The organism is Acidaminobacter sp., assembly GCF_030247605.1.
Taxonomy (GTDB): domain Bacteria; phylum Bacillota; class Clostridia; order Peptostreptococcales; family Acidaminobacteraceae; genus Acidaminobacter.
The window spans coordinates 1-57,671 of record NZ_JAOTSB010000003.1 but is presented as its reverse complement, the minus strand read 5'-3'; the positions used below and the strand labels follow the sequence as shown (position 1 = coordinate 57,671).

The following is a 57,671-nucleotide window of genomic DNA, read 5'->3' as shown; positions in this document are numbered from 1 at the left end:
CGCGATCGTTTTCACCCTTGATCAACGCGTATTCATAAGTGACTCTCCGGCCGGTTTCATTGGCATACTCATCACAAGCCTTAAAGACTTCGCTGACCGGATATTTTCTGTTCACCGGCATCAGCTCTGATCTTTTGGCGTCCTCTGCGCTGTGCAGCGACACTGCCAATGTGATTTGATAGCGTTTCTTTGCCAGTGCCCTGATGCCGGGAACAATCCCGCAGGTAGACAGTGTCATGTGACGCTGTCCCAACTTTAATCCCTCTTCTGAACTCGCCAGCTCAATGAACTTGGTCACTTCGTCAAAATTGTCCAGCGGCTCACCGCTTCCCATTAAAACGACGCTGGACACCCTGGCGCCGCCCAGGTTTTGAATTTCAAGCAGTTGGCCCAAAATCTCTCCGGCGGACAAATTTCTAACCATACCGTCAATTGTTGAGGCACAGAAGGTACAGCCCATACGGCAGCCCACCTGCGTGGACAAGCAAGCCGAAACCCCATGTCGATATACCATGCGCACAGACTCTATGACATTGCCATCATTCAGCTTGAAAAGATATTTTGTCGTCTGATCATTGCTTGATGTCAACGCATCCACACATTTCATATTGTCCAGAACAGTGTGCTGAGCGAGCTTTTGTCTGAAGCTCTGGGACAAATCCGTCATTTCGTCGAAGTTTTTTACGCCTCTGTGAACCCAGGCGTATACCTGTCTCCCCCTGAATTTCTTTTCTCCAAGGGCTTCAGTCAATTGAATCGTTTCCTGCAGCGTCATACTGCGAAGTTCAGGCTTAGCCTTGGTCATAATTTCGATGCTTGATTTCACTGTCTCCCCCCCAAATAGGTTGCCAACGTTACACAGACCGCTCTGTCAAATCCTTTACCTTGCCCTTTTCTGACAGGTATCCCAGCCATTTCGAGGCCTCGGTGTTCATGATGAGCGTTTCAGGCACGCCAACCTCTTTAAAGAGCTTGGCCGCATAGTCAAACTTTCCTAAATCAAAAGCAATATGGCAGTCGCTGGAGGCGATCATTCTGACATTGTGGCGACAAGCCAGCTCTGCTATTTGATAGCAATTGTCCTTACTTCCCTTTCTCCCCAGGTTGGTAAAGGAGGAGTTGTTAATTTCAATGATCTTACCGGCTGCTGCAGCCGCTTCAATAACAGCTTGCCGGTCAATGGGCCAGCGTGGATTGCCCGTGTGGGCGAGAATGTCCACATAAGGATTCTGCATGACCTTGATAAGGGTCTCTGTATTCTGGGCCTGATTGCCCGGCTCAAGACAGACGTCGTGAAATCCCGCTATACAATAGTCGAGTCGCTTGAGAATTCTTTCCTCAAGGTCAATCCGGCCTTCAAAATCAATAATATTTAGCTCTGCACCCCTAAGAAGCGTCACCCCTTTATAGTGTCTTGGGATGACTTGTTGGTTCCCATGATGAAAAGGATGCGGTCCACCGGGCATGGCAGGCCCGTGATCTGAAAATCCAATCAGCGCCAGCCCTTTTTCAACAGCCGCATCCATATACTCTTTTACCGTAGAATAAGCATGCCCGCTTGCATAAGTATGGACATGACAATCCAGTACCAGTTTCATTGCGTCCCATCCTCTCTCAATAACCACGTCTGACGTCCACGACGTTGAGCAACTGCTCGCCATCGGCCAAACGTTTTAGATTTTCCAGGATCAATTCAAAGCGTCTGTTGTTGCGCTGCTCCGAAATCCATGAATTGTGAGGTGTGATGTGCACACGGTCAATTTCCCACAGTGGGTGGTCTTTTGGCAGCGGCTCCTGATCAAATACATCCAGATGAACGCTTCTGAAGCGTTCCTTCCCCAGAGCCATCACAAGAGCGGCCTCATCCAGCACCGCACCTCTGGAAATATTGATGAGAACCGCATCCGGTTTCATGTGGTCCAGAAAAGCCTGATCCACGAAGTGTTCTGTTTGCGCAGTCTGGGGCAGGGCGATCACCACTGCATCACAGCACCCTGCAAACTCAAGTTTGTCGTCAGCACTGTAAACCTTATCAAATGCCTCATGAGGCTTTCCATGTGTGTTCAGGCCAATCCGACGCACCTCAAAGCCGCTGAGGCGTTTGGCTGCCTCCTGAGCAATAGTACCGGTGCCGAGGAAGCCGATGGTCTTTCCGACCAGCTCCAAGACGTCGGTCGTAATTTTCCACTCTTTCTTTCTCTGTTGATCGTAAAACCAGGCGCTGTTTTTAAAAGCGCTCAGCAGATTCCAGACAATCCATTCACCCATTGGCTTTGAATAGCCGCCGCGATTGTTTGTCACCACCAGATTTCGCGCCATCACGCGCTCAGCCGGAAGCTGATCAATCCCAATAGAGGACAACAAGATGTACCGCAGCGCAGGCATGGCCTCCAGGTCCAAATCTTTAAAAGGGTTATAACATACCAGCACCTCAATGTCGCTGAGATCCTGTTTTGATGTTTCAAGCCCGGACTCGCTGATGTACAAAACCTCATGTCCCAAGGCTCGAATCTCAGCCATAGCCTGCGGACCGTAGTCATAAGTCATTAATAGTTTCATAATCGTCCGCCACCTTTAAGCAGATTTTAGTCTATTATATCACGGGTTCGACCTTTGAATTCACCTGATTTTACGAACCGCCTCAAACCCTGCCGTGCAAACGAAGAAAAGCCTGAATCACTTCAGGATCGTATAAGATACCACTCATTTCAGCGAAGTGGTGAAGGACCTGGTCCAGGGGCCAAGGTTTTTTGTAGACGCGGTCAGAGATCAGCGCGTCGTAGACATCTGCCACTGCGACGATTCGACCGTATAAATGGATTTGGGGCCCTTTCAGACCTTCCGGATAACCTGAGCCATTCCAGCGCTCATGATGCTGTTTGGCAATCTCAGCACCGGCCAGGTAAATTGGAGAAATGGATACCATAAGATAGGACCAGCCTCTTGCCGCATGGGTCTCCATAATTTTTCTCTCATCCGGCGTCAGGGGCCCCGGTTTATTCAGCAGTGCATCCGGCACTTCATGCTTTCCGACATCGTGATAGACGGCGGCTTTTTTTATCAATTGAACTTCTCCGTCCGTAAGTCCCATAGCGCCTGCAATTTCTGCGGAACAAGCTGACACTCGGGCTATATGTTCCTGAGTTTCTTTTGAGTAGAGAACGGCATCCAGCCGCTTGCTGACAACACCTTCCATGAGTTCCGCCTCGCAGCCGCTGACTTGGGCTTCCCGGACCATGGCAGACAAGTCTTTAAAGCAGTATGGGTTGACTTCGTTTACAGACAGAGATACCACTCCATTTCAAAAGATGAGACTTCAATACAGATTAAAGAATGACTACCAGGATTGACTACCAAGATTGACTACTATAAGGGTACTCGAACTTACATATTTTGTCAATATAAGGAATCTCATCCTATGTCAGATCCTTTGACGCCTTTGACTTAACCACCCCTCCTTAATTATCCCTTGCAGTTATGATAATGTTGGCCGTCATCGCGACTGGCCTCATTTTCCCTGACCTAACGCCTTCTTGCCAGCTAACCGGAACAGCCGCGACTGGCCGCATGAAAAAACGGGGAATTGGCTGTCACACCAATTCCCCGCTCTCTAAGTTCTAATGTCCGACAAGTTCAATTAAAAGCTCGCCTGATTTAACGCTTTGCGCCAGACTGACATTGATTTTCGCGACCTTGCCATCTACGGGCGACGTCACCGAAGTCTCCATCTTCATAGCCTCGACGACCGCGACGGTTTGACCAACCTTGACCGTTTCCCCTTCCTTCACTAGAAGCTTGGTGACGGTTCCGGGGATAGAGGACCCTATTTCGAAGGGATTGGAGGGATCCGCCATTGCGGAATATGACTCTGTCACAGTCATTTTACTCGTCTTGTCCTTAATTTCGATCTCTCTTCGATTACCATTGATCTCGAAATCTATTGTTCTATTTCCTTTTTCATCCAGCTTTCCAATTTCAATGAGCTTGATGACCATAGTCTTGCCGACTTCGAGCTCAACCTCACAGGTTTCACCCTCAGCGAGACCGTGGAAGAAGACATCGCTGCCCATCCTGCTGAAATCGCCGTTTTTAGCGACCCAATCAAGATAGTCTTCAAAGACTTTTGGATACAGCGCGTAGCTGATGATTTCCGCCTCGGAGAATTCACGCTTGTACTTAGTCTCAAGCATAGCCTTGATGCCGTCTAGATCTTCCGGCTCAAGCAATTCTCCCGGTCTGCAGGTGATAGGCTCAATGTCTTTTAACACCAGCTTTTGAAGCTTTTCAGGGAACCCGCCCTGTGGCTGTCCCATCATGCCCTGGAAGTACGCGACAACTGAATCCGGAAATGCCATATCTTTAGCTTTGTCGTAGATGTTTACTTCCGTAAGCTCATTCTGAATCATGAAGATCGCCATGTCCCCAACCGCTTTAGAAGAAGGGGTAACCTTGACAATGTCTCCAAACATATCATTGACTGTTCGGAACATTTCCTTGACTTCAGTGAAGCGGTGGCCAAGACCAAAGCTTTCCACCTGAGGCTTCAGGTTGGAATACTGGCCGCCCGGAATTTCATAGCGGTAAATCTCAGTACTGGCCGCTTTGAGATCCGACTCAAACTGTGAATAAACCGGTCTGACGGAAGCCCAATAATCGCTGAGCAGCTGGATGGATTTCAAACTGATGCCTGTGTCCCGCTCAGTGTTTTCCAGTGCCGCGACAATGGAGTTCAGCGCCGGCTGACTGGTGACCCCTGACATGCTGTTAAAGGCGGTATCGACTATATCCGCGCCGGCCTCTGCTGCCATGAGCATGGACGCGACGCCGTTGCCCGTCGTATCATGGGTGTGTACGTGAATTGGGATGGAGATTTCATCCTTGAGAGCTTTGACCAGCTTGAAGGACGCGTACGGCTTGAGAAGCGCCGACATGTCCTTGATGGCAAGAATGTGGGCGCCCATGCGCTCCAGCTCTTTGGCCATATCGACGTAATATTTGAGGGAATACTTGTCTCTGGATGTGTCGAGGATATCTCCGGTGTAGCAGATTGTGGCCTCTGCGATTTTCCCGGTTTTTATGACTTCGTCAATGGCGACTTCCATGCCCTTGATCCAGTTCAGGGAATCAAAGATTCTAAAGACGTCAATGCCTTTGGCTGCCGATACTTGGATCAGCTCACGAATCACGTTGTCCGGATAGTTTTTATAGCCAACGCCGTTAGCGCCGCGCAGAAGCATTTGGAACAGGATGTTCGGGATGCGCTCACGCAGTATCTCAAGGCGCTCCCATGGCGATTCTTTCAGGAACCGGTAGGCGACGTCAAAGGTTGCGCCACCCCACATTTCGAGCGAGAAAAGATCTTCCGCAAGGTGTGAGGTCGCCTTGGCAATACGGGTCATATCGCGAGTCCGGACACGCGTCGCCATAAGTGATTGATGGGCATCCCGCATGGTGGTGTCTGTGAGAAGGAGCTTCTTCTGGTCGTGGATCCAGTTCACAAGACCATCGGCCCCACGCTCGTTGAGAATTTGCTTTGTGCCATAAAGGACTCTCTTTTCGAACTTCGGCACCAACGGAACGTCATACTCTCGCTTGAAGCCCTTGGTCTCATTGACGACTTTCTCGCCAATATAATTGAGGACTCTGAGCTCTATATCCTTCTTAGCGTGAATGTCAAAGAGCTCTTTGTTCTTGAGGATGAAGTTGGTGTCACAAGCACCCCGCTTGAAGGTCTCATGATTAAGCACGTTGATCAGGAAGGCAGCGTTTGTTTTCACACCGCGGATCGTAATCTCCCGGATCGAACGGATCTGCTTGCGAATCGCGTCATCAAAAGTTCTGCCCCAAGTCGTAGACTTGACGAGGAGACTGTCATAATACGGGCTGATGATTGCGCCGGTGAAGCCGCTGCCGCCGTCAAGGCGGACGCCAAAGCCGCCGCCGGTTCTGTAGACGTCCATTTTACCTGTGTCAGGCGCAAAGTTGTGGGCTGGGTCTTCTGTCGTGATCCGGCACTGAATGGAATAGCCGCGAATCTGAACGGCATCCTGGTTAGGAAGATTGATTTCAACTGAACCAAGCGGGTATCCTTCCGCAATCATGATCTGTGCCTGGACAATATCGACACCGGTAACCATCTCAGTGACCGTATGCTCAACCTGAATTCTTGGGTTCATTTCAATGAAGTAATGCTTGCCTTCCTGGTCTACCAGGAACTCACAGGTCCCGGCATTTTTGTAAGCGACAGAAGCGGCGATCTTAATAGCGTCCTGACAGATTTCGAGGCGCTTCTCTTGCGGCAGGGAGAACGCCGGCGTATACTCAATCAGTTTTTGATGCCGACGCTGGATGGAGCAGTCGCGTTCAAAGAGGTGCACGATATTGCCGTAGGCATCTCCTAAAATCTGAACTTCAACGTGTTTTGGATCTTCCAGGTACTTCTCGATGAAGACATCCTCAACGCCAAAAGCCTTTCTGGCTTCATTCCGTGCAGAATGCAGCTCTTCAATAAGCTTGGACTCTTCCCTGACTATCCGCATACCTCTGCCGCCGCCGCCGGCTGCCGCTTTGAGCATAATAGGATAGCCCGCTTCATTTGCGAAATGAATGGCCTCTTCATCTGTGCGGATTGGCTTCTCACTTCCTGGAATGACAGGGACTCCGGCTGCTACCGCAACGTGCTTGGAGTTGATTTTATCGCCGACGCGGTGCATCATCTCCGGCGTTGGTCCAATAAAGGCAATGCCGGCTTCTGCACATTTCAGAGCAAACTCAGGATTTTCGGAGAGGAAACCATAGCCAGGGTGAATGGCGTCGACGCCTTTTTTCACTGCCAGCTTTATAATTTCATCAATGTCGAGGTAGGCTTCAATAGGGCCTTTATTTTTTCCAATCAGATAGGACTCATCTGCCTTGAGTCTGAACAAGGCATTTTTATCCTCGCTCGAGTAAATCGCCACTGTCCGGATGCCGAGTTCATTGCATGCTCTAAAGATCCGGATGGCTATTTCGCCACGGTTTGCAACGAGGACCCGCTTGAATTTCGTTATCATTTTGCTCACCTTTCCTATCATAATATTGTATATTAATTTATAAATATGTATATCGCTTTCAGATGTTCCTATCAATATATCAGCATAAAATAAAGTTTTCAACCCCATTTGCTTATTTTTATAAAATTTTTTTAGTTAATTTTTAAATAAAAAAAGGAGTGCGCGAAATCGCAGCGACAATTGTCCGCTAGGCACGCACACCCCTTGATTCATCTTTATACCCGTCTTGCACAGACCGCTTCGGGCTTAGAATTGAAGTCCATTTTGTTTATGGGCCGCTTTGACCGCGTTGTGCATGAGCATCGCGATTGTGGTTGTGCCTACCCCGCCGGGAACCGGCGTGATCATGGACACTTTATCCTTAACATCCTCAAAGTCAACGTCCCCTACGATCTTGCCATCTTCGCTGTGAATTCCGACGTCAATGACAATAGCGCCTTCGCCCACCATATCGCGCTTCACAAACTTCTTCACACCTATGGCCGCGATCAGCACATCCGCTTTGGACGTCACTTCCGCCAGGTTTTTCGTCTTCGAGTGGCAAATTGTCACCGTTGCATTCTTTCTGAGCATCAGCATGGCTGCCGGCTTGCCGACAATGTTGCTGCGTCCCAGAACAACGACATTCTTGCCGGTAAAGTCGAGTTCTTCAATTTCCGTCATCTTATAGATGCCATATGGCGTGCACGGCACAAAGCCATCCTCACCAATAGACAAATTGCCGACGTTCATAGGGTGAAAGCCGTCGACGTCTTTAAGCGGATCAATGGTTTCTATGACACGTTTTTCATCAATGCCTTTCGGCAGCGGCATTTGGACTATCAGACCGTGAACAGACTTATCCGCGTTGATCTCCCGAATCTTATCCAAAAGCTCGGACTCGGTAATCGTCGCCGGAAGTGCTACCACTTCGGAAGCGACGCCATATTTTTGAGAAGATCTTGCGATCATGCCTACATAGGCCATAGCTGCGTCGTCTTCACCTATGATGATGACGTCCAATTTGGGTTCAATGGCTTTGCTTTTAAGAAACTCGACTTTTTCGAGGATTTGCTTTTTAACCGCTTCAGCAGTTTTTTTACCTTCCAATAAGCGCATTTCCGAATGACCTCCCGTCGTGTGCGCCCGAAGTCAGCCAATAGAGCGCTGAACTTTAGCACACCCTGTTCTAACTAAAGATAGAAAGAAAGCAAAACAGAGCAGTCTTACAGCACCGTCTCTGTTTTGCTTATAGGTTGCTTTCCGAAGCGCTTGTTAACCCTTGAGAGAATCCTTGTAAGTGAGGATCAGGTCACGGGCTGCTTTCGCTTCATTGATTCTTCTGACCGGTGTACCATGCGGCGCATCCTTGAGAAGTTCAGGTGACTCAATAGCTTCATGAGCAATCTTGATCATAGCGTCGCAGAACTCGTCGAGAGTTTCCTTGCTCTCTGTCTCTGTTGGCTCGACCATGATCGCTTCGTGAACGATCAATGGGAAGTAGATGGTTGGCGGATGGTAGCCATAGTCAAGCAAACGCTTGGCAACGTCCAGCGTGCTGACCACCATACCGTTTTCCTTGACGCCCGCAAGGACAAACTCATGCTTGCAAAGTCGGTCCATAGGAAGGTCAAAGTCCTTCTTCAGGCGGTGCATCATATAGTTGGCGTTCAGGACAGCTGTTTCACTGACTTCCTTAATACCTTCACGACCCATAGTCTTGATATAAGTATAGGCGCGAAGGAGGATGCCATAGTTGCCGTAGAAGCCTTTAATTTTGCCGATGGAAAGCGGACGGTCATAGTCCATGAAATACTTGCCGTCTTTTAAGCTGACAACCGGTTTTGGAAGGAATGGCTCGAGGAATTTCTTGACGCCTACAGGACCCGCGCCTGGACCACCGCCGCCATGAGGCGTGGAGAATGTCTTATGCAGGTTGTAGTGCATGACGTCAAAGCCCATGTCGCCAGGTCGTGTCTTACCCATGATGGCATTCATATTGGCGCCGTCATAGTAGAGGAGCCCGCCGGCTTCATGAACAAGTTCCGCGATTTCCTTGATGCTCTTTTCAAACAAGCCGAGGGTGCTAGGGTTAGTCAGCATGAAGCCGGCAACCTCGTCACTCAAAGCCGCTTTTAAAGCTTCCACGTTGACAGAACCATCTGCTTCGGACTCGATCTCAACGATATCAAAGCCCGCTACTGCAGCAGTCGCAGGGTTTGTGCCGTGAGCGGAGTCAGGAACAATGATCTTGGTTCTCTTAAAGTCATTGTTGTGCTGATGATAAGCCTTGATCAGGAACAGGCCAAGGAGCTCGCCGTGAGCGCCGGCAGCAGGCTGAAGCGTAACGCTGTCCATGCCTGCAATTTCAGCCAGCATGTCAGAAAGCTCATGCATCATGCGCAGAGTGCCCTGAAGCGTAGAATCCGGCTGATATGGGTGAAGTCTTGACATACCAGGCACAGAAGCTGCATCTTCATTGATCTTAGGATTATATTTCATAGTACAGGAGCCAAGCGGATAGAAACCTGTGTCTACGCCATAGTTCTTGTTGGAAAGACCGGTGTAATGTCTTACGACATCCACTTCGCACAGCTCAGGAAGCTGAGCGTCTTCTTTTCTGAGGAGCTCAGGCGCGATTGCAGATGACAGTTCCACAGATGGAACACCAGTTGCCGGGAGCGAGTATGCCTTACGGCCTTCTTTGGAAATTTCGAAAAGCAGTTTTTCATATACTCTCATCATCTACATCACCTCCAGCATTGAGCAAAGTCGATCGATTTCCGCCTTGCTCCGCTTTTCGGTCACGCAGAAGAGATGGCCGCCCTCAATACCATAGTCCTCAGCTAAAGAGAATCCGCCAAGGAAGCCATTATCGATCAGATATTGGTCAATTTTCTCAAAAGGAACATCACTGACTAAGGCAAACTCTTTAAAGAAGCTTCTGCCTTCGAAAGCAGGCTTGAATTTGCCGGTCGCGATCAGCTTGTCATAAGCGTACTGCGCTTTGTCAAAGCACTGCTTTGCAACTTCCTTCAAGCCCTCTTTGCCCATAGTTGCCATGTAAATGGAACCCATGAGAACGTTGAGTCCTTGGTTGGAGCAGATGTTGGAAGTCGCTTTGAATCTGCGGATATGCTGTTCGCGGGCTTGAAGCGTCAAAACGAAGGCACGCTTGCCGTCCACGTCTTCAGATTGGCCTACGATTCTGCCCGGAATTTTTCGAACGTGCTCTGAGCGCGTTGCGAGGAAACCGAGGTAAGGACCGCCAAAGTTGATAACGTTGCCGAGACCTTGACCCTCACCAATAACGATATCTGCGCCATAGTTGCCCGGCGTTTCAAGGACTGCAAGTGAAATTGGATCTACATAGGCAATGTAGACTGACTTTGTTTCTTTTGCTACTGCACCAAGGGCGTGCATATCTTCTACCACACCCAGGAAGTTAGGGCTCTGGATGATGACGCCTGCGCAGTTTGGACACATAGCTGCTCTAAGTGTCTCAGGGTTGGTTTTGCCATTCTCAAGCTCAACTTCAACCATTTCGAAGTCTCTGAAGTGGAAGTAGGTCTTCATGACACTTCTCGCTTCCGGATTCAAGCCCTTTGAAACGACGATTTTCTTTTTGCGCTTGATAGTTGCTGCCATAATAGCCGCTTCGACTGCTGCCGTAGGGCCGTCATACATGGAAGCATTTGAAGCGTCCATACCTGTGAGTTCACACAGCATGGACTGGTACTCAAAGATAACCTGAAGTGTGCCTTGGCTGATCTCAGGCTGATATGGCGTGTAAGCTGTAAAAAATTCCGAACGGCCAGCTAAATGCTTGATCGTTGTAGGAATGTAATGATCATATGCGCCCGCGCCACGGAAGCAAACGAGCTGATCAATCGATTTGTTCAGGCAGGATAACTGCTGAAGCTTATCCATCATTTCTATTTCAGAATACCCTGGTTCGAGGTTCAGTTCACCAGTGAAGCGCAGGTTTTCCGGAATATCGAAAAACAGCGATTCAATGGACGGCGCACCGATCACCTTGAGCATGTCCTGGCGATCCTGCTCCGTGTTGGCAATGAATTTATGCATGTCCAACCTCCTATAATTAAGTTCACAATTCTAGTGACAGGCCTGATGCTTCTCTAAGAAGCGTGCGTCTTTGGCGTTAGACAAGCGGACACGAATCCCGAAGAATTCGTGTCGCTTTTTACTCGCTCAAACAACGCGGCTTAATACGTTATCAACGATTATTCAGCGATAAACGCTTCGTAAGCCTCAGCTGTCATCAAGCCTTCAAGCTCAGACGCGTCGCTGAGTTCAAGTTCGAAAATCCAGCTCTCATATGGATCAGAGTTGATGGCTTCCGGTCCGTCAGCGAGCTCTTCGTTGACAGCAGTAACAACGCCGGAAACAGGGGAATAAGAATCAGAAGCCGCTTTAACGGATTCGATGACGCCGAAAACATCACCTGCGCTGAGTTCTGCACCTACTTCTGGCAGTTCGAGGTAAACAATGTCGCCCAATTGGTGTGCCGCATGATCAGAAACGCCAACTTTAGCCTTGCCGCCTTCTACTTTTACCCACTCGTGATCTTCAGAATAGTACAGTCCTTTTACAACATTCATCAAAAATCCCTCCGTCTAATTATGTTTTTTATTTTTTATATTGTTTAGTGTAGAAACGCTTGCTTACAACTTTTGCTTTAGCAGCTTTTCCGCGGATGAGGACATCCACTTCAGTGCCCATCTCTGAGTACTTCGCGTCGATCAAAGCATTTGCTATGGTTCTTCCAAGGGTTGGGGAAGTATAGCCTGTTGCGATATGTCCAATGACTTCGCCATTGACAGCGACTTCATAGCCGTGGCGCGGAACGCCTCTGTCAACCATTTCAAGCCCTACAGTTTTGCGCGCTAATCCTTCAGCCTTCTGCTTGACGAGAACATCACTGCCAATGAAAGGCGAGTCCAGCTTGACAAAGAACCCCAAGCCTGCCTCAAGCGGGCTGATGTTGTCGTCAAATTCATTGCCATAGAGCGGAAGTCCAGCTTCAAAGCGGAGTGTGTCGCGGCAGCCGAGACCAGCTGGCTTAACGCCAAGATCCTGACCTTCTTTGAGAAGCGCTTCCCAGACAACCGGAGCAGCTTCATGGCTCAGATAGACTTCGAAACCATCTTCGCCCGTGTAACCGGTACGAGATACAATAGTGTCAAGACCACAGACTTTAACGCCGTCTTTAAAGTAGAAAAATGCAATTTCGTCGAGATTGGTGTCTGTCAAACGCTGAAGAAGCGCCTGAGCATTTGGACCTTGAACAGCAATTTCACTCATGCCGTCTGACAAGTTGACAAGCTCTACGTCAAAACCCGCAGCCTGCTTCTGCATCCAGGCAAAGTCTTTGTCGACGTTGGAAGCGTTGATGACGAGGAAATAATGGTCTTCTGAATATTTGTAGTTCAGAAGATCATCCACAACACCGCCATTTTCGTTGCACATCATGGCATAAGCGATCTGATTAGGGTTGAGCAGCGAGACATCATTGGTGACCAGGTTGTTGACGAACTTCTCAGCGTCCTTTCCTTTGACGGAAACTTCGCCCATGTGAGATACATCAAAAAGACCGACTTTGTTTCTGACCGCTTCGTGCTCCACTACGAGGCCTTCATACTGTATTGGCATCTCCCAGCCGGCAAATTCGACGATCTTCCCGCCCGCTTTAAGATGTGATTCATACAGCGAGGTTCTCTTGAGCTCTGACATTGTTACATCCCTCCCATTAATCGTGGACTGACTAATTTGTACCCAATTTAAGTAAGACTAACACAATAACCTGCCGCATTTTTTTGTGAAGAAAATGACAATAAAAAAGAACGCAACGACAGGGTTTGCCCGTGTTGCGTTCTCTGTTGATTTGCCTGAGAGCTTTACTCCTTCGGCGCCGCTTTTTGCGGCTTTTCAGAGACCTATCCTGAAGCCTTCCTTTTGCCTGAGAGTTTTTGACATCATCTGGCGGACGATCCCATTTCTCCTTCGGCTACCCCGTCAGCAAAACACTGCGGAATGATCTCAGACTTCAATCATCTAGAAAATATTTAACTAATACTGAATTCATAATCTATAAAGACTATACATCATCCTAAGACTTTGGACAACTGTTATTTTACTTATCATTCAATTCTGTCAATTTTCTACAAATTAATGCGATATTTGCGTGATTTCCGACCGACAGATTCACACCCTCCCAGATTCAAACTCGTCATAATTTGCCAAATTGTCTCGTCTTGACGACATGTCAAATAACGGCTATTATGATCTCATTCACGGAAGTGGAAAGGAGACTCAAAGTATGTTAATCTTTATCAACCCCTTCACCGATCCGCATTTTAATCTAGCAGCTGAAGAATACATTATGAACGGATTCCGAGAGGACTGCTTCATGCTATGGCGCAACGGGCCTTCCATCATAGTTGGCAAGAACCAGAATACTATGGCGGAAATCAATGTAGATTATGTACAGGAAAACCAGATCCCTGTCGTGCGACGACTTTCAGGCGGCGGCGCCGTCTTCCATGACTTTGGCAATCTCAATTTTACTTTTATTAAAACTGATTCCGGAAAAAGTTTCAGTGATTTTAGAGGCTTTACCGAACCTATCCTCGAAGTCCTCCAGTCCCTGGGCGTCAATGCCGAGTTTTCAGGACGCAATGATTTGACTATTGAGGGCAAGAAATTCTCAGGCAACGCTCAGTACAAGTACCATGACCGAACCCTCCACCACGGCACACTCTTATTCACCTCCGAAATAGCTGACCTCTCGAAAGCGCTGAAGCCGCGAGCCAGCAAGTTTGAAGGCAAGAGCATCCAGTCCGTTGTCAGCCGCGTCACCAACATCCAGGAACATCTCAAGCACTTGGATCCGCCTATGGATCTGGACAAATTTCAAGACCTGATTCAGTCCCATGTCATGCAGCGCTTTGGCGCCGAGGCAATCCACCCCTGGAGCGCACAGGATATTTCTGCCATTGAGAAATTAGTGGAAGAAAAGTATGGCACATGGCCATGGAATTTTGGCAAATCACCAAATTACAGCTTTCAAAAAGAGAAAAAGTTTGCCGGCGGCTTGGTGGAACTCCATCTTGATGTCCAGCGCGGCATCATTCAGCACGCCCGAATTTTCGGAGATTTTTTCAGTCGTCTTGATATAGTGGATATCGAGAATGCCCTGACCGGACAGCCTCATGATTTAACCGCCCTTAGAAAAATCTATGAGCAGTTCGCCATTGGAGAAGACTACTTCACCAACATCACGGTGGAGGATCTGCTGGAAATCTCACTTTAGAAAAAAACAAATCCGCTTCGCAAGACCGAAATCAGTCTGTCGCGAGGCGGATTTTTTATCCCCTAACAAAAAATTCGTCATCATCCGGGCTTCGACGAGCCACGCGCTTGATTTGAACCATTTCCACCACCTGAGAATGAAACAGCTTGTCGTGCCATCCAGCGGTTTCGTTGTCAATGATGATCCAAATAAATCCAATCATCAGGATCAGAGCAGAAGCAGCTTTGCCGATGGTTTCCCGAAGCAGCATCCTCACAAAAGTAAGATCCCTTCCAGTCCTGCGATCGATAATCTTCATATCCAGAATATACTTGCCCAGTGTCGTCGCTTTCGTCATTAAGTAGAAATTGAGCCCGGTCATCACCAATATACCGAGCCAAAAGCCCGAGATCCACAACGAACGGTCCATGATGCGGTCAAAGGCGTAGACAACGGAGCCCCAGGTCAATAGTTCCAGCAAAAACGCTTCAATTCGTCTTATTGGTCTTGCTGTTCGCGTTGTCATAAGGCTCCCCCCTTTCACCGGATGATAGCTCCATTATACAATAAATCCATGAAGAGAGTCTTTCAAATTGATTAACATTCAGGGCCGTATGCCGGGTTCGACCTCCACTCAAAGGCTTGAAAACCAGTAAATCTCACCGCCTTAGTCGTACCTTCACGGTCGTCCCTTTGCCAGGCGCGCTTTCCAGCGTCATCTTTCCGCCGTGAAGCTCTACGATTTCATCACAGATCGCAAGTCCCAAACCACTGCCTGATTTTTTACTCGCGCCCTTGTAGAATTTATCCTTGGCATGGCGAAGCTCCTCTTTATTCATCCCAATACCCTGATCAGAGATAGTAATGACGATTTCTTCCGAGAGTTCCTCAAGAGAGACTTCAACCCGCTTATCCGGTGGCGTAAATTTGATGGCATTATCCAGCAGATTGATGACTACTTGTCTCAAACGGTTGCTGTCGCCCTCAAGATAAACCTCATCTGACTTCAGTGAGAAGCTCAATTGAACGCCTTCTTTTTCCGCTCTCGGTTTATACATATCAATTATTTCTACGAGTTCCTGATCCAGTCTAAACACCTCAAGATAAAGTGTAAAGCGCCCGCTTTCGATCCTGGAAAAATCAAGCAGCTCCGTCACCATAGCCGACAGGCGGTCCGTCTCTCTCATGATGACGTTTAAACCACGCTCAACCTGTGACATGTCCTCAAACCCGCCTGTCAGAATCGTTTCTCCCCAACCTGTGATAGCAGTCAAAGGCGTTCGGATTTCATGTGAGATCGACGAGATGAATTCATTTTTCATAGCCTCGGATTTTTGAAGCTGATCAGCCATATAGTTTATAGTCTCGCACAGCTCTCCGATTTCATCTTTATAATGATAAGGGATCCGCTCTGACAAATCCCCTTCTGCCATTCTCTTTGAAACTCTGATAATGTTTCGAATAGGTGTCAGAATAGACCTGCTGAAACTCTCAGACGTAATAAGCATTAGAATCAGTATGACGACCACCGCAAAGAGAGAATAGACGCCAGCTCTGTAGATCATGGCATCCGCGTAAGTCAAAGACGAGACATATCGAATCGCTGCAATCGCGCTTCCTTCCTCTTCGCGAATTGTACCCGTAATCGCCATAAGGCGTTCGCCAGTATCGGGATTCCTACCAATCCACTTTGACGGCTCACCGTTCATGGCTTCCGCATAGTCCTCCGTTGTCACAGGACGATCCGGAATATACCCTGCAGATGAATAATGGATCACACCTTCAAGGTCAAGCACCTGAAGCTCCACAAGCTCACCTGATTCAAAATCTCTGACGATCAGCTGAGCGACTTCATCAAAAGAATATTGGTTTTGCTGCAGGTATTTTTCGTAAAATCCAGTCGTGACCGACAAATAGTTTTCGAGACCTCTATAGACATAATTGTAATAGAAACTGCGCACGGTCAGCAAAAATGCCAACAACACCACCAGTGCAACCCCCATGACAATTAAGAGATAGGTTCTGACCCAGCGCTTTTTGATTCCTTGCATGGATCACTCCGCCTTCTTCCATTTATATCCAAGTCCCCATACAGTCATGATAAATTCAGGATTAGAAGGATCCTCTTCCAGCTTCTGTCGCAGCCTTCTGATGTTGACGTCCACAATTTTGTAACTTCCAAAGAAATTTTCACCCCAGACGTGATCCAGGATGTATTCACGACTTAATGGCTTTCCTTCATTTTTCACCAAAGTGGCTACAATAGCAAATTCAAGCTGCGTTAAATCGATTTCGACATCATTCTTGTAAATCTGACGATTTTCGAAGTCTATGACAAACGGCTTTACGTTATAGCGTTCGCTATTGTCCTCTTTCAGCAATTTTACCCGCCTGAAAAGAGAGTCGACCCTTGCCACCAACTCTTTGGGGCTGAATGGCTTGACCATATAATCATCCGCACCGTTAAGCAGTCCCTGGATCTTGTCTGTCTCCATGGATTTTGCCGTCAGCATAATGATCCCCATATATTTATTGGTTTCCCTGATCCGTTTGCAAACTTCGAAACCATCCATGCCTGGCAGCATAACATCGAGAACGGCAATGTCAATTTTGACTTTCGAGACAATTTCAAGAGCTTCTTCACCTGTTCCCGCCTCAAATACCTGATAGCCGTATCTCTTTATATTTATGACAACAAATTCCCTAATATCCGGTTGATCTTCCAATACCAATATATTGCCCATATTGCGCCTCCTGTCTCCTTGTGATTGCACCTATTGAGGTGAATTATTTAATTCAAAACAGCAAAAGCGTCAGCAAGCTGCTGCTCCGTCATACCAAATTCAGTCATTGTCAAAGTATCGTGCGAGAATGTTTTCCCATAATAAAAGTGATCCATAGTTCTGGATAATTCAAAATACCCGAGTGATTTCATCTGGGCATCCACCTGTTCGGCGTCGGAACGCTTGATCACAATCACTTCGAGAATCTTAACGCGCTCAATGCCATCCTCCTGAACTTCAGCAAACGCAATCCCCTGATCATTGCGCGTCAACGTCACTGTATTGTCCCAGCTTTGAGGCAGCATAATCCTGAACCCCAGACTTTGATCATCATACGTCCTGAAAACGGGGACCATGTTGCCTTCACTGTCCCAGTGATTCCACAGGGTGATCCACGGCACGTCTCTCTTCGCAACGCGGTCGTAGCCCACAGGGCTGATTAGTGTTGGTATTTCAACCCATCCATCTCGGTCAACATCTTCAGTCAGCCTGAAATCAAATCGATAAGTCGGTGATTTATTTGACGCTCCGGAAGTGCCAAAACGGCGAATCAATTTTCCTTCTCTTTCGACAAGAACTTCAGAGAAGGAAGCGCCACCACTAAGGGATGCGTCAAGGACAATCCCATATCGTCCGTCTTCAACCAAACCTGAAATCATGCGTTCATATCTATTGGCATCATTAGCCAGGCTGACCTCGTCCTGTTTCTTCATACCATCCTGATCAAGGATATACAGACTGGCTTCAGCCATATTGTCCGGTCTTGACAGCAAAAAAGTCACGAGCTCATCTGTCCCATCCATGTCTAAATCTGCTATGTGAAAATTGGTGTAAACTTCCCTGAAAATCTCTTCAAATTGCTGTAACCCTTGATCAGCCTCTGTTGTTGGCAGATTTGACTTATAGACAGACAGTCCTTTGCTCAGCATGGAACCTCCAAGCCAACCCACGACAATTTCTTTTGTGCCGTCTCCGTCCAGATCCGGAAATCCAACCTGATCCACATCATAACCTATCCCCACAATGGTCGGCAAGATTCTCCATCCGTCTCCACTGCTGTTTTTCTGAAGTATGGCAACTTTCAGCGCGTTCTGCTCATTCTGATCTTTAAAAAATGCAACGGCTTCCTCTTGCTGATCATTGTTTAAATCGATGAATTGAATAGCCGCTCTCAGCACGCCTGATGACGGATTCATCAACTTCAAACCGCTTCCGTAAAACTCATCAAGCAAAGTCTTGACTTCTTCAAATTCGGTTGTTAATTTGGGCGGACGCATAATATCCGCATTCTGCACATCAAACATGCAGCCTTGAGCCAATAAAGCCGCCATGCTTATCAGAAAAAATAAAATTCCACGCTTCATGGACCTTGAACTCCTTTTGTTGTACTGTTGCTTCAGCTTTGCCGCAGGCCATTCTTATGACCCTATTGTATCATACACGACAGTTCTTCACATCGGGTTACAAAATGAAAAAAAGAGGTGAAGATCTACCTCTTTATAAAATGCTTTTGTCTTTGTTAAAAGTTTGGAGGCGCTGCCACCATCAAAATTTTTGCCGGCAGCTTGCCGGGATTCTTGATAGTATGTTCAAATTGAGTTTTATAATAGAAAGTCTCACCTTTTTTTGCCCTGTATTTTTTGCCGCCCACCACTACGGTCACAGCGCCCTGAATAACAAAACCAAACTCCTCGCCCTGGTGGGGCGCATCCTCAACAAAAGAGCCCCCGGGTTCAATTTCAAGCAAAATGGGTTCCATCATGTTCTTTTGAGCGTTAGGAACGATCCAGCTCAATAAGTACCCCAAGTCCTTGTCCTCTGTCTCAAAAAAGTCTGCCTGAGTGAAGACAATTTTTTCTTCTATGCTTTCGCTAAAAAACTCATTTAGATCTGTACCCAGGCATTCCAATATATCCACAAGACTCGCAATGGAAGGCGAGGTCATATCTCTCTCCAATTGTGAGATAAACCCTTTTGACAATTCACACCTATTTGCCAATTCCTCTTGAGTCAATTCATTCTTTAATCTTAGCGTCTTGATCTTTTCGCCAATCTGCACTTTTTTTCCTCCATTCAACTGCTCTTATAAAGCAATATTGGGGACAATGTCATAGCAATTCAAGGATATATTTCCCAATCATCTCCGAATCAAACTCTGCGCGAAGCTCTTCCAAATTCTTTTCAACCTGCTCGAGTCGTTCGTCATCAAAAATCATTCCGGCAATGACGGTTTCGAGGTCGTCCTCATCTTCAATCAATACACCCAAGCCATGTTCCTCAACAAATTTAAGATTTTCCTCTTCTTGACCCACTTTTGAACGCTTCAGCACAACTGGAACACCCTTGTTGATTGCTTCAAACAATGTTGCTCCGCCTGGTTTTGTCACTACCAAATCAGATGCCTCCATAATGCTCGCGATCTCGTTCGAAAATCCTACTACTTCGATATTTTTGAATGGACCATATCTGTTCAATTTCTTATATAATTCAGTATCATTCCCAGTCACAACAACAATTTTTGTGTTTTCCATTTTTTCAAAGTGCATCAGCATGGATTTGGTCAAAGTAATTTTCTTCATTGCGCCACCCATAATCAGAATCTGCCGTTGATCACGCATCTCTGAAGTGTGGCTTTCCTTCACGAGAAAATCCTGCCTGACCGGAATTCCGGTGACTCGAATTTTTTCTCTGTCAATTCCCTTTTCAACTAACCTGTTTTCAACTATCTTACACGGAACAAAATAGAGGTCTGTATTGTTGTGAATCCATTCCCAGCTGTCCACGACGTCAGTAATGGCGGTAATCAACGGGATCTGAATATCAAATTTATCCTTTGCACGAGATACGAACCCTGAGCCAAGGGGAAAAGTTGAAATTATAAGTTTAGGCTTAACCTCGAGCAAATAGTCGCCAAAGCGATCTAAATATCTGTCATAAATAATTTCATCCAGAAAGTTATTGGGGTGATCCCGCTTGATATTGTATAAGACATTGTAAAGACTCGGGCTGTTCCGTGTCAACCTATTATAAAAAGCAGTACCGAAGGGTTTGATCCTCGGCGCGAAAATATCCATAATATCTTTGGTCCACACCTGCAGACTGTCATCCTCTAACTTCAAGTGTTCACAAATCGCAGCCGCAACACTGTTGTGGCCCCAACCAAAGGATGCCGACAACACAAGAATATCGCACTCCGTCATAACGGCACTCACCTCTATGACATCCACTCATTTTTAATCAAAAGTTGATCTGCAAGATTAACAATTTTCTCAGTGGAATAATGTCTTGAAATATTATCCATACTCTCGATCATAGACAAATAAAGGGTTTTGTCTTTTCTTAAACGTTCCAGCTCCTCGCCAATTTGCTCTATATTATCTACATAAATTGCCGCACCGGTTTCAATCAAAAATTCTGTGTTCTCAAATTCCTGACCCGGAATAGCAAACGGTACAATCATAGGGATCCGTTTTGAGAGCGCCTCAGTGGTAGTCAGCCCGCCCGGTTTTGTGACAATAACATCACAAAAATCCATTAGCATGGACACTTCTCTTGTAAAGCCATAGACTTTCAATTTACCTGAAGCAATTGCAGACTGATAATTACTCTCAAGCATAGTTTTTAAAGTCTCATTTCTGCCGCAGATGACGAGCAGCTGATACCTGGCTTCGCTTTCTGTGAGAGATTGAACGACGCGCGCGATATCTTTTGAGCCCATGCTTCCGCCCATGACGAGAACCTTGAAATCCTCAATCAATTTCAAAAATTCAGGTGTTTTAGGCTGGTAGGTTTGAAACTCTTCCTTGACCGGAATGCCGTAAGGATGAATAATTTCCGCAGGTACACCCATTTCGATCAGCGAATCTTTGGTATACTCACTGCCTGTAATATAAGCATCTACTTCAGGAGAAAGATAGGCATAATGCGCTTTAAAATCCGTCACAACAGAAAAGAATTTTGCGTTGATCTTGCCTCTGGCTTTGAGATCCGAAATGATTCCCACCGCAAATGGGTGTGTGGCCACAATAATGGATGGATTCAACGACTTGACATTGTCATAGAGTCTGCGCTTGATAACAAACATGCTATATCTGAGAAAACGATGGTTAATGCTCTTTCGATTGAGCGCCCTATACATAAATCCATAAAGGGATGGCATCCTGTTGGCCAGGACCTTGTAACCATCTTCTACAACGACATTTAAGGCGCGGCTGGTTTCTTTAAACAAATCCATAGTCCTGGTTTCATAACCTGCCTCCCTGAATTTCAACTCCAGGGAACGCGCTGCCGCATTATGGCCTTCACCTGTCGAGGCTGTTAAAATTAAGACTTTCTTCATGGTATTTGCCTCCGCTTCAGACGTCAGTCTGATGTTGTTCCAAATTTACTGCGATAGTCTGTCAAATTAGGTCTCTCCACAAATTCTACTGAATAATAATTAAATCCAGGTACCTTCAGAATTAAATTTCAATTAAATATGAATATTGTATTCAAAAATAAATTTACAAGGCACTAAAATAATACCTGATTATCCATCTTATTTCAACCAGGTTGTCATTTCAAAGTGAGATCTCTCAGTCAGTGGATCTTCAGATCTGATCTCAGCGTGGTCTGCGAACCTTAAAAGTGGGTATATATTCAGCAAAATGAAGCAGGAGCGTGATGGACTTTGCCAATCAAAACTTATCTTACTGCACTCGTCGTCTTTTTCGCGATCGACTTGGTCTGGCTTGGCGTAATTGCTTCTAAGCTTTACCGCCATTATCTGGGCGCCCTTATGGCAGAAAAGGTCAATTGGCCGGCAGCGCTTATTTTTTACGGTGTTTTTATTAGCGGCCTGGTCTTTTTTGTCATTGAACCCGCCCTCGCAAAGGAAAGTTTGCGTTACGCCCTTGGCGCAGGTGCATTCTTTGGATTTCTGACCTATGCGACCTATGACTTGACCAACCTGGCCACACTTAAAGGCTGGCCGCTTCCCATAACACTGATAGATCTGGTATGGGGCAGTTTCCTCAGCGCCTCTGTCAGCGGGATCACCTACTGGATTCTAACAAAATTTCAGTAGATTGTCTGACTTTAACTGACTATGTAAAAGACGCTCAGAACCCTGTGATAGTGTTCTGAGCGTCTTTATTTCGCTGGGTGCCTAGAGAATATTGAGCTGCTTGCCTGCTTTTTCGAAGATCTCAACAGCGCGGTCGAGCTGCTCTTTTGTGTGTGCCGCTGTTACCATAACGCGCACGCGGCCTGTACCCTTTGGAACAGTTGGGAATACAATTGGCGAAACGTAAACGCCAAGGTCAAATAACGTCTTGGAGAACTGCATGGTTTTAGCTTCATCCCCAATCATGACAGGCGTGATTGGCGTCTGGCTGTGTCCAATGTCGTAGCCCAGCGATGCCATGCCTTTTTTGAAGTATTTGGCATTTTCCCAGAGTCGGTCTGTATACTCCGTGGAGGTCGACAACATATTAAGGGCTTCAAGAATGGCACCGACTGCTGCAGGAGGAAGCGAAGTCGAAAAGAGAAGCGGTCTGCCTCTATGGCTGAGCCAATCCCTCATGGTTTCACTGCCGGCGACATAACCACCTATGACGCCAATCGCTTTTGACAGCGTGCCAATAGTGAAATCGACGCGTCCGTGGAGTCCAAAGTGGTCGACGGTACCACGTCCGCTTTCGCCGAGAACACCCGAACCGTGGGCATCATCCACATAGGTCATGCACTCGTAACGCTCCGCGAGATTAACAATGTCCGGAAGCGGCGCTATATCCCCATCCATGCTGAACACGCCGTCAGTGATGATGAGACAGTTCTTATAAGAGCCGCGACGTTCTTTCAAAACCCGCTCCAAATCGTTCATGTCACTATGCTTGTAAACTGCTCTGCCCGCTTTGGACAGTCTGCTGCCATCAATTATAGACGCATGGTTCAACTCATCTGAAACGATCAGATCTCCGTCAGCGGTAATAGCTTGAATAGCACCTGCATTGCAGTTGAAGCCGGATTGGAAGCTCATGACAGCTTCTTCACGCTTGAACTCTGCCAGTTTTTTGTCCAGAGCCTCATGCAGATCCATGTTCCCAATGATTGTTCTAACTGCGCCTGAACCGACGCCATATTTTTCAATAGCTTGAATCGCTGCTGCCTTAAGGCGCGGGTGATTCGCAAAGCCCAGATAGTTGTTTGAGGAAAGATTGATGACCTGTTTGCCATTCAAAATAACTTCTGCTTCGTTCGGGCCTTCCAGTACAGGCAGCTTGCGATAAACGCCGTCCGCTTTTAACGCTTCCAGATTCTCTTTGAGATAATTCAATTCGTGTATGTTTGACATATGAATTCCCCTTTTCGTCAGTTTAACATCATCACCATTGTGACATTGTTTAGTGAACGTTTAAGACGCTCTAAGTCTATCACTCGATTCCGGCGAGTTCAAGGGCGGACACTCAACGAGGAAAATTACATTTTGTTTACGGTTGGCGGACTATTCACACTTTAGCATCTTCGTTACTGAACCTGCCGGATTTTCCTGATCAGCGTTTTCCTAATCTTTTTCCATCATTTCAATGACTTGTTTCAGATGGTCTGGCAGCGCTCTATCAGATGCCCGCTGCCTTAGCTTTTCAATCAGCACCAAATTCTGACTGTTATAAATATTGATCACGGCATTTCTTTGAAGTGTTTTTAAGCCTCTCCACGAAAAACCATGATGGCGGAACTTTATTTGAAAATCCTTTTTATTGGAATTCAAGAGCTCAAATGGATTTAGCTGATTAGGCGACTTGGATCTCAACAATTTAGTGTCAGAGGACGCTTTGTTCTTGGGACAGACTTTCTGACATATATCGCATCCATAAAGGGCGGTCCCTATCCAAGCTGCTTCTGTCATTGATAATGCCCTTTTTTGCTGAGTCAGACTGGAAATGCAGCGTGATGTCATAAACTCAAACTCACCACAAAGTGCGCCTGTCGGGCAGGCCGCCTGACATATTCTGCATGTCCCGCATTCCGAATAAGGCTGAGTCAGCTGAGGTTGTGACGCTTCAATCCGTTCGCGTGTCAGCAGATAGCCAAAGACTACAGCGCTTCCGAATGTCGAATTAATCAGCATCTGATGCCGTCCATAGGTGCCTAAACCGGCTAAAAATGCGAGATAGCGATCGTTCAATGGTCCTGTGTCGCAAAACACCATGTATTCACCGCTGCCATGGCCAGCTAGCCATTCCCCCAATGATATCAGCTTCTCCCGCACCAGATCATGATAATCATAATCCCATGCCATTGAAGCTATCTCGCAAACGGCCTCCGCATCCTCCGCCCTGGATTTAAAGAGCTCATAAGGCAAGCCTATGACCACTATGGACCGAACGCCCGGCATGACTTTTTCGGGCATTCCAACCATTTCCAGTTCCGGTTCAAACCCACTGAGTTCACCAGCTTTAATCCGTCTGAAAAGCGCTTCCTGAGGCACCTGCATTTCAATGGCATCCACGACCCCAACCAGGGGAATACCGAGATCCCCTGCCGCTTGTTTTAGCCGATGGCAGGCAATCATACCCCCATGCGCCCCTTGATCAGGGCAATTTCTTCAGCATAGCCCTCCGGTTCATTAGGTGTCTCAAGAAGTATTGGGAGAGGGCGAATGACCGGATGCTCAATAAACCGAATCAAAGGCTCGAGTCCAATCAATCCTTTCCCCAGCTTTTCATGACGATCCTTTTTTTCATTGAACGGCGTCATAGAATCGTTGAAGTGAATTGCTTTAAGCCGGTCAAGCCCAATAATTTTATCGAACTCTTCAAGGACCTGATCCAGCTGATGAATATAGTCATAGCCCGCAGAAAAAATATGACACGTATCCAGACACACGCCCATTTTTTCCTGATAGTTCACGCGGTCTATGATTTCTCTGAGCTGTTCAAAGGTAAAACCGACCTCCGAGCCCTTTCCGGACATGGTTTCGAGCAGCAATGTGGTGGTTTCGTTACCTGTGAGCGTCTCATTAATGATGCCGGAGATCAGTTCGATCCCTTTTTCCACGCCCTGTCCCACGTGTGAGCCAGGGTGAAAATTATACAGCGTTGCCGGAAAAGCCTCCATTCTTTCAAGATCTTCCTTGAAAGACCGCTTGGCAAAATCGAAGACTTTGGGATCAGCTGCAGCCAAATTCATGGTGTATGGCGCGTGCGCAAGCAATGGACCAAACCGGTTCGCCTGCATCAGCTCAGCAGCCTTCGCATAATCTTGGGGATCTGCTGCTCTCGCGCTGCCGCCTCTGGGGTTTCTGGTAAAAAATTGAAAGGTGTTGGCACCGATAGATATTGCTTCTTTAACCGCTGACTCAAAGCCTTTCGCAATTGATAAATGACAACCAATATACATAGTTCATCTCCTTTATGCCCGACCTTCAGAGCTGCTTAATTCTATTTCTTTGACAACTCTTCAACCTTTTTGAATGCACCGTGCTCCATTGGGATAATCATGCTCGCAGCAAAATAAGGCGCCGTTTCCGGCCGGATGTCTTTTTTGTCTGCCAAAAAAGCCTTCATGACCTCCAATAAACTTTGATTCAATTCGTCTGCTTCTTCCTGCGTCAAATAGTACTCATAGTCGTAATTGATTTTTCTTGGCTGGGTGATCCCTTTGCTGTTAATAGAGTTATAGAATTCTCTGGAGATCTTTTCAAAAATTGCAGCTGTTGCTTTTCCAAAACTTTCTTTCATTTTGGTGTCTTCCGGATGGATTGCTGAGGCATCCAGCAAGATAGATTCCGCTACAGGCATATAGTACTTTTCGACAACGCCTTGCTTGACCTGAACCTCAACCAATTTAAGAATCCCGACGCCGGCTAGAGTCTTGATGTGGTAATTAACGCGGCCGTGGGGCTCGCCCATTTTTTTAGAGATATCTTTAGCACTCGCAGGTTTGTTTTCAAAGGCTTCAATAATTTTGATTCTATAGGGACTTGATAACGCTTTGATCTGTTCCAAGCTTTTTACCACCAGTATTTCATCGATCGCCATAATTTGTCCCCCATTCGAAGCGCCTGTAACGGCACTTGTAATTACCGCAATTACTTGCTATTCAATTTCCATAATAAAATAGCTGATGTCATCTTTCAACTTATCCATTTTAGGATAAATACGTCCTATCAAACGTTCATTCAGAGCTTTTAGAGACAGTTCAACATGATCTGACATAAATTCCTCAAGACCAACCTGATCCATGACCCGATTCTTATCCATATCGATCAGACCATCCGTGTAAAAGACGACTCGATCCCCAGGCCTCAGCTCCACTGTGGCACTTTGATATTCGGGTTTATATAAATCGCTGAATTTGCATATCGGAAAGCCCAGGCTCTCATCCAAGGTCTTGAATTTCCCGTCCCTGGATATAATAAAAGGCTGACAATTCATTCCTCCGGAGCAATACGTCAGGGTTTTGTCTGACAAACAATAGGCCGCGAAGAAGATGACCATGTGCATTTCGTCAGGAAAATTCATACGATTGAATTCTTCGTAAAAATTCGATAAGTTCTTGTGGGGTTTCAATCCACGATAGCGCTTGATCAGCCTTTCGGTGGATTTAATATAGTTGTTGCAGAACATGGTCATCAATGCAGCAGAGATCCCATGGCCTGAAACGTCTAAAATATACATCCCCACATGGTCATCATCAATTCTATAGATATCATAAAAGTCGCCGCTCAGGTCTTCACAAGGAAAATACCCCGTCACAAAAGCCGCATTTTTGATGGCAAAGCGCTGCTCAGGCAAGAGAGATTGCTGAATATTCCTGGCGTATTCAAGCTCTGTCTCAAACTTTCTGTTGCGGTCAAAAATTTCCTTAGTCCGTTTTTGAATAACCCGATCCAGATTATTGGCATACAGGGCAATTTGCTTTTCCTTCATTTCAATGTCATTCAACGGATCGCCAATGCCCTTTCGGTAGAATTCAAGAAGCAGCAGCGCATATCCGGTCAGACTCAGTAAAATGGAAAGGAACGGCGCGCCTGCTCCGTAGTTGAAGCTCAGGATCGCAAACCCTTTCGAAAAAAACAGGCTGACATAACCCACAACGACGCCCAGATATCTATAGTCGTCATCTATATAGGCATGGCGAAATGCCATCATCATTAATAACAGCACGACGACCGCTGAAAAATAATCCATTGTCAGCGAAAGGAGCTTTGAGATTTCGGCTGTCACGGGGTTATTGATTGAACTTTGATACAGGATCAGAACGACAAGGATGGTTAGAACGGCAGGAACCAGCGGTAAAATCTTTGCGAGCTTCTCCTGTTTCAAGATAAACTTGCGGTCTGACGGTATCCATTCCGCCGCCAGAGCCGACAGAAAAAACACCAGGTGACCTCCGGCAAGCAGGCCGGAGGAGACATTCACGGGAGATTCCAAAAGTCCCGGCCCTCCAAAGTCAATGAGCAGATGAATCAAATAAGCCGTCAAGGCGACTGAAAATCCTGCCGAATAGATCAGACTTCCAACTTTATGGTCCCTGATAAACATGTAATAGGATATGTTATAAAGGGCAATAAGCACAATAACGGACGTCATATGAAACAAGATGACAAGGCCGCTCAGCCATGGCACTTCCAGAAATTGATCCAGGATGTCATAGTGTCTCTGATACAGCGTGAGCAACCCAAGCAGCAGCATAAAAGAAAAAGGCGGCTTGAGAAATCCGGTCTGTACGCGATTCAACTGCTTTGAAATGACTTCCATCCACCATCACCCCATGCTAAGTCTTTAAGAATTGAATATTTTTGAACCTCAAAAGCAGCTGCCGCCTATAAACTCTTTTAGGATTGAGGTTGAAGGTACATCCAGGTCTGATTCAATGGAAACAAAATAGCTTAAGAACTTGAGGAGCCGCTTCGCTTCAATTCTCTCTGAACTTTTTTCATCAATACTCTTCAAGAGTGGTTCTGCATATTTCTTAAGAATTGCGAGTTCGTAGACCATTGAACTGTTGAACATGATGTCTGCCTCTTCCTGGAACGGGAAGATATTGCGCTCTTCTCCGCGCCTCACAGATGGCCAGCGTTGAATGGTCGCCTCCGCGGAATGTCCCCTGGTCCGGTGATCTCTTATGATCCTTCTGATCAGCCTGGAATCCGTTGTCGGAATTCGGTTGTGCTCATCAATATTCAACTGGGTCAATGCACTGATGTAAATTTTAAATTTGGTTTTCTTGTCCAGCATTTCAGTCATTTTTTCGTTGAGCCCGTGAATGCCTTCAATGACCAGCGGCTGATCCTCATCTATCTTGAGTTTTCGTCCATTGTATTCCCTTTCGCCGGTCAAGAAGTTAAAGTTTGGCAAGTCCACTTCTTCACCTGCAAGGAGCCGTCTCACGTCATCATTGAATTTTTCAGTGTCAACAGCCTCAAGCGCTTCAAAATCATAATCGCCGCTCTCGTCCAAAGGTGTATGTGCTCTATCGACAAAATAATCATCCGTACCGAGGGTTACCGGCCTGAGACCGTTGACTCTGAGCTGGATCATCAAGCGGTGGGCAAAAGTGGTTTTACCAGACGAAGATGGTCCTGCAATCAAAATGACGCGTTTTCCGCTTTGCAGAATCTGATCTGCGATCTGGGCGATTTTCTTTTCGTGCAGTGCTTCAGCAATGCGGATCAATTCCGAATATCTGCCCGCGACGATCATGTCGTTCAAATTGTAGACATAACTGACATCAAGGATGCGTGCCCAGGCTTCAGATTCTCTGTAAATCTGTGCGAGTTTTTCCTGCTCCACATACTCGGGGAGTGTCGTCTGGGTGAACTTGTCGGGGTGGAGGAGGATTAAACCATCGGCATAACGCTTTAAATCGAACAAAGACAGATACCGCGTGCTCGGCACCATATAGCCGTAAAAATAGTTGGTCATCCAGCCAAGAGAATAGACATTGATGTAATCGCTGCTTCTGTAATCGAGCAGACGTTTTTTTGATCCCATTCTCAGGTCTTCAAAAATGGCCGCGGCCTCTTCTTTGGTGACGCTCTTTTTCATGAACAGCTCGCCGCTGTCAATTATTGAGGACATGCGCTGACGGATTTCGAAGACATCTTCATCTGTCAGAGCCCTGCTGTAATGCACTTCAATGTACAGACCTTTGTTGAGGGAATGCTCAACGGTCAGGTGTATATCCGAAAAACACTCTATGGCCGCTCTCAGAAGCACCAGAAGGAGGCTTCTCTGATAAATCCGTATGCCGTCCTGATTTGAAAGGTCAACAAACTCGAGTTCAACGTCCTCAACGATGGTCGCCGTCAATTCCCTTAGAGAATTGTCAACTTTGGCAGCGACGATCAACGGACGAGCCTCTGTTTGAAACTCGTCGGACAGAGTTTTCACCATGGTCCCTTCCGGCACATAGCGAATCTGTCCTTCAACCGCGACCCTAATCAACTTGTCCTGGTTCAACAGCGTGATCCCCTTTCCCCGTCAGGCGCACGATTCGAATCGCCCTTCTGATTTATTGCTTTTAGCTGCCCTACGATCAGTTCATTGACTTCCTCGTACTTGGAACCGTTGATCTCCATGCCAAGCAATTCTAAACATTTTCTGAATTCCTTGAGGGCGGTATAAGGATCACCATAGACTTTTATAAGCTCACTGCGGCTGATCCCTGAAAAGCCATGCCCAACAATGGAATCATTACGGAGCTCAATCATATCTGTCATTCTCTTGGAATTGAGAATTCTGGCAATCTCATCATAACGGGTATCTTCCAAATGGCGGTTAATGTAGGTCGTGATTGCAAAGACCACATTGGCATTGTAAATTTTATATCTTTTTCTCAAAATTTTCATGATGCTGCGCTTTTGCATAGCTTCAATATGCATGGAGAAGTTGCGCTGCTGCAAGTGCCGCTCTACAAAAATGTACTTAAAAATTGCTTCTTTAAAACGATAAGCGCGGCCAAGAAAATCTATATACTCCTCGTTGACCAGTTGAAACCTGGTGTTTTCAAGCAATTCTGAGAAGACCGCTTCCGGCGTCCCGGAAATCAGCTGTTGGAGATTTTTTTTCAACCTAAGAACGCTTTTGTCTTTCGCGAAGTCGCCGCCCAGGCGTTCCAGCTTTACCAGTGCTGTTTTGAAGTCAAAGTTCACTGCTGAACGGCAGGAATCCAGCAAAATTGCGGGGTCTGTATCTCTGAGCCCAATTTCCTCCAAAATATCAAGCGCTCCGCCATAGTCAAACCGGTCGATTAGTTTACAGATGGATTGAAAGCTGTGCATTTGTACTCACACCCCTTACGCAAGGATTCTATCTATGACTGCTGCAGCTTGTAACTAACGTGTTGCAGGAGGCAATGACTCAATAAATTGATCCAGTTCCTGCGAACGGTATTCAAAGACACGGTCTTCAATAACGAGCTTATAGGCGTGGAGCATTTGATTCATGGCGTCCTGGTGTCTGGAAGCCCCATATTTAAGGTCACCGACAATAGGATGGCCTATGGAGGCCAGCGACGCTCTGATCTGGTGGCTTCTTCCGGTCATCAGCTCAACTTCAAGCACGGTGAACCCGCCCCTGACTTCGAGCGGTTGATACCGTGTATGGAAATACTTCGTGTCATCTGAATCATACTTGACAATTTTGACCTTATTCCGGTCCTCATCTTTTAACAGATAACCCTTGATTTCTCCAGGCTTGTTGACGATGCCCTCCGTGACACACAGGTAAAACTTCCCGATTTTTCGATCTCGCATTAACGCGTTGTAGCGCTTCAGGGAATCGTAAGTCTTGGCAAAGAGAACGAGGCCGCTCGTATTTTTATCCAGGCGGTGTACAGGCGCAGGCTTGAAGGTTCTGGTGGAGAGATGGCTCAAATAGATTTGAACTTTTGAGGACAACGTGCGTTTATATTCTGTCTGATCCGGATGTGTCAGAATCCCCTTTGGTTTATTGACGATTAGGATCTCATCATCCTCATACACAATTTCGAGGGAGACTTTCTCTGGAGCGACCTGCTGGATTTCCGTCACCAGCGAATCGAAAGTTTCATCACTGAGATAGATGTTGACTTGATCTCCGGATTGAAGAAAGTATTCAGGCTCTACCTTTTTTCCATTGACCTTAAAGGTGTTTTTTCTCATGAGCTTATAAATGGTGGATCGATTCGCGCGGCCGAGAAGTTTAAGCAGATAGCGGTCAAATCTCTGACCCTGTTCATTGGTTCCAATAGTTATTTGTTTCAATTTTTCAGCTCCTATCGTACTCCAAATGTATTTCGAGCAATTTTGCATCAGTGTTGAATCCAAGGGCTTCATAGACACGATACGCCTCAAGGTTGTCAGAATACACGCAGAGCTTTGGAATCATTTTTTTGTCAAAGGTTCTCTTCATCAGCTCACTTGTCACATAAGTCCCGCAACCGCGGCCCCGAATAGCCGGATCAACGTATATGCCTCCCAGCATGGCAGCATCCGGCGTATAGTATTCAATGGCACCATGTGCAATCAGTTCGCCTTCAACCTCACAAAAAAACTGATCGCCATCCGAAACGCGCTGGACAATTCTCTGCTTTAATCTGTTTATTGAACTCGGATGGCTGGAGAATTCCTTTTCAATGCGCTGCATCAGCGCTGCGGCAGCCTTTAGATCAAGGGCTTCCGGAAGGTGACAGGCGTGGGCCGTTCTGCCTTTGTCTTCTTCCGGCATCTTAAGCGCCTTCATGACCAAGATGTCATTGGACGCCGTCACCGTAGAAAACGGTCTGGAGATCTGAATCACCTGAAGCACAGCACTGTGATTGCCTTTGACCCATTTGGGCCTGTTGCTTCGAATGAGCTTCAGAAAGTCATACTTGCCCATCAAGCCTTGATCCTCTGAAAGGATGAAGAGATGTTCGGGTGTTAAAAACAGCATCATACCAGTGATGCCGTCGAGATTGCCATACAGGAAAACTTCTACATTTTCAGGAACGCTTTTGATTTTTGTTCCCTGAAATTCCAGCAGGGAATACACCGGTGCCGCTTCGCGGGCATGGTTCTCAAGAAAAGTCTCCGTCATTTTATAGTGAATGGATGTCATCTTAAAAAATTCGGGCATGTCATCCCCTCCTTCTGCTGTAAAACACATTCATATTTAATTGTAACATGCTAGAAGGCGAAATGACACTCCCCAAACATGGAAGTCTCCAAACTCGCAGTCCTTTCAGCGAAGACCCGGGCGTTAAAAATTGGTGACAAACTTCTGACGAAAAGCCCGGGTCAGTTTCCTTGCGGCTGACTTTGTGCTATTCTTGTGATAAGCAGTTTAAAGTTAAACAGAAGCAGGAGGGTACCTATGGGTGATAAATTTAAAGACATCCTTTATGATCTCAGCGACACGTTGATTACGCTGGTGATCATTGTATTAATCATCGGAACGGTCTCTTGGAAAATATCCGACTCCATGACATACTCCAACGCCCTCGCAAAGGCTCAGCCACCTGAAATCTCACTGGGGGAGGAACCTGAAATCGGTCTTCCTGAAGGAGATGCGCCATCCGAAAGCACCAAGCCGGACAATTCATCCTCTGAGGTTCAGCCCTCTGTAAACACGCTGCCGGCGGGCGGTTCGACCTCCAACAATACCGGGACTCAGCCGCCTGCGTCAGGGACGTCTGCTCCAAGCGGAGAAAAAATAACTATCGACATTAAAAGCGGTTCAACCGGATATGCCATTGCCAAGCTCCTCGTTGAGAAAGGACTGGTTAAAGACACCCAAACCTTTATCCAACGGGTTGAGGCATTAAAATTGGGCTCCAAACTAAAGGCAGGCACCTTTGAAGTCACTTCAGGCATGCCCCTGGACGAGCTTATTAAAGTCATAACCGGAAACTAAACTCAGTTAAACTCACGATCCTCCCGGAGGTGTTCAAGTGAAGCATTTCGACGGCAGTTCATGTCTCTACGCCTTTTCGCCTCAAATGCAGTCCATTGGGTCTGTTCTTCCCGGAGAACGCTTTTCAGTCAAAACCCACGACTGCTTCCACGAACAAATTTTTTCTGAGGAACAAACCTTGTCTGAAATCGATTATGATCGGCTGAATCCTGCGACCGGACCTATCTATGTGGAAGGTGCCAGGCCTGGAGACCTGTTGAAAATTACTATACATGACATTCAGGTCGCCGACCGGGGCATCGCTATGGTCGTGCCGGGCGAAGGTGTCCTTGGCGACCTTGTGGAAAAAGGGATCATCAAAGTCCTTCCCATAGAGAATAATATCTGCCGTTTCAACACCTTCGAATTTCCAATCGAACCCATGATTGGTGTCATAGGCACCGCCCCATCCGCGGTTTCCGGTACCTGGGGTACTGCTTCACCCTGGACCCATGGCGGGAACATGGATACTCGGGATATTACGTCCGGGAGCATTTTGTACCTGCCGGTTAACACGGACGGTGCGCTTTTAGCTCTTGGAGATTGTCACGCTGCCATGGGGGACGGAGAACTGTGCTTCACCGGACTTGAAGTCCAGGCCCTGGTAGAATTGACCGCAGACCTCATTCCAGGCGTATCGCAGAAATGGCCTATGCTCGAGACGCCAGACGCCTTTATGGTCATAGCCTCAGGGGATACGGTGGATGAAGCCCTTCGAGAAGCCACGGAGCAGGCGGTCAGCCTCTTAAAAACAGGCATGGAAATGACCTTTGAGGAAGCCTATCTTCTGGCCAGCCTTTATGTGGACCTCAAGATCAGCCAGATTGTCGATCCAAAAAAGACAGTTCGGGCATCTATACCCAAAACCGTTTTGTCAGAAGAGCGTTTGAGATCGACCATACTCTGTCCCGCAAAAGGATAACCAGCGAGTTGGGATCCAGCTTTAATGGACTTAGGCTCCAATAATTCAGCAACGAGAGAAGATACAGGGGAAGCAGGTGCACCGCCCGTTCATTGGGCTGACAGCACATGCTTCCCCTTTAGTTATCCTTTAGTTATCCTTCAGTTATCCTTCAGTTATCCTCAATTATTATCCAATAGGGTTACAGCTTTTTCATAGATCGAGTCGCAACCACATCTACACCCAGTCCGCCCAAATCCCGCGCCAGGATTTCCCCGAGCGACACCGGAGCGGAGACGGACAGTTTTGACAAGGATGCCGCCGCTGCCCTTAACAACGCCCGAGGTATTGCTTTTGTGGTCTTGCAAGGCAGTCTTGGCCACATTCCGCCCTCAATGGCTACCGTTGCCGTCAAAACCGCGCTGGGATCACGAAGCTCCTGAAGAGCGAATTCATATCCTCGCCTGCAGTTATAGCCCGTGATCTCACCGCCGGATCCCAGCCTTATACGGCACCCTTTGGGACAAATAATGCAGAGTAAAGGCTCGTCCATCACACTTTCAACCACGTCCGAAGCTATAGATGACGGGTCTTTCTCAGATTGCATAAACCGTGATACGTCACCCTGATCCTGTCCCATCACTGTCCTCGTCTCGGAACTTAACGAAGTTATCCCGCCAGACTTGGCATACCCTGCGCCGCTCGGTGCGCCGCACTTTTGACATCCTAAATAAGCCGCAGCAGCACGTCCCGCTATGCCTGCTTCCCGGGAGACCTCATCCACCAAATCATAGACACGATACGTATTGCCGCAGGCAAACAGTCCGGGCACCGAGGTCTGCATTTCGCCTGTCAGCTGCAGTCCATTGGTACCGCCCAGCAGATCAGCGCCTGTCATGGCGGACAACTCGTTTTCGGGGATTAATCCAACGGAAAACAGCACCAAGTCACACTCAAGCCGCTCAGGCGCTCCTCCGTTTAGAGACTCCACCACAACACCTGTGACTCTCGATGTCCCCTCGATCGCGGCAACTCTATGGCTTAACAACAGCGGAATCGAAAAAGCTTTCAGGCACTGGGAAACATTTCTGGGCAGCCCGGATGGCGTCTCTCGAATCTCGACTACCGCAGCGACTTCCACACCTTCCAGCGTCAGTCGCCTGGCCATGATAAGGCCTATGTCTCCCGAGCCCACAATAACCGCTCTCTGACCAAGGGCATACCCCTCGATATTGATCAGCCTTTGTGCTGTTCCGGCAGAAAATACGCCTGCCGGTCGGGTTCCGGGCACCGCAACTGCAGCGCGCGTTCTCTCCCTGCATCCCATAGCCAGTACAACGGCCTTGGCCTTAACCTGGAAATAGCCAAGGGACTTGCTGAACAGCACCGCATTTAAATCATGATCTATTTCAGCCACAAAAGTTTCAGACATGATCTCGACGCCGGATTCCTCTGCCGCATTTACCAATCGCTCTGCGTACTCAGGGCCTGTCAGTTCTTCGCCAAAATGAAACAGTCCGAATCCTGCGTGAATGCACTGATTGAGTATCCCGCCCGGCTCCCGCTCCCGATCGACGACGAGTACGCGGTCTACACCGCTGCGTTTGGCTTCAATAGCAGCGGATAAACCCGCCGGTCCTGCACCGATCACCAGCAGACTCAGCGGCGCATCATTATTAACAATTCCATTTGCAGGGATCACAATGATGTTCCCCCTTTTCTAAAGACCATTTTGCTGCCGAGATGTTCCAGGCACACTTCCGTTTCCGGGATCCCCAGCTCCCGAGACAGTATTTCCAGGATTCTCGGCGCGCAAAACCCGCCCTGGCAGCGACCGCCGCCCGGTCTGACTCTCCGCTTGACGCCGTTCAAGGTTCTTGCCCCCACCGAGCGGTGGATGCAGTCCACAACCTCAGCCTCGCTGACCATCTCGCAGCGGCAGACGATATGTGAAAACATTGGATTTTCAGCTATAAGCTGTCTACGCCTCTCAGGTGGCAATTCGGATAAAACAGGTCTCGGACGACGGCCCGGTCTGAAATCCGGTTTAAGACTATATAACGAAAGGCACTCCCGGATCAGAGAGAAAAGCCTGTCCGCAATGGCAGGTGCCGCTGACAGTCCCGGCGATTTGATCCCTGCGGCGTGAATCCATCTTGGATGAGACTCTGACGCTCTGATAATAAAGTCTTTTTCGGTCGGTTCTGCCCTAATGCCTGAAAAATTCGCGATCCCCAGATGAAAGGGAATCCCCGGGATAATCAGCTCTGCCCTATCCCGGACGTAGGCCAGCCCTCCGGCCGTAGTCTGCACTGACTCAGCCTCTTCCGCCGTCAGCGTTTCATTATCCGGTCCAACCATGATATTCCCATGAAGGGTCGGAATCACCAGTACACCTTTTCCCATAGTGCTCGGAGCAGGATAAATCACTCTCTTGACCAGCGGTCCTGCTGCCTTGTCCAGCACAAAGTATTGCCCGCGCCTCGGGATAATCTCAAACTCCGCTTTTCCGCCGGACAGCAGCGCCGATAATTCCCCGGCATGCACGCCAGCTGCGTTGACGACTACTTTGGCAGCCAGTCGACCCTGAGTGGTTTCCAGTTCAAAGTGCGCTTCGGGCGAACCAGGCACGGGAGATGAAACGCCCGTCACACAAGTATTGAGCCACAACCGGACCCCATTGTCGACAGCACTTTCCAAAGCCGCTATGGCCACTTCCCAGGGATCCACCACCGCCGTTGACTTCGCCATAAGGACGCTCAACGCCTTTTTCGTCAGGCTGGGCTCAAGAGAACGTGCCTCCGCGCCACTGAGCAGCTCAATTCCCTCGACGCCGTTTTTATGGCCGCGTTCCATCAGCCCGGTCAGTGCATGTTCCTCTTCTTCCGTCAGCGCTACGACAAAAGAGCCTGTTTTCTTATAGCCAAAGGACAGTTCACGGGACAGCCCTTCGTAAAGCCGGCTTCCTTCTACATTCAGCCTTGCTTTTAACGTCCCGGGCTCCGGGTCGTAACCGGCGTGGATAATGCCGCTGTTGGCCTTTGTTGCCCCCAGCGCCACATCCGGCTCCTTTTCGACAACCGCGACCTTCCAGCAGGTCTTGGACAGTTCATAAGCCAGAAATGCGCCTACAATCCCTGCGCCCACGATCACGACGTCATAAAGGGTGTCACCTGAGTTATCAGTGGTTTCTGGCTTAATGGATCTCTTCCCGGAATTCACGCAGCTTGCCCCCTTCCACTTAACCGCCTGACAGCCCTGCTCCAACTATTCTAACAGTTATTGTGCCTCACCCTGTCAACTGCTTTCTTCCAGCCGGCGTAAAGCGCACTTCGCCGCTCTTCCTCCATTCGAGGCTCAAATCGCTTCACTGACGACCCTAACGCTTTAAGCGCTGCGAGTGAAGGGTAGATCCCGACTCCCAGTCCCGCGAGGAGCGCTGCGCCCAGCGCCGTCGATTCCATGACCACCGGTCGATCCAGAGACACACCGAGCAGATCCGCCTGAAACTGCATGAGAAATTCGTTTTCGGTGGCGCCGCCATCGGCCTTCAAAGCACTTAGGGCGACTGCAGAATCCCCGCTCATGGCCTCTACGACATCTCGGGTCTGGTAGGCAATGGCTTCCAGCGTCGCCCGGACAATCTGGTCTCTGCCGGAGCCTCTGGTCAACCCGACTATGGCGCCCCTGGCATACATGTCCCAATAAGGCGCGCCCAGTCCGGTGAAGGCCGGAACGACATAAACGCCGCCTGTATCCGAAATCCGTTCAGCAATTTCTTCACTTTCCCGGGCTGTCCGGATCAGCTGCAGCTCATCCCTGAGCCACTGAACCGCTGCGCCGCCTATAAAAATTGAACCCTCAAGGGCATAAGACACCTGCGCCTCCCCCAGACTCCATGCCACCGTTGTCAGCAGACCGGACTCTGAAGTCACGCGCTTATGTCCCGTATTCATCAGTATAAAGCAGCCCGTTCCATAGGTGTTTTTTACCTCTCCAGGCTCAAAGCAGCGCTGGCCGAAAAGTGCGGCCTGCTGATCGCCGGCGACGCCTGATATAGGCAGCCGGACGCCGCCAAAGATAGCTGGGTCCGTCCACCCAAAGACGCCCGCAGAAGGCTTAATTTCCGGCAGCATGCTTCTCGGAATCCCGAATATTTCAAGCAGACCCTCATCCCAATCCAGGGTGTCGAGATTAAACAGCATGGTACGGCTGGCGTTGGAGACATCCGTGGCGTGTACCTTCCCCCTGGTCAAATTAAAGATCAGCCAGGCATCCACAGTCCCAAAGCAGAGTTCGCCGCGGTCTGCCCTTTCCCGTGCCCCAGGTACCGTGTTCAAAATCCACTGAATTTTGGTGGCTGAAAAATAGGCGTCCACCACAAGTCCCGTCGTCTTTCGGATATAGGCTTCATGGCCTTCCTGCTTCAGGGTCTCACACAACGCCGCCGTCCGCCTGCACTGCCAGACAATCGCAGGATAAACGGGTTTGCCGGTTTCCCGGTCCCACACCAGCGTCGTTTCGCGCTGGTTGGTAATCCCTAGGGCCGCAATTTCAGACGGCGAGACGCCTGTTTTCTCAAGCACCTCCAGCGCGACCCCGGACTGGGTCCCCCAAATTTCAAAAGGGTCATGCTCCACCCATCCCGGTTGAGGAAAGTGCTGACTGAAATCCTTCTGTGCCAATCCCACAATGTTCCCCTCGAGGTCGAACAGAACCGCACGGGAACTCGTTGTACCCTGATCCAGCGCAAGCAGATAGCGTTTGCCCGCTCCCGCTGCCTCCTCGAGGCGAAACTTGCCCTCATCCTGACATGCATGTGAACTCAAACCTCTCACCCTCCCAGCTGCGCTTCTCGTCTGCTTCTCCAAAATGCTTCTGCCGATGGTTTTTAGTGTACCAACCCGCCCATCATTCCTCAGAAAGGCCGGCTTGCTCCAAAAGCTGGTTAACCTCATCCTCAGTCAGAGCCCTGTACTCTCCGGGACTAAGGGCATCATCCAGTTTAAGCGGCCCCATGCTGATGCGCTTCAAAAAGACCACAAATCGCCCTCGGGATTCAAACATCCGCTTGACCTGGTGGAACTTCCCTTCATAAATGGTGAGTCTGGTTTCGCTCTTATGATCACCCACAGAAAGAATCTCAAGTTCTGCAGGCAGGGTCTCATAGCCGTCATCCAGGGTCACCCCAGCCTTAAAAGCACTGATGTCATTCTCATTGACCGGGCCGTCCACCACTGCCTCATAGGTTTTAAAAACGTGACGCTTTGGCGACAAAAGCCCATGGGCCAGGGCGCCGTGATTGGTCAGGATCATTAACCCCTCGGTGTCCTTGTCCAGTCTGCCTACCGGAAACAGATCGAAGACCTGATCTTCAGGCTCAAGAAGATCTATGACGGTAGACTCACGGGCGTCCTCCGTGGCAGAAACCACACCTTGAGGCTTGTTCATCATATAATAGACATATTCCTTGTAAATAACCGGAGCCCCTTTGTACAGGACCGTTTGCGCCTCCGGATGGACATGGACGCTGCCTGATTTGGGTTTGGCGCCATCCACCTCAACCCATCCGTACCGGATGTATTTTCTAACTTCGCTTCTGGTTCCTATACCCATATGGGAAAGTAATTTGTCAAGTCTCATGGTCTTAGCCATTTTATGTTCCTCCTGTATGATCCATTAAAGTCAGTTTGCGGGATTCAGTATCTCTATTGCATTTAGAGCATGCGCCATGCAGCCGGGTACTGGTTCTTCAGGCTGCCTTTGTTCAATTTTCCCCACCCAAGGGGATAACCGCCAAGACAAATCAAATTGAGTCCGTCTTCGCCGGCGACGTTCAATGTTTCGCCCTTCAAATAGCGCACGACGTTGAACTGATCCGCCTCAAAGTGGATCTCGCGTTTTGCATTTCCCGATTTAAGACCCATGGCAAAGGCGCCGGACGGGACAAATCTGCCGTTTTTCTCTTCACCCAGGTACCAGCCGCTGCGAATGACGCGCATGCCTTGTGTCGAAGGCAGCCCTTCCGGGAGTTTATAAAGCTTGTCTTCAATTCGAAGAAAAGGCCCGGTGAGTTTTATAGTGAGATTCTCTGCTTCGAATTGCCGGTAAGCCTCTGTCGGTTCGCTCTGGGACCTGTTACGGTCAGGCAGGCTGCTGTGACCACAACCATTGGCAGAGCTTTCCAAAAGCCCTGCAAAATGGCCTTCACCTTCATGCAGATGCGGCCAGAGGCGGCCATAGCCCGTGCGGGTGTCCAGTCCAAGCTTAGGATCAGGCTGCAGTTTGGAGAATTCAGAGTGCAGCGCCATGAAGGCGTCGAGGGCCCATTCATTCTCCTGGCGGTTAAAGGTGCAGGTCGAGTACGCCAGTCGCCCACCGGGCTTCAGCATCTTTGCCGCCTGGTCCAGCAGACTGTCCTGAATCGACCTGAAGTGGCCCGGGACCTGGTTGGACCACGCCTCAAGTGCTTTTGAATCCTTTCTGAACATACCCTCTCCCGAACAAGGCGCATCGATCAGGATGCTGTCGAAAACGGAATGAAACCGTGCACCCAGCTTCTCCTCGCTTTCATTTATTATCAGGGCATTGGTCACGCCAGCCATTTCCAGATTGCGGACCAGGGCTTTAATGCGGCTGGTGCTGATATCGTTTGCCACTATGGTGCCGTGGCCCCCAAGGGCGGCGGCGATTTGAAGCGTCTTCCCTCCGGGGCACGCACACAGATCGAGAACCGTCTGTCCGGGCTGAGGATCGAGTACATTTACCGGCGCCATAGCCGATGGTTCCTGAAGATAATACAGCCCGGCATGATAGAAAGGATGCTTCGCAGGACGCTCAGTTTCATTGTAATAAAAACCGTCCACGGTCCAGGGAATAGGTGTGAGCTTAAAAGGAGAGATTTTCAGAAAATCCTCCACAGAGATTTTCAGACGGTTCACACGCAGGCCAAATTGCCTGGGTTGCTCATAACTTTTTAAAAAAGCTTCGGTTTCACTTCCAATCAAAGCCCTGATTTCTTCCAAAAAGCTTTCCGGAAACTTCAAACACTTCACACTCCTATGTCGAGCCCAGCTGATCTCACCCGATCAGGCCCGTTAACTCATTATATCCCGACTGCGGCCGCCTTGACAAAAGAAAAGTGATCTTCTATGATTAGTATAATCTGGCAAAGGTATCTCAAAACGACAACTATAGAGGAGGAATTTCTATGGCTCTTGTGACAACCAAGGAAATGTTCAGAAAAGCTTATGAAGGCGGCTATGCTATCGGCGCGTTCAACGTCAACAACATGGAGATCGTGCAGGGCATTGTCGACGCAGCCAAGGAAGTCAAATCCCCACTCATTCTTCAAGTCTCCGCAGGCGCAAGAAAATATGCAAAACCTGCCTATCTGAAGAAACTGGTCGAAGCTGCCATTATCGACTCGGACCTGGATATTGCGCTTCATCTGGATCACGGCGACAGCTTTGAAATCTGCAAGCAATGTATTGATGACGGCTTTACCTCTGTCATGATTGATGGTTCTCATCTGCCTTATGAGGAAAACATAGCGTTGGTGCAGCAGGTCGTGGAATACGCACACGCCCGGGGCGTCGTCGTTGAAGCAGAGCTTGGAAAGTTGGCAGGCGTTGAGGACGAAGTCAACGTCAAAGCTGAGGACGCCACTTATACAGACCCAACTCAGGCGGTTGATTTTGTGAAGCGGTCAGGTTGTGACTCCCTTGCTATTGCCATTGGCACAAGCCACGGCGCTTATAAGTTCCAAGGTGAGCCAAAACTGGATTTCGAACGTCTGGAAACCATCACCAAGCTCCTTCCGGAGTATCCGCTGGTCCTTCACGGCGCTTCTACAGTCATTCCTGAATTCGTCGAAATGTGCAATGCCTACGGCGGCAACATTCCAGGTGCCCAGGGTGTCCCTGAGGATATGCTCCGCAGAGCGGCTGCTCTCGGTGTCTGCAAAATCAACATTGACACAGACCTTCGCCTTGCCATGACTGCAGCCATCAGAAAATCCCTCCATGACAATCCTGCTGAGTTCGACCCACGAAAATATCTCGGCGTCGGCCGTGATGCCATCCGCAATATGGTCCATCACAAGCTGGTCAACGTCCTTGGTTCAGACGGAAAGCTCTAGTGCCAAATCATTACTAATACTATTACAGTTACCTCAGTCGGGAAAATGGCCCAACCGCCATTTTCCCTTTTTTAAAGCAAAACAGGTGTCCCGGATCCCCGGGACACCTGTTTTGCTATGCAACCCCTGCTGCTGTATTCAACTCATTTCAATCTGCTGCCTGCCATCACCAGGGCGGCTTCGACCTGCGAACTCGCCTCGATGGATTACATCATTTTAACAGGCTCCGGATACTCGACGCCAAAAGTTTCCACGCTCATTTTCTTGATTTTCTGAGGCTCTACCGGACGATCTCTAAAGTCAGTTTTCGTCGTTGCAATGTCGTTGACAACGTCCATGCCCTCGACGACTTTTCCGAAGGCCGCATACTGGCCATCCAGATGCGGAGAATGCTCGTGCATAATAAAGAACTGTGAACCTGCAGAATCCGGCGACTGCGAACGTGCCATGGACAATACGCCCGGCTCGTGAACAAGTGAATTTCTGAACCCATTCAGATTAAACTCGCCTTTGATTTTATACCCCGGGCCGCCCATACCTGAGCCTTCAGGACAGCCGCCCTGAATCATAAAGCCCCTGATGACGCGGTGAAAGATCAGCCCGTCATAGTAACCTTTGCGGGCAAGGTCAATGAAATTGTTCACTGTGTTAGGCGCAATTTCCGGGAATAATTCAGCTTTGATGAGTTTACCGTTTTCAAGTTCAATAGTGACCACTGGATTTTGATTCAAAAGAATACACCCTTTCAAAATTATATTTCTTTTAGTCCGTTTAAGCGTTTACAGCGCTTGACGCAGAGGCGGGGTAAAAAACGACTTCATAATCCTTGAATTCGCCCGCCTGATACCGGAAGACAGCGGAAAAAAATTCTGTCCGGTTGAAGACCCAGTCCAGAAAAATCCTGTCTCCTTCCCAAAGGTTCAAGTCCGGCACCTCACTTCTTGGAATCCAGGCCAGTGTCCCTTCTTCAGGGTCAATGACCTCTTTCTTTGCAGTACTGGCAGTATAGACAAAAGTATACCAGTCCTCGACCCCATCAAACAAGGGAAAAGTAATGATCCCGCGCAGCGAATAAGTCACCGGCTCAAGACCGGATTCTTCGCGAACTTCTCTCAACAGGCATTGCTCAGGGGATTCGCCCGGCAGGAATTTGCCGCCCAAGCCATTCCACTTCCCCAAATGGTAATCGTTTTTCCTCTTGTTTCTATGAAGCATCAGCACTGAGTCGTCGTGCTCCACGTAACAAAGAACCGCCATTTTCATGAAACAGGCTCCTTCCTGCCATAGTGCCACCAGCCGCCCACAACTACCAATACCAAGAGCAGCGTCGCCAGACTCATGGCTCTGGTAAAATCATAAGCCGCCTGCCTCAAGTCCCCACTAAGCGGATCTGAGGTCGGGACATAGACAATCCAGGACTGGCCATTTGGCTTTCTTATGCCGATGGTCTCATCCAGCGCATCATGATAAAGCGCCATACCTAAAGCCTCGGCATGACTTCTCGTATTACCCGAATCCGGCAGCACAGCCTCCAGAACCGGGATGCTTTCCAATCCTTTTAGGGTGTAATGCGCAAAGAAACCATTGATGTGCGCCCCGGAAGCGGCAAGCGGAGCCCATGAAAAAGGCTGTTCCTCTGAAGATCCACTGACCAGGGATTGAACGACCCAAACATTCAGTTTTTCGGAGTCATAACCAATCAAGGTCACCCCTGAACCCGCTTCCTTAGGACCTGTGACGATATAATCCTCCACCAGGCCAAGATCTATGCCATACTGGCTGGCGACCAATTCCCGAGTCGTCTGCGATACCCGCATCCAATTTATGACATAATCGCTGCTGCTGGCGGTAGAAGGGTACTTTCGGATAGCTTCTGATGAAATATCACGCAGAGACGTATACAGCGCTTTAACCTGCTCTGTCTTATTGCTCCTCATTTCGAGATTGAACAGATCGTTTTGTTCTTCAAGAGATTCGTAAGCTTCTGTGTACTGTCCTGCCATAGCATCCGAAAAGCGCTGCAGCTCTTTGTCAAAGTCCAGCTGTGTCATCTGAATGTTTAATAATCCATTGATCAAAAGAATCATCATGGCGAATCCAAGGACAATAACCACCACAATAAATCCGGCCGCATGTCTGCGCCTCTTAACTTGCATCTCTGTCAGGCTGATCTTTTCGATCACAAACGCGTGGTTTTTTCTCAGAAACATCATAACCGCTGTAACAATAGCCAGATTGAACAGAATCAACACATAGCCGAGCACTCTGCTGAAGCGGTTCACACTTTCCTCCGCAGCAGCCGGCTTCATCAGGAGTATATGTCCCTCATCCAACGGAAGCGTATACGCTTCGTAGACCTGATCCAGAGCCACTTCAAATTTCTGATCCGGATTGTCAATTATTTTCTGAAATAAGCTGATGCCGCTCTTGGCATCCGTCTGTGACAGCGTCATTCCGATCTTTGCAGGATCATAAGCATTGACAATTCTGCCGCTGTTATTCAACAGAATGCTTTCATAGCCGCGAGTCTCATGCAAGTTCTTGAGATAAGCCTCCAAAGGACTTGTGCTGAGTCGTATCTGATCAGCGCTGCTCAAAATGCGCGCACCGGTAAATAACACACTGCCGGTCTTTTCGCTCCTGTAAAAATACACCACATAATTCTCGCCGCTGTTGAATAAAGGATCTGGATCAGAGACTTCCAGCCTTTCAATTTTCTTGAGCTGCCAGCTGCCTTTATGGAGACTGTAAGCATAAGAAATGACAGCTTCGGGAAGAGGCCCCTTGTAAAAGAGTGATCCATCTTCTCTGAGACTCCCAAATGATCCATCAGAAAATTCAGCAATGAGCGTTTCATCTGCCTGGGCATTGGTTGACGCATTCGAAATCAGTGATACGAGCACCTGAAACTGCTGTTCAATGAAACGATCCCTTGCCGACTGAATTTCTGCGTCAAAGACAGACGCACTGCTCTGGAACTCTCCCGCCACCCAGGCTACCATGGAGGCCTGAAGGCGCAGCAAATCTTCTTCAAGGCGGTCAATCTGGTCTTCTATCAGCTGATCCGTGTATACAAAAATCGCTGCCATGAAAATAAAGATGCAGATCAGAAACATTACTACACGGCTGCGGCTGAAGAGCATGCACCCACCTCCCGTCAACTGACTTTTTTTCATTTTAACACAACTAACGTGCTCTGCCTATTTACATTGACAAAGCCGCTTCAGGAATCTGTCCCCGAAGCGGCTTTTCATTAATTGCTATTTGTCTGACGGCTCCGGCTGCTGACGTTCGAATCGAACCTCGAAGCCTTTTTGCTCCAGTAACCCATTTATGAAATCCCATAGGTCATATTTGCCTTTTCGTGAGTCTGCTGAGGTCACGATCACGACATCATCCTCACTCATGCCCAGTTTATCTCTGAGTGCTTTTTTCCTGACTTGAAGCTGACTATTTTTAATCTTATCAGCTTTTGTAGCTATGACAACGCCCTTATAGCCAAAAGTTCGAATCCACTCGTACATCAAGCGGTCGTCTTCAGAGGGATCATGGCGTAAATCCACCAGGAGAAATACTTCCATTAGATTTGGCCGGTTGACCAGATAAGATTCAATGATTTTACCCCAGCCGCTCTTCTTATCCTTGGAAACTCTGGCATATCCATAGCCTGGCAAGTCGACCAGCCTCATCTTTCCATCCAGATCATAGAAATTTATGGTTTGAGTCTTTCCAGGTGTGGAAGAAGTCTTCGCCAGTCCCTTGCGGTTAATCATCATGTTGATGAGAGAGGATTTGCCTACGTTGGATCTTCCCGCCATTGCAATTTCAGGAAGTTCATCCTCAGGATACTGATCCCGCTTAACAGCGCTTATGATGAAACGAGAATTCTGGATTTTCACTTTGCAGCCTCCTTTACGAGTGCGTGCTCGAGAACTTCATCCATGGATTCAACAGGGATAAATTTCATTTTGCTTCGAATCGTGGACGGTATCTCTTCAATATCCTTGACATTCTCTTTAGGGAACAGGACTGTTTTTACCCCTGCGCGACTCGCCGCAAGGGATTTCTCCTTCAGGCCGCCAATTGGCAGTACCCGGCCGCGCAGCGTAATTTCTCCGGTCATGGCAAGGTCATGTCGAACAGGAATTCCTGTTATAGCTGACAGCACGGCGGTTGCCATAGTAATGCCCGCAGAAGGTCCGTCTTTAGGAATGGCGCCTTCAGGTATATGAATATGAATGTCCATTTTTTCATGGAAGTCATCCGCAATTTCGTATTTCTCAGAGATCGACCTGAGATAACTCAAACCTGCTCTTGCGGATTCCTTCATGACATCACCCATTTGTCCGGTGAGGACGAGGTTGCCCTTGCCTTTCATGATCGAAACCTCAATGGAGAGCGTGTCCCCTCCCACAGGTGTCCAGGCAAGACCTGTCGCAATGCCCACTTGATTCTCTTTTTGAATCTCATCATAGTGGTATTTCTTGACTCCCAGAGATTTGTCCAGATTGCTGCGGTTCACTTTGACTGTAATGACTTTGTCTTCGACAATTCTCGTTGCAACTTTGCGGCAGACCGTCGCGATCTGACGCTCGAGTTCGCGCACTCCGGATTCGCGGGTGTAATAACTGATGATGGCACTCAGCGTATCATCGCTCAAACTGAGGTTGTCCTCAGTCAGTCCGTGGGCTTTAAGCTGCTTTGGCACCAAATATCTTTTCGCGATATTCAATTTCTCGAATTCGGTGTAGCCGGATACCTCGATAATTTCCATCCTGTCCAGAAGCGGTCTAGGTATAGTCCCCAGCGAGTTCGCAGTGGTTATGAACATAACGCTGGACAAGTCAAAGGGCACTTCGAGATAGTGATCCGTAAAGTCTTTGTTCTGCTCAGGATCCAGTACCTCAAGAAGCGCTGAAGCCGGGTCGCCTCTGAAGTCCGAAGTTAGTTTGTCAATCTCGTCAAAAAGGAAAACTGGGTTCTTTGTGCCCGCCTCTTTGATGCCGTTGATAATTCTGCCCGGAATGGCGCCTATATAAGTCCTTCTGTGTCCCCTGATCTCCGCTTCGTCGCGAACGCCGCCCAGTGACATGCGGACAAACTTCCTGTTCAGAGACCTCGCAATAGATTTGGCAATAGAGGTTTTACCGACGCCCGGAGGGCCGACAAGACAAATAATTGGCCCCTTGAGACTTTTGGTAAGTTCACGGATGGCCAAATACTCCAGGACACGTTCTTTAACACTCTTCAGGCCATAATGGTCTTCATCCAGAATCGTACGTGCTTTTGATATGTCCAGAGTATCTTTGGTCTTTTTATTCCATGGCAAATCCAGGATCCAATTCACATAGCTACGGACTACGGTGCTTTCTGCAGATGCCGGCGACATTCTTGAAAGCCTCTCGATTTCTTTGGAGACTTTGTCCGCAATTTTTTTGTCCAGTTTTAGCTTGTCCAGTTTCTTGTAAAGCTCCTCAATTTCATCATCCGGATCAAAGTCTTCGCCAAGCTCTTCCCTGATTGCTTTCATTTGCTCACGAAGATAATATTCCTTTTGCATTTTGTTGATTTGCTTTCTGACTTTCTCGTTGATCTGTTTCTCAACTTCCATAATTTCAATTTCGCTGAGAAGAATGGCATAAATCGCTGTCAATCTCTTCTTTGGCTCAACCGCTTCCAGAATTTCCTGCTTTTGCTCCGTCTTGAGAACCATATTGGAGGCCAGGACATCAGCAAACCGGCCAGGCTCTTCTATAGTGGTCATGGAAAGCATCACTTCAGGTGAGACGCGGTTGCTGACAGCAATGTATTTTTCAAAAGCCGTCAGGCATGAGCGCATCAAAGCTTCTGTTTCTCTGTCACGGCTGATATCCTCTTCAATTTTAAGGATCCGCGCTTTGAAGTAAGGCTCCTCAAAAATAATGCCTTCAACCTTGCCCCGGCTGACGCCTTCCACCAAGACGCGAATAGCGTCTCCCGGGAGCTTCAGCATTTGTTTGATTTTGCATATGGTGCCAATCTCATAGAAATCTTCCGTTGAAGGCAGGTCGACATCAATGTCACGCTGCGTTGTCAGGAAAATCTTCTGATCATAAATCATGGCTTCTTCAAGCGCCTTGATTGACTTCTCTCGACCAACATCGAAATGAAGCACCATATAGGGAAATACCGATAATCCGCGCAGTGGAATCAACGGCATTGACATAATCTTGTCGTTTGTTTCCATGGTGTTCTCTCCTTTCCACCCATTTTAAGGGTTATTCAAATTATACCAAAGGAATTATCACTCATCAAGCAAGAGTGCTAACAAATCGAAAAAAGTTTTTTATACCGTTTGTGAAACGCAACTTTTGAGTTTCAGAAAAATAAAAGCGAGCCAATAGGATCCTCTGACTCGCTTAAATGTATAAATTTAATCAGGAGACGCTTTGTCTGTCTTGGGAGGGTTTCTTTTCTGAAGTCCCATCCTTCAGCAGCATAACCGGCATCTTCTTGTCGACAATGGATTCTCGCGTAATCCGAACTGAGACAATATCATCCCGGCTTGGAATTTCATACATGATATCCAGCATGGCGTTTTCAAGAATGCTTCTGAGCCCGCGGGCACCGGTTTTTCTTTCAATTGCCATGTGTGCCACTGCCTTCAGCGCTTCTTCATCAAAGCTTATTTCAACGTTGTCGAGTTCAAACAGTTTTTGGTATTGCTTGACCAAAGCATTTTTTGGCTCTTTCAATATTCTGAGAAGCGTTGCCTCATCCAGCTCATGCAGAGAGACTACTACAGGAACACGGCCAATAAATTCCGGAATCAGGCCGAATTTCAGCAAGTCCTCTGTTTCGAGCTTTTCCAAGAGCGCGCCAATTTCCTTATCTTCTTTACTTATGATCTGAGCCCCAAAGCCCAAGGTCTTTGTACCCGTACGGCGCTCGATGATCTTTTCGAGGCCGTCAAAAGCACCACCGCAAATGAAGAGGATATTGGTCGTGTCGATTTGGATGAATTCCTGGTGCGGATGCTTGCGCCCACCTTGCGGCGGAACATTGGCAACCGTTCCTTCGATAATTTTCAGCAGCGCCTGCTGAACGCCTTCACCAGAGACATCCCTTGTGATGGACGGATTGTCAGAGCGTCTGGAGATTTTATCAATCTCATCAATGTAGATGATGCCCTTTTGAGCGCGTTCAATGTCAAAATCTGCAGCTTGAATCAGCTTTAAAAGGATATTTTCAACATCTTCACCTACATAACCGGCCTCTGTCAAGGCTGTTGCGTCTGCCATGGCGAACGGCACATTGATAATTTTTGCCAGGGTCTGAGCCAGCAACGTCTTACCCGACCCGGTTGGCCCGAGCATCAGAATATTACTCTTCTGAAGCTCTACATCCGCCTTGCCGGTCACCCCGCGTCTGACACGCTTATAATGGTTGTACACAGCGACAGACAGTACCCGCTTAGCGCGTTCCTGGCCAATAACGTACTCATTCAGCGTCTTCGCAATGGCTTCCGGTTTTGGAAGATCCTCGAGTTCAAGGTCCTCGACGTCATCCATTTCATCCGAAATGATTTCATTGCAGAGCGTAATGCATTCGTCACAAATGTATACATTTGGTCCCGCGATCAGTCTTTTGACCTGGTCCTGCGTCTTACCGCAAAACGAACACTGCAGCTGAGTTTTATTTTCATATTTCGTCATGTCAAACCTCTTTCTTTACACCCTGGAGACCAGAATGCGATCAATCAGGCCATAGTTCACCGCTTCTTCCGAAGACATGAAATTATCCCTGTCCGTGTCGCGTTCAATAACCTCCAAAGGCTGCCCTGTCCTCTCAGACAAGATCTTGTTGATCTGCTCCCTGATTTTCAGTATGCGCTCAGCGTGGATCTTAATGTCCGAAGCCTGGCCGCGAAAGCCGCCGAGCGGCTGGTGAATCATGATTTCTGCGTTTGGCAGAGCAAAACGCTTGCTCTTGGCGCCAGATGCCAGTAAAAATGCGCCCATGCTGGCAGCCATACCGATACAGATCGTTGACACATCCGGCTTGATGTAGTTCATGGTGTCGAAAATGGCCATACCGGCTGTAATGCTGCCACCAGGACTGTTGATGTACAAGTGGATGTCCTTGTCCGGGTCATCCGCTTCCAAAAACAGCAGCTGAGCGACGACAAGGTTGGCTGTCAGATCCGTAATCTCCTCGCTGATGAAGACGATGCGATCTTTAAGGAGTCTTGAATAAATGTCATAGGACCGTTCACCGCGATTGGTTTGTTCGACGACGATAGGCACCAGGCTCATAAGCGCACCTCCGTTATTCTGCAAAGTTAGCTTGTTCGACGAGGAAATCCACCGTTTTCTTAGTCACGAGATTGTTCTTAAGATACTCGTAATTGTCAGATGCAAATACTTTCTTGACGTTTTCCACATCTGTACCCTGACGCTCAGCGATGCGGACAAATTCATTCTCAAGATCCACATCCGTCACTGAGATCGCTTCGCGCTTGGAAATTTCTTCAATTGCAAGGGTCGTTCTGACTCTTGCAAGGGCATCTGTGCGCATCTGCTCTTTGAGGTCTTCAAGCTTGCTGCCTGTAAACTTCATGTATCCGTCGAGATCCAGACCTTGATAGCGAAGCTGGCTGTCGAAATCCCGGATCATATAATCGATTTCATTTTCGACCATAGCGTCTGGAATATCCGCTTCAAGTTTCGCGACGACAGCATCGATGACACTGTCACGAAGCGCCATTTCATTTTGCTTCTCAGCCGTCTCAGTGAGTTTGGCTCTATAGTCTGCCCTCAATTCCTCAAGGGTGTCAAATTCTGAAACGTCTTTCGCGAGTTCATCATCCAGCGCAGGAAGCTCTTTCACACGAATGCCATGAACGTCTACTGCGAAAACAGCTTCTTTTCCTGCGAGGTCTTCTGAGTGATACGTTTCCGGGAAGGTAACTTTAACTTCTACGTGGTCGCCAAGGTTAGCGCCAATGAGCTGCTCCTCGAAGCCCGGAATAAATTGACCGGATCCAACAACGAGCTGCTGGCCCTGGGCAGTGCCGCCATCAAAGGCAATACCGTCAATAGTGCCGGCATAATCAATAGTCAGAGTATCTCCATCCTGAACAGGACGATCTTCAATAGAAACAAGACGTGCGTTCATCTCTCTGATCTTTTCGATCTCTTGGTCAACCTCTTCTTCTGAAACTACTGTCTCGATCTTCTTAACGTCGACACCCTTGTAATTGTCAATTGCGACTTCAGGTTTGACGATGACGACGGCCTCGATGACCAGGCCATTTTCTTTGCTTACTTCTTTGACATCAATGTCAGGCTGTGCAACCGGATCCAGCGCCAAGCCGTCAACCGCTTCACTATATGCGCCTGGAAGCAGGTCGTTAATTGCGTCTTCAAAGAAAACACCTTCGCCAAACTGCTTTTCGATGATGCTTCTTGGCACTTTCCCTTTTCTGAAACCTGGGATTGCATAACGCCCTTTAGTGCTGCTGTAAACATTTTGAATTGCTTTTTCGAATGCTTCCGCGGAAACTGTCATTTGTACCGTGACGTTATTTCCCTCTTTTTTGATCATTTCAAATGCCATTTGAATCCTCCTAAAAATGTGATGATTTGGCTTGTTCTACGAGCCATGATTGAAAAGCCAATGGACTTCTCCATTGGCGGGATCGTACGTCATCTTTAGCGTGTCATGTCTTGAATATCCTGCATCACGACGTCATAGTCACAGAATATCTTACCTCATTCCCTACTATAAGTAAACCATTTTTTACCCACATGCCGCAACCGCTTTTTAGGTTTTAAATAAAGGATTTTAAGAGAATCACTACATCTTTACCCTGTCTCCAATTAATTTCTCAATTTTATTTTTTTTGCCCAAATATGATACAATTATAAGATCTTACCGGAGGTGAAGCATGTCATTTTTTAAAGTACTTGAACAGGAACTCAATCTATTCTTTGGTAAAGATCAGCAGGATGCCATTTGCCATTTTGAAGGCCCTGCTTTAACCCTTGCAATACCCGGGAGCGGCAAAACAACACTGATGCTTGCCCGGGCTGTTTATTTATCTGAGCATCACGGCCTCGATCCAAGAAACCTGCTCAACCTGACCTTCAGCAAGGCTGCTGCCTCTGATATGGCAGAACGCTATGCAGCCCGTTTCCGTCCAAATTTCAGGCATCAGTTTGAATTTTCAACCATTCATAGCTTTGCCTTCAAAGTGCTGGGCCAGGTATGGAAAGAGCGCGGCATCCGCCCAAAAACCTTGCTGACTCACCAAAGAGAGCTTCTGTCCGCCGCGGCCAGTCAGGTTACCGGCTCGCGTCTGAATGACGATCAGTATGAAGCGCTGTCCAATCAAATCGGGTATGCGAGAAACATGATGTACGCCAGCGGCAAACTGGCTGCAAGCGGACTGGATTTTCCGGAGATCGACAGGATTTCAGATGCCTACGAGGCTTTGAAAGCCAAACACCACGTCATGGACTTCGACGACCTTTTGCTGGCTGCCCTGAAGCTGCTTCAGGAAGACAGCAGCATTCTGAACCGCCTCAAGAAACGCTATCCCTTTGTCCAAATTGACGAAGCCCAGGATACTTCAAAGGTTCAGCACGAGATTTTAAAAAGGCTGGTCTATCCCGCCAACAATCTTTTTATTGTCGCGGATGATGATCAGGCAATTTACGGCTTCAGAGGCGCCAGTCCCGAGCTGCTGATGAGCTTCGAATCGCAGTTCCCTGGCGGCCGCCTGTATCATCTCAGTAAAAATTACAGGTCAAGGCAGGAAATTATCAATGTATGTTCCAGAATAATCTGCCACAATCAAACGCGATATGACAAAACGCTGACTACCGACAGGGGCAGCGGCGGCAAGGTCACCCTAATGGAGTTTGAAACCTACAGCGACCGAAATAAATCCATATTGGATCAGCTGCAAAATCAAGCTGTCCCTGGCCATACCACGGGAATTTTGTACAGGAACCATCTGTCAGGACTCTCTGTTATGGATGCGCTGCTCGAGGCAGGCATTCCCTTTAAAATCGAGGCCGGAAGACGCAGCTTATCAGACCATTGGCTGGTTCGAGATATGGAGGCTTTTATCAAGCTGTCTGCGAACCCTGCTGATTTGGACGCCTTTTTGCGCATTGTCTACAAGACGGAACTGCGGATTAATAAAGAAGCCGTCGAGACGATCCGCCTCAACCACCGGGGCCGTGATGTGTTTGAGGTCAGCCTCGAAACCATCGGCAGAAAAGGGCACTCCAGCGAGCGAATACGGCGGGTCCAGCAAACTGTCCGCGGCTTAAAGCATATGGGCGCTGCCGACTTTCTCGAAACCATTGACGGCGAGCTGGGCTACTCCGGCTATCTGGAATTCGCTCAGAACTCACTGGGACAATCCGCGGACCGCATTCGTTCCATGTGGTTTTCACTGATCGCCATTGCGAGTCGCTTTGAACGGCCGGAGCCATTTTTTGAGAGACTCACCGCGCTGGACCAGTATCGTCCAAGGGGTGATGACGCCCTGGTAGCGCTGTCCACCCTACACGCCTCCAAAGGGCGTGAGTTTGATCACGTTGTCCTGGTAGACATCCTGAAAGGCATTTTTCCAGTCAAAGAGGAGTTTCGCACAGAGCCCGAACGACTGCTTCTCGAGGAGGAGCGGCGCCTGTTCTATGTCGGCGTCAGCCGTGCACGCGAGAGCGTCCGGATTATGCATTCGAGATTTGGCGGCGGCCGTCACCTCCGCTTGTCATTGTTCATCACGGAAATCATGGAAAGCCTTGAACGCCTGCGTCCAAATGCCTCAGGCTCTGCCCGGGATGCCGGTTCAACGCCGGCCGGGTGTCCCAGCGGTGCTGCTCACCATCTCAGATTCGGCTGGGGTGAGGTTCTCTCACAGAATGGCGATGCCATTGACATTCAGTTTAAGGACAAGGTTCGAACCTTGTCTTACAGATTATGTATAGAAAAAGGATTTTTGACGTTTCCGGAGAATCAGCCTGTTATACAAAATTAAGCAGAGCTGCGGCTTTTGCAACTCTGCTTATGTCGACTAGTAGTACGTTCCCTAAATAGGTTAACGATAAACAATGGATTATAAGCCTGAAAATTTCCCGCGTATTCAACTGAATTTTGTAAAGAAATATTGAGAACGCTGTTCTTGTTCAGTAGAGTTTGAGTTCAAGGGTGTCCGCAACTTTTCGGATGAGACCCTGACTGTACCCTTTTCTCTGAAGCAGCCCAATGACGCGCATGGCAACTTTTCCAGGGTCATCCCCACGATCGCTGGCGATCTTTTTTCGAGCCAGCGCCAGAGCAGCTTCAAGCTCCTCCGCCTCACGATCCTCAGCATCACGGCCGCCTAATGCGGCATCGATGACCGAACCGGAAACACCTCGACGCTGCAGATCACTTCGTATCCGTCTGCGCCCCATACGCCCGCGGTTCTGCTCATCATACTCTATGACCGCCTTTAAATCGTCCAGTTCGTAATCCTGCACCAACCTTGCCAGAATGCTGTTCGCCAAGTCGGTGTCCACCTCTTTTGAGGACAGATAGCGCTTCACCTCTGTGACAGTCCTCGTCCTGGAAAGGCAGTAACGCAGTGCCTTATGCCAGGCTTCCAGGGACAGCTGATCCTGCCTGAGTGATTCAAGAACGTCTTCTGTGAGTGTCATGCCAGTCTCAAGTTGGTATTTCAGGACCAGGTCCAGATGGCAGGTAAAACCTAAACTATTATCCAGCCATACCTCCACCATGGGCGTCATCTTTTTGAAAGAGAGCTTTGTGATCTGCATAAGTCAACCTCATTTCGAAATAAAACTTTATTGCCTGTTTGTCCAAGTCAAATTTGCGAGGTGCTCACATTGGAAGATGCCATAAAAAAACCAGTTTATGATGATACCCTTAAACTGGTTGCCATTCTCACCATGCTCATTGACCATATTGGTTATCTGCTATTCCCGGATCAAATTGTCTGGCGCATGATCGGACGTTTGTCCTTTCCCATTTTTGCCTTTTTGGTGGCCCGTGGCGCACGCCTTACCCGCAGTCAGCCTCGCTATCTCCTGAGGATGCTGCTCTACGGTTTGATCTCCCAAATTCCCTACAGTTACTTTGTACCAAGCGGTTTGAATATTTTTTTCACACTCGCCGCAGGTCTTGGCATCATCCTGTGCCTCTCGCACCGTCAGCCGTTCATCAAACTTTTGGCAATTCCAATCCTCGCGAGCACCTGGACCATTGATTATTCCTACGGGCTCTATGGTCTCCTTTTAATTCTCGCCTTTCACCTGTTTTACCAGAAACCTGTCCTCATGACCCTTGCACTTGCAGCGCTGTCCTGGTATTACTGGGAAACGACACGGGTTTCCATTCAAGTCCTTGCGCTGGGGGCGCTGCCGCTCATTTACGGATTGCCTTATACCGGACTGCGCCTGCCAAAGCACGTTGGCTATTTGTTCTATCCCGTCCATATCACAATATTGCTTTTAATTCGCCATTTTCTCTGGACAGCATAAACTCAATCCGGGTTTCTATTCCCCCTGCTTTCCAGCCAGTCTCCAAGGTGTTCGCTGTAGGCGTTCCCAATAAACTGCTCAACTTCTTCACAAAAAACTTCGTAGCGTTCAATCAGCTCAGCAGCATCTGCCGTCAAGGTTGCGCCTCCGCCCCTTGACCCTCCGACGCGCCTGACAACCAATTCCAGACCCAGGTGCTGTTCCAGCCGGCGAATCACATGCCACGCTTTGGAGTACGACATGCCCATCTGTCTGCTGGACGCACTGAGTGACCCTGTGGAGGCAATCCCTTTAAGCAGCGCAACCGGTCCGCTTCCCAGAACTTTTTCACCTTCGTCGCCCAACCATAGCCTATACTGGATCTTCATAGCCAACCACCCTTCATATCCTGTGAATAAACAGGACTGGCAACCTAGTTGTGCGCAGTCAGGATTTATCCTTTGTCTGACTTCGCGCCGGTTTGCCAGTCCTTTTTTATTATAAGCCAATATCTCAAAGTCTTTTAAAGATCAATCTGCATTTCGATCCAATCCTCAGTGGTTTCCGTCAATTGGAATCCAACGCGTTCCAATACTTTCTGCGCGTGGCGATCCCCCGGTTGAACCAGAGTGCGCAGAGCGCCGCCGGCATAATCATAATGCTCGACGAGAAAGTTGATACACTCTGTGATAAAGTTGCACCCCAGGCCCATCCCTGTAAATTCCGGCAATAGCGCACCGCTCATTTCAAGGATGTCGTCTTCGTCAAAGGCGACCTCTGCAAATCCGAGGATCTCATCTTCCTCGCTGATGGCGACAAAAATGTCCACATTGGGATCGCTGAGGAGCGAATCAATGTCCGTCTGGTTTTTCTCAGAATCGAAGCACGCATAATCATTGCCATGTTTGTAACTGATGATGACCTCCGCATCCTGTTCACGCATAGGTCTGAAAGTAATCTCCATTCGAACACGCTCCTTTCTTGTGAGATATATACCCCAAGTATACCATCTAATCCATCCGTATTGGATGAAGTGCGCCACATTTTGGACAATGCTGATCTTTTATGCTGACGCTGATCTCGTAGCCAAAGCGCTGAACGAGGATTTCACCGCAGTTAGTGCACCGGGTCCCGTGATCTCCCTCACTCAAATTGCCTATGTATACATAGCTTAAATGCTGGTTTGCCGTATCACGCGCCGAAAACAGGGCTTCTTTTTTCGTCTCAGGGTGGTTCATCAGATAATTGGGATAATACCTGCTGATGTGCAGCGGAGTCTCCGGTCTGATGTCTGCGACGCGTTTTGCGAAAGCTGAAAGTTTCACGGGATCGTCATTCTGGCCTTCAATCAGAAGCCAGGTCAGCTCTGTGTGGACCTCCTGCCTTTCAAGCAGGGCGTCCAGACTGCGGAGCACCGGCGCCAGCGTCGCCCTACAGACGGTTTCATAAAAACGGGGATCATTAGCCTTGACGTCCAGGTTGACTGCATCCGTCCAATCCAGCAGTGCTTCCCATGGCTTGGGATTCAGGTAACCATTGGTCACCAGTACGTTTTTAAATCCGGCAGCCCGGTTGAGCTTGAAGACTTCAAGCACATATTCAAAATTGACTGTGGGCTCATTGTAAGTCGCCGCAATGCCAATGCTCCTCGGCTCTTCGAGCGCTCGCGCCAGCAACTGCTCAGGCGACAGAGACACGGAAGGGGCAACAAACTGAGAAATTCTATAATTCTGGCAGTTGAGGCAGTGCAGGTTGCATCCAAATGACCCGAAGCTGACAATGTCACGACCCGGATGGAAATGATACAGCGGTTTTTTCTCTATGGGGTCCACTCCAAAAGAGGTAATCTGCCCATAAGACGCACTGGTCAGCGTACCGCCTTCATTTTTTCTGGCCAGACAATCGCCGCTGCAGCCCGGTTCAATAACACAGCCCCTCGGACATAATTGACACTGCACACTGGATGCCTCGCGCTTGACATAGAACAAAGCTTCCTTCATTCTCCCACCACCTAATGATCTCTAGACCGACCCTCAGCTCATCTGTCTGGAGAGGCCTATTTCCTCCAGAAGACGCGGTATGACT

At 48.2% G+C, this 57,671-nt stretch carries 50 protein-coding genes and 1 riboswitch (1 of these 51 running past the window's edge); of the genes, 7 read left to right on the top strand and 43 right to left on the bottom strand.

The features are described from left to right. The 10 genes from rlmN to gcvT all read right to left on the bottom strand — a co-directional run. Positions 1-826 carry the 5' portion of a 23S rRNA (adenine(2503)-C(2))-methyltransferase RlmN gene (gene rlmN / locus OEL90_RS02190; protein ID WP_330583777.1) on the bottom strand. Its footprint begins 242 nt before the window's first position, so the window shows 826 of its 1,068 coding nt (coding positions 1-826); the start codon lies at positions 824-826; the stop codon falls past the left edge of the window. Between the two features lie 28 nt (positions 827-854). Next, on the bottom strand, positions 855-1,598 hold the full coding sequence (locus tag OEL90_RS02185; RefSeq protein ID WP_291404662.1) for a PHP domain-containing protein: 744 nt from the start codon (positions 1,596-1,598) through the stop codon (positions 855-857). Between the two features lie 16 nt (positions 1,599-1,614). Further along, positions 1,615-2,559 carry a phosphoglycerate dehydrogenase gene (locus OEL90_RS02180; RefSeq protein ID WP_300686974.1) on the bottom strand — a complete coding sequence of 315 codons (945 nt, stop codon included), beginning with the start codon at positions 2,557-2,559 and terminating at the stop codon, positions 1,615-1,617. Between the two features lie 82 nt (positions 2,560-2,641). Continuing rightward, positions 2,642-3,238 carry an HD-GYP domain-containing protein gene (locus OEL90_RS02175; RefSeq protein ID WP_291404660.1) on the bottom strand — a complete coding sequence of 199 codons (597 nt, stop codon included), beginning with the start codon at positions 3,236-3,238 and terminating at the stop codon, positions 2,642-2,644. Positions 3,239-3,617: 379 nt separating this feature from the next. Further along, positions 3,618-7,052 (bottom strand): pyruvate carboxylase, encoded by a 3,435-nt coding sequence (locus OEL90_RS02170; protein ID WP_300686971.1) that lies wholly within the window; start codon positions 7,050-7,052, stop codon positions 3,618-3,620. 246 nt (positions 7,053-7,298) lie between these two features. Beyond that, positions 7,299-8,150, bottom strand: a complete 852-nt coding sequence (locus OEL90_RS02165; RefSeq protein WP_291404658.1) for a bifunctional 5,10-methylenetetrahydrofolate dehydrogenase/5,10-methenyltetrahydrofolate cyclohydrolase — start codon at positions 8,148-8,150, stop codon at positions 7,299-7,301. Positions 8,151-8,306: 156 nt separating this feature from the next. Beyond that, positions 8,307-9,773, bottom strand: coding sequence for an aminomethyl-transferring glycine dehydrogenase subunit GcvPB (gene gcvPB / locus OEL90_RS02160; RefSeq protein WP_291404667.1), 1,467 nt, complete (start codon positions 9,771-9,773; stop codon positions 8,307-8,309). Between the two features lie 3 nt (positions 9,774-9,776). Beyond that, positions 9,777-11,117, bottom strand: coding sequence for an aminomethyl-transferring glycine dehydrogenase subunit GcvPA (gene gcvPA / locus OEL90_RS02155; protein WP_291404657.1), 1,341 nt, complete (start codon positions 11,115-11,117; stop codon positions 9,777-9,779). Positions 11,118-11,275: 158 nt separating this feature from the next. Continuing rightward, positions 11,276-11,653, bottom strand: a complete 378-nt coding sequence (gene gcvH / locus OEL90_RS02150; RefSeq protein WP_291404656.1) for a glycine cleavage system protein GcvH — start codon at positions 11,651-11,653, stop codon at positions 11,276-11,278. 28 nt (positions 11,654-11,681) lie between these two features. Further along, complete coding sequence (gene gcvT / locus OEL90_RS02145) at positions 11,682-12,785, bottom strand: glycine cleavage system aminomethyltransferase GcvT (protein WP_291404655.1); 1,104 nt, start codon at positions 12,783-12,785, stop codon at positions 11,682-11,684. A gap of 204 nt (positions 12,786-12,989) precedes the next feature. Beyond that, positions 12,990-13,106: riboswitch (glycine riboswitch) on the bottom strand. Positions 13,107-13,371: 265 nt separating this feature from the next. On the opposite strand from gcvT, the gene OEL90_RS02140 reads away from it, so the two are divergent. Beyond that, a complete protein-coding gene (locus OEL90_RS02140; RefSeq protein WP_291404654.1) occupies positions 13,372-14,364 on the top strand; it encodes a lipoate--protein ligase in 993 nt (330 codons plus the stop codon). Positions 14,365-14,419: 55 nt separating this feature from the next. Here OEL90_RS02140 and OEL90_RS02135 read toward each other — a convergent pair whose 3' ends face one another. From OEL90_RS02135 to OEL90_RS02105, 7 genes are all read right to left on the bottom strand, one after another. Continuing rightward, positions 14,420-14,869: an RDD family protein gene (locus OEL90_RS02135; protein ID WP_291404653.1), complete on the bottom strand. Its 450-nt coding sequence runs from the start codon at positions 14,867-14,869 to the stop codon at positions 14,420-14,422. A gap of 133 nt (positions 14,870-15,002) precedes the next feature. After that, on the bottom strand, positions 15,003-16,394 hold the full coding sequence (locus OEL90_RS02130) for a sensor histidine kinase (protein ID WP_291404652.1): 1,392 nt from the start codon (positions 16,392-16,394) through the stop codon (positions 15,003-15,005). Positions 16,395-16,397: 3 nt separating this feature from the next. Beyond that, the gene (locus OEL90_RS02125; protein ID WP_291404651.1) at positions 16,398-17,087 is read right to left on the bottom strand and encodes a response regulator transcription factor; all 690 of its coding nucleotides are present in this window, start codon (positions 17,085-17,087) and stop codon (positions 16,398-16,400) included. 47 nt (positions 17,088-17,134) lie between these two features. Further along, positions 17,135-18,490 carry a hypothetical protein gene (locus tag OEL90_RS02120; protein ID WP_300686960.1) on the bottom strand — a complete coding sequence of 452 codons (1,356 nt, stop codon included), beginning with the start codon at positions 18,488-18,490 and terminating at the stop codon, positions 17,135-17,137. A 155-nt stretch (positions 18,491-18,645) separates the two neighbouring features. Next, positions 18,646-19,185, bottom strand: a complete 540-nt coding sequence (locus OEL90_RS02115; RefSeq protein ID WP_291401875.1) for a helix-turn-helix domain-containing protein — start codon at positions 19,183-19,185, stop codon at positions 18,646-18,648. 49 nt (positions 19,186-19,234) lie between these two features. Next, positions 19,235-20,326, bottom strand: coding sequence for an MGDG synthase family glycosyltransferase (locus OEL90_RS02110; protein ID WP_291401874.1), 1,092 nt, complete (start codon positions 20,324-20,326; stop codon positions 19,235-19,237). A gap of 14 nt (positions 20,327-20,340) precedes the next feature. Beyond that, a complete protein-coding gene (locus OEL90_RS02105) occupies positions 20,341-21,465 on the bottom strand; it encodes an MGDG synthase family glycosyltransferase (RefSeq protein ID WP_291401872.1) in 1,125 nt (374 codons plus the stop codon). 330 nt (positions 21,466-21,795) lie between these two features. Here OEL90_RS02105 and OEL90_RS02100 point away from each other — a divergent pair, with 330 nt between their 5' ends. Then, entirely contained in the window at positions 21,796-22,191 is a 396-nt protein-coding gene (locus OEL90_RS02100) for a DUF2177 family protein (RefSeq protein WP_291401870.1), read from the top strand. Positions 22,192-22,272: 81 nt separating this feature from the next. Here the strand turns inward: OEL90_RS02100 and OEL90_RS02095 are convergent, their stop codons facing one another. From OEL90_RS02095 to OEL90_RS02055, 9 genes are all read right to left on the bottom strand, one after another. After that, a complete protein-coding gene (locus OEL90_RS02095; protein ID WP_291401868.1) occupies positions 22,273-23,460 on the bottom strand; it encodes a glycine C-acetyltransferase in 1,188 nt (395 codons plus the stop codon). A 210-nt stretch (positions 23,461-23,670) separates the two neighbouring features. Beyond that, complete coding sequence (gene queG / locus OEL90_RS02090; RefSeq protein WP_300686957.1) at positions 23,671-24,681, bottom strand: tRNA epoxyqueuosine(34) reductase QueG; 1,011 nt, start codon at positions 24,679-24,681, stop codon at positions 23,671-23,673. After that, complete coding sequence (locus OEL90_RS02085) at positions 24,678-25,508, bottom strand: deoxyribonuclease IV (protein WP_291401864.1); 831 nt, start codon at positions 25,506-25,508, stop codon at positions 24,678-24,680. The genes queG and OEL90_RS02085 overlap by 4 nt, the downstream gene beginning before the upstream one ends. 41 nt (positions 25,509-25,549) lie before the next feature. Next, positions 25,550-26,149 (bottom strand): ArsR/SmtB family transcription factor, encoded by a 600-nt coding sequence (locus tag OEL90_RS02080; RefSeq protein ID WP_291401862.1) that lies wholly within the window; start codon positions 26,147-26,149, stop codon positions 25,550-25,552. Positions 26,150-26,206: 57 nt separating this feature from the next. After that, positions 26,207-27,871: a PP2C family protein-serine/threonine phosphatase gene (locus tag OEL90_RS02075; protein WP_300686953.1), complete on the bottom strand. Its 1,665-nt coding sequence runs from the start codon at positions 27,869-27,871 to the stop codon at positions 26,207-26,209. Between the two features lie 48 nt (positions 27,872-27,919). Then, positions 27,920-29,575: a nucleoside kinase gene (locus OEL90_RS02070; RefSeq protein ID WP_307730806.1), complete on the bottom strand. Its 1,656-nt coding sequence runs from the start codon at positions 29,573-29,575 to the stop codon at positions 27,920-27,922. Next, positions 29,572-30,396, bottom strand: coding sequence for a hypothetical protein (locus OEL90_RS02065; RefSeq protein ID WP_291401858.1), 825 nt, complete (start codon positions 30,394-30,396; stop codon positions 29,572-29,574). The genes OEL90_RS02070 and OEL90_RS02065 overlap by 4 nt, the downstream gene beginning before the upstream one ends. Before the next feature lie 54 nt (positions 30,397-30,450). Next, complete coding sequence (locus OEL90_RS02060) at positions 30,451-31,359, bottom strand: RluA family pseudouridine synthase (protein WP_291401856.1); 909 nt, start codon at positions 31,357-31,359, stop codon at positions 30,451-30,453. A 4-nt stretch (positions 31,360-31,363) separates the two neighbouring features. Beyond that, on the bottom strand, positions 31,364-32,212 hold the full coding sequence (locus OEL90_RS02055) for a GNAT family N-acetyltransferase (RefSeq protein WP_300686951.1): 849 nt from the start codon (positions 32,210-32,212) through the stop codon (positions 31,364-31,366). Positions 32,213-32,449: 237 nt separating this feature from the next. Between OEL90_RS02055 and OEL90_RS02050 the strand changes: the two genes are divergently transcribed. Both OEL90_RS02050 and OEL90_RS02045 read left to right on the top strand, forming a co-directional pair. Beyond that, on the top strand, positions 32,450-32,989 hold the full coding sequence (locus OEL90_RS02050; RefSeq protein WP_300686949.1) for a hypothetical protein: 540 nt from the start codon (positions 32,450-32,452) through the stop codon (positions 32,987-32,989). A 37-nt stretch (positions 32,990-33,026) separates the two neighbouring features. After that, positions 33,027-33,950, top strand: coding sequence for an acetamidase/formamidase family protein (locus OEL90_RS02045; protein ID WP_300686947.1), 924 nt, complete (start codon positions 33,027-33,029; stop codon positions 33,948-33,950). 181 nt (positions 33,951-34,131) lie between these two features. Here the strand turns inward: OEL90_RS02045 and OEL90_RS02040 are convergent, their stop codons facing one another. The 5 genes from OEL90_RS02040 to OEL90_RS02020 all read right to left on the bottom strand — a co-directional run bounded on the left by OEL90_RS02040 (position 34,132) and on the right by OEL90_RS02020 (position 40,975). Next, positions 34,132-35,631, bottom strand: coding sequence for an FAD-dependent oxidoreductase (locus OEL90_RS02040; protein ID WP_300686945.1), 1,500 nt, complete (start codon positions 35,629-35,631; stop codon positions 34,132-34,134). Then, positions 35,628-37,151 (bottom strand): NAD(P)/FAD-dependent oxidoreductase, encoded by a 1,524-nt coding sequence (locus OEL90_RS02035; RefSeq protein WP_291401846.1) that lies wholly within the window; start codon positions 37,149-37,151, stop codon positions 35,628-35,630. Before OEL90_RS02035 ends, OEL90_RS02040 begins: the two co-directional genes overlap by 4 nt. Before the next feature lie 50 nt (positions 37,152-37,201). Further along, positions 37,202-38,686: a glycerol kinase GlpK gene (glpK, locus tag OEL90_RS02030; protein ID WP_291401906.1), complete on the bottom strand. Its 1,485-nt coding sequence runs from the start codon at positions 38,684-38,686 to the stop codon at positions 37,202-37,204. Between the two features lie 154 nt (positions 38,687-38,840). After that, the gene (locus tag OEL90_RS02025) at positions 38,841-39,584 is read right to left on the bottom strand and encodes a pseudouridine synthase (protein WP_300686943.1); all 744 of its coding nucleotides are present in this window, start codon (positions 39,582-39,584) and stop codon (positions 38,841-38,843) included. Between the two features lie 62 nt (positions 39,585-39,646). Further along, complete coding sequence (locus OEL90_RS02020) at positions 39,647-40,975, bottom strand: RsmB/NOP family class I SAM-dependent RNA methyltransferase (protein ID WP_300686941.1); 1,329 nt, start codon at positions 40,973-40,975, stop codon at positions 39,647-39,649. Positions 40,976-41,139: 164 nt separating this feature from the next. Here OEL90_RS02020 and fba point away from each other — a divergent pair, with 164 nt between their 5' ends. Then, a complete protein-coding gene (fba, locus tag OEL90_RS02015) occupies positions 41,140-42,069 on the top strand; it encodes a class II fructose-1,6-bisphosphate aldolase (protein ID WP_291401840.1) in 930 nt (309 codons plus the stop codon). Positions 42,070-42,275: 206 nt separating this feature from the next. On the opposite strand, the gene OEL90_RS02010 is transcribed toward fba, so the two are convergent. The 8 genes from OEL90_RS02010 to tig form a co-directional block, all read right to left on the bottom strand. Next, positions 42,276-42,800 (bottom strand): peptidylprolyl isomerase, encoded by a 525-nt coding sequence (locus tag OEL90_RS02010; protein ID WP_300686938.1) that lies wholly within the window; start codon positions 42,798-42,800, stop codon positions 42,276-42,278. A gap of 40 nt (positions 42,801-42,840) precedes the next feature. After that, positions 42,841-43,332 carry an NUDIX hydrolase gene (locus tag OEL90_RS02005; RefSeq protein ID WP_291401837.1) on the bottom strand — a complete coding sequence of 164 codons (492 nt, stop codon included), beginning with the start codon at positions 43,330-43,332 and terminating at the stop codon, positions 42,841-42,843. Next, a complete protein-coding gene (locus OEL90_RS02000) occupies positions 43,329-45,212 on the bottom strand; it encodes a hypothetical protein (protein ID WP_300686936.1) in 1,884 nt (627 codons plus the stop codon). The genes OEL90_RS02005 and OEL90_RS02000 overlap by 4 nt, the downstream gene beginning before the upstream one ends. A gap of 117 nt (positions 45,213-45,329) precedes the next feature. Further along, positions 45,330-45,968, bottom strand: coding sequence for a ribosome biogenesis GTP-binding protein YihA/YsxC (yihA, locus tag OEL90_RS01995; RefSeq protein WP_291401833.1), 639 nt, complete (start codon positions 45,966-45,968; stop codon positions 45,330-45,332). Then, positions 45,965-48,295 (bottom strand): endopeptidase La, encoded by a 2,331-nt coding sequence (gene lon, locus OEL90_RS01990; protein ID WP_291401831.1) that lies wholly within the window; start codon positions 48,293-48,295, stop codon positions 45,965-45,967. Before lon ends, yihA begins: the two co-directional genes overlap by 4 nt. Positions 48,296-48,485: 190 nt before the next feature. After that, positions 48,486-49,763, bottom strand: coding sequence for an ATP-dependent Clp protease ATP-binding subunit ClpX (gene clpX, locus OEL90_RS01985; RefSeq protein WP_291401828.1), 1,278 nt, complete (start codon positions 49,761-49,763; stop codon positions 48,486-48,488). Positions 49,764-49,778: 15 nt separating this feature from the next. After that, positions 49,779-50,363, bottom strand: coding sequence for an ATP-dependent Clp endopeptidase proteolytic subunit ClpP (gene clpP / locus OEL90_RS01980; RefSeq protein WP_291401826.1), 585 nt, complete (start codon positions 50,361-50,363; stop codon positions 49,779-49,781). Positions 50,364-50,376: 13 nt separating this feature from the next. Next, positions 50,377-51,666: a trigger factor gene (gene tig, locus OEL90_RS01975; protein ID WP_300686931.1), complete on the bottom strand. Its 1,290-nt coding sequence runs from the start codon at positions 51,664-51,666 to the stop codon at positions 50,377-50,379. A gap of 331 nt (positions 51,667-51,997) precedes the next feature. On the opposite strand from tig, the gene OEL90_RS01970 reads away from it, so the two are divergent. After that, positions 51,998-54,103, top strand: coding sequence for an ATP-dependent helicase (locus OEL90_RS01970; protein ID WP_300686928.1), 2,106 nt, complete (start codon positions 51,998-52,000; stop codon positions 54,101-54,103). Positions 54,104-54,251: 148 nt separating this feature from the next. Here OEL90_RS01970 and OEL90_RS01965 read toward each other — a convergent pair whose 3' ends face one another. Further along, positions 54,252-54,884: a regulatory protein RecX gene (locus OEL90_RS01965; protein ID WP_300686926.1), complete on the bottom strand. Its 633-nt coding sequence runs from the start codon at positions 54,882-54,884 to the stop codon at positions 54,252-54,254. Between the two features lie 69 nt (positions 54,885-54,953). Between OEL90_RS01965 and OEL90_RS01960 the strand changes: the two genes are divergently transcribed. Continuing rightward, the gene (locus OEL90_RS01960) at positions 54,954-55,607 is read left to right on the top strand and encodes a TraX family protein (protein WP_291401820.1); all 654 of its coding nucleotides are present in this window, start codon (positions 54,954-54,956) and stop codon (positions 55,605-55,607) included. A gap of 2 nt (positions 55,608-55,609) precedes the next feature. Here the strand turns inward: OEL90_RS01960 and OEL90_RS01955 are convergent, their stop codons facing one another. From OEL90_RS01955 to amrS, 3 genes are all read right to left on the bottom strand, one after another. Beyond that, positions 55,610-55,975: a winged helix-turn-helix domain-containing protein gene (locus OEL90_RS01955; RefSeq protein ID WP_300686923.1), complete on the bottom strand. Its 366-nt coding sequence runs from the start codon at positions 55,973-55,975 to the stop codon at positions 55,610-55,612. Between the two features lie 134 nt (positions 55,976-56,109). Next, positions 56,110-56,550, bottom strand: a complete 441-nt coding sequence (locus OEL90_RS01950; protein WP_291401815.1) for a GNAT family N-acetyltransferase — start codon at positions 56,548-56,550, stop codon at positions 56,110-56,112. Between the two features lie 46 nt (positions 56,551-56,596). After that, positions 56,597-57,586 carry an AmmeMemoRadiSam system radical SAM enzyme gene (gene amrS / locus OEL90_RS01945; protein ID WP_291401814.1) on the bottom strand — a complete coding sequence of 330 codons (990 nt, stop codon included), beginning with the start codon at positions 57,584-57,586 and terminating at the stop codon, positions 56,597-56,599. Positions 57,587-57,671: the final 85 nt, after the last annotated feature.

Bases quoted from the DNA above. Each gene is read 5' to 3' on its own strand.
- OEL90_RS02185 (WP_291404662.1), bottom strand. From the start codon at position 1,598: ATGAAACTGGTACTGGATTGTCATGTCCATACTTATGCAAGCGGGCAT.
- OEL90_RS02180 (WP_300686974.1), bottom strand. From the start codon at position 2,559: ATGAAACTATTAATGACTTATGACTACGGTCCGCAGGCTATGGCTGAG.
- OEL90_RS02175 (WP_291404660.1), bottom strand. From the start codon at position 3,238: ATGGTCCGGGAAGCCCAAGTCAGCGGCTGCGAGGCGGAACTCATGGAA.
- OEL90_RS02170 (WP_300686971.1), bottom strand. From the start codon at position 7,052: ATGATAACGAAATTCAAGCGGGTCCTCGTTGCAAACCGTGGCGAAATA.
- OEL90_RS02165 (WP_291404658.1), bottom strand. From the start codon at position 8,150: ATGCGCTTATTGGAAGGTAAAAAAACTGCTGAAGCGGTTAAAAAGCAA.
- gcvPB (WP_291404667.1), bottom strand. From the start codon at position 9,773: ATGAGAGTATATGAAAAACTGCTTTTCGAAATTTCCAAAGAAGGCCGT.
- gcvPA (WP_291404657.1), bottom strand. From the start codon at position 11,117: ATGCATAAATTCATTGCCAACACGGAGCAGGATCGCCAGGACATGCTC.
- gcvH (WP_291404656.1), bottom strand. From the start codon at position 11,653: ATGAATGTTGTAAAAGGACTGTACTATTCTGAAGATCACGAGTGGGTA.
- gcvT (WP_291404655.1), bottom strand. From the start codon at position 12,785: ATGTCAGAGCTCAAGAGAACCTCGCTGTATGAATCACATCTTAAAGCG.
- OEL90_RS02140 (WP_291404654.1), top strand. From the start codon at position 13,372: ATGTTAATCTTTATCAACCCCTTCACCGATCCGCATTTTAATCTAGCA.
- OEL90_RS02135 (WP_291404653.1), bottom strand. From the start codon at position 14,869: ATGACAACGCGAACAGCAAGACCAATAAGACGAATTGAAGCGTTTTTG.
- OEL90_RS02130 (WP_291404652.1), bottom strand. From the start codon at position 16,394: ATGCAAGGAATCAAAAAGCGCTGGGTCAGAACCTATCTCTTAATTGTC.
- OEL90_RS02125 (WP_291404651.1), bottom strand. From the start codon at position 17,087: ATGGGCAATATATTGGTATTGGAAGATCAACCGGATATTAGGGAATTT.
- OEL90_RS02120 (WP_300686960.1), bottom strand. From the start codon at position 18,490: ATGAAGCGTGGAATTTTATTTTTTCTGATAAGCATGGCGGCTTTATTG.
- OEL90_RS02110 (WP_291401874.1), bottom strand. From the start codon at position 20,326: ATGACGGAGTGCGATATTCTTGTGTTGTCGGCATCCTTTGGTTGGGGC.
- OEL90_RS02105 (WP_291401872.1), bottom strand. From the start codon at position 21,465: ATGAAGAAAGTCTTAATTTTAACAGCCTCGACAGGTGAAGGCCATAAT.
- OEL90_RS02095 (WP_291401868.1), bottom strand. From the start codon at position 23,460: ATGTCAAACATACACGAATTGAATTATCTCAAAGAGAATCTGGAAGCG.
- queG (WP_300686957.1), bottom strand. From the start codon at position 24,681: ATGATTGCCTGCCATCGGCTAAAACAAGCGGCAGGGGATCTCGGTATT.
- OEL90_RS02085 (WP_291401864.1), bottom strand. From the start codon at position 25,508: ATGTATATTGGTTGTCATTTATCAATTGCGAAAGGCTTTGAGTCAGCG.
- OEL90_RS02080 (WP_291401862.1), bottom strand. From the start codon at position 26,149: ATGGCGATCGATGAAATACTGGTGGTAAAAAGCTTGGAACAGATCAAA.
- OEL90_RS02075 (WP_300686953.1), bottom strand. From the start codon at position 27,871: ATGGAAGTCATTTCAAAGCAGTTGAATCGCGTACAGACCGGATTTCTC.
- OEL90_RS02065 (WP_291401858.1), bottom strand. From the start codon at position 30,396: ATGCACAGCTTTCAATCCATCTGTAAACTAATCGACCGGTTTGACTAT.
- OEL90_RS02055 (WP_300686951.1), bottom strand. From the start codon at position 32,212: ATGCCCGAATTTTTTAAGATGACATCCATTCACTATAAAATGACGGAG.
- OEL90_RS02050 (WP_300686949.1), top strand. From the start codon at position 32,450: ATGGGTGATAAATTTAAAGACATCCTTTATGATCTCAGCGACACGTTG.
- OEL90_RS02025 (WP_300686943.1), bottom strand. From the start codon at position 39,584: ATGGCTAAGACCATGAGACTTGACAAATTACTTTCCCATATGGGTATA.
- fba (WP_291401840.1), top strand. From the start codon at position 41,140: ATGGCTCTTGTGACAACCAAGGAAATGTTCAGAAAAGCTTATGAAGGC.
- OEL90_RS02005 (WP_291401837.1), bottom strand. From the start codon at position 43,332: ATGAAAATGGCGGTTCTTTGTTACGTGGAGCACGACGACTCAGTGCTG.
- OEL90_RS02000 (WP_300686936.1), bottom strand. From the start codon at position 45,212: ATGCTCTTCAGCCGCAGCCGTGTAGTAATGTTTCTGATCTGCATCTTT.
- lon (WP_291401831.1), bottom strand. From the start codon at position 48,295: ATGGAAACAAACGACAAGATTATGTCAATGCCGTTGATTCCACTGCGC.
- clpX (WP_291401828.1), bottom strand. From the start codon at position 49,763: ATGACGAAATATGAAAATAAAACTCAGCTGCAGTGTTCGTTTTGCGGT.
- clpP (WP_291401826.1), bottom strand. From the start codon at position 50,363: ATGAGCCTGGTGCCTATCGTCGTCGAACAAACCAATCGCGGTGAACGG.
- tig (WP_300686931.1), bottom strand. From the start codon at position 51,666: ATGGCATTTGAAATGATCAAAAAAGAGGGAAATAACGTCACGGTACAA.
- OEL90_RS01970 (WP_300686928.1), top strand. From the start codon at position 51,998: ATGTCATTTTTTAAAGTACTTGAACAGGAACTCAATCTATTCTTTGGT.
- OEL90_RS01965 (WP_300686926.1), bottom strand. From the start codon at position 54,884: ATGCAGATCACAAAGCTCTCTTTCAAAAAGATGACGCCCATGGTGGAG.
- OEL90_RS01955 (WP_300686923.1), bottom strand. From the start codon at position 55,975: ATGAAGATCCAGTATAGGCTATGGTTGGGCGACGAAGGTGAAAAAGTT.
- OEL90_RS01950 (WP_291401815.1), bottom strand. From the start codon at position 56,550: ATGGAGATTACTTTCAGACCTATGCGTGAACAGGATGCGGAGGTCATC.
- amrS (WP_291401814.1), bottom strand. From the start codon at position 57,586: ATGAAGGAAGCTTTGTTCTATGTCAAGCGCGAGGCATCCAGTGTGCAG.